At 60.8% G+C, this 55,664-nt stretch carries 59 protein-coding genes and 2 pseudogenes (2 of these 61 running past the window's edge); 31 read left to right on the top strand and 30 right to left on the bottom strand.

Going from position 1 to position 55,664, the window contains the following annotated elements:
- The 5 genes from CLM71_RS19975 to CLM71_RS19995 all read left to right on the top strand — a co-directional run.
- Positions 1-617, top strand: the 3' portion of a protein-coding gene (locus tag CLM71_RS19975; protein ID WP_105232545.1) for an SDR family oxidoreductase. It extends 169 nt beyond the left edge of the window; the window shows 617 of its 786 coding nt (coding positions 170-786); its start codon lies off the left edge, out of view; its stop codon occupies positions 615-617.
- Between the two features lie 271 nt (positions 618-888).
- Entirely contained in the window at positions 889-1,182 is a 294-nt protein-coding gene (locus CLM71_RS19980; RefSeq protein WP_105232546.1) for a DUF2282 domain-containing protein, read from the top strand.
- A 35-nt stretch (positions 1,183-1,217) separates the two neighbouring features.
- The gene (locus CLM71_RS19985; RefSeq protein ID WP_197710670.1) at positions 1,218-2,144 is read left to right on the top strand and encodes a DUF692 domain-containing protein; all 927 of its coding nucleotides are present in this window, start codon (positions 1,218-1,220) and stop codon (positions 2,142-2,144) included.
- Positions 2,113-2,856: a DUF2063 domain-containing protein gene (locus CLM71_RS19990; RefSeq protein WP_105232547.1), complete on the top strand. Its 744-nt coding sequence runs from the start codon at positions 2,113-2,115 to the stop codon at positions 2,854-2,856. Before CLM71_RS19985 ends, CLM71_RS19990 begins: the two co-directional genes overlap by 32 nt.
- 1 nt (position 2,857) lies before the next feature.
- Positions 2,858-3,349 (top strand): DoxX family membrane protein, encoded by a 492-nt coding sequence (locus CLM71_RS19995; protein WP_105232548.1) that lies wholly within the window; start codon positions 2,858-2,860, stop codon positions 3,347-3,349.
- Here CLM71_RS19995 and CLM71_RS20000 read toward each other — a convergent pair.
- Positions 3,339-3,533 (bottom strand): zf-HC2 domain-containing protein, encoded by a 195-nt coding sequence (locus CLM71_RS20000; RefSeq protein WP_105232549.1) that lies wholly within the window; start codon positions 3,531-3,533, stop codon positions 3,339-3,341. The two genes, CLM71_RS19995 and CLM71_RS20000, sit on opposite strands and share 11 nt — an antisense overlap.
- The gene (locus tag CLM71_RS20005) at positions 3,526-4,119 is read right to left on the bottom strand and encodes an RNA polymerase factor sigma-70 (RefSeq protein WP_105232550.1); all 594 of its coding nucleotides are present in this window, start codon (positions 4,117-4,119) and stop codon (positions 3,526-3,528) included. The genes CLM71_RS20000 and CLM71_RS20005 overlap by 8 nt, the downstream gene beginning before the upstream one ends.
- 526 nt (positions 4,120-4,645) lie before the next feature.
- Here CLM71_RS20005 and proP point away from each other — a divergent pair.
- Together proP and CLM71_RS20015 are read left to right on the top strand one after the other, a co-directional pair.
- Positions 4,646-6,124, top strand: coding sequence for a glycine betaine/L-proline transporter ProP (gene proP / locus CLM71_RS20010; protein ID WP_172606250.1), 1,479 nt, complete (start codon positions 4,646-4,648; stop codon positions 6,122-6,124).
- Positions 6,125-6,378: 254 nt separating this feature from the next.
- Positions 6,379-7,017 carry a CatB-related O-acetyltransferase gene (locus CLM71_RS20015; RefSeq protein WP_105232552.1) on the top strand — a complete coding sequence of 213 codons (639 nt, stop codon included), beginning with the start codon at positions 6,379-6,381 and terminating at the stop codon, positions 7,015-7,017.
- 87 nt (positions 7,018-7,104) lie between these two features.
- Here CLM71_RS20015 and CLM71_RS20020 read toward each other — a convergent pair whose 3' ends face one another.
- Positions 7,105-7,701 (bottom strand): LuxR C-terminal-related transcriptional regulator, encoded by a 597-nt coding sequence (locus CLM71_RS20020; protein ID WP_105232553.1) that lies wholly within the window; start codon positions 7,699-7,701, stop codon positions 7,105-7,107.
- A gap of 913 nt (positions 7,702-8,614) precedes the next feature.
- Between CLM71_RS20020 and CLM71_RS20025 the strand changes: the two are divergent.
- Together CLM71_RS20025 and CLM71_RS20030 are read left to right on the top strand one after the other, a co-directional pair.
- Positions 8,615-9,363, top strand: a pseudogene (locus tag CLM71_RS20025) (3-oxoacyl-ACP reductase family protein).
- Positions 9,364-9,562: 199 nt separating this feature from the next.
- On the top strand, positions 9,563-10,729 hold the full coding sequence (locus CLM71_RS20030) for an MFS transporter (protein ID WP_105232554.1): 1,167 nt from the start codon (positions 9,563-9,565) through the stop codon (positions 10,727-10,729).
- A 50-nt stretch (positions 10,730-10,779) separates the two neighbouring features.
- Here the strand turns inward: CLM71_RS20030 and CLM71_RS20035 are convergent, their stop codons facing one another.
- The 10 genes from CLM71_RS20035 to CLM71_RS20080 all read right to left on the bottom strand — a co-directional run bounded on the left by CLM71_RS20035 (position 10,780) and on the right by CLM71_RS20080 (position 21,597).
- Positions 10,780-11,232 (bottom strand): LuxR C-terminal-related transcriptional regulator, encoded by a 453-nt coding sequence (locus CLM71_RS20035; protein WP_158684838.1) that lies wholly within the window; start codon positions 11,230-11,232, stop codon positions 10,780-10,782.
- Positions 11,233-11,496: 264 nt separating this feature from the next.
- Positions 11,497-12,255 (bottom strand): hypothetical protein, encoded by a 759-nt coding sequence (locus CLM71_RS20040; protein ID WP_158684839.1) that lies wholly within the window; start codon positions 12,253-12,255, stop codon positions 11,497-11,499.
- Between the two features lie 14 nt (positions 12,256-12,269).
- Positions 12,270-13,130 carry a hypothetical protein gene (locus tag CLM71_RS20045; RefSeq protein ID WP_158684840.1) on the bottom strand — a complete coding sequence of 287 codons (861 nt, stop codon included), beginning with the start codon at positions 13,128-13,130 and terminating at the stop codon, positions 12,270-12,272.
- A gap of 21 nt (positions 13,131-13,151) precedes the next feature.
- Entirely contained in the window at positions 13,152-13,967 is an 816-nt protein-coding gene (locus CLM71_RS20050) for a hypothetical protein (RefSeq protein ID WP_158684841.1), read from the bottom strand.
- A gap of 62 nt (positions 13,968-14,029) precedes the next feature.
- Positions 14,030-14,866, bottom strand: a complete 837-nt coding sequence (locus tag CLM71_RS20055; protein WP_105232559.1) for a hypothetical protein — start codon at positions 14,864-14,866, stop codon at positions 14,030-14,032.
- Between the two features lie 182 nt (positions 14,867-15,048).
- Positions 15,049-15,966 (bottom strand): hypothetical protein, encoded by a 918-nt coding sequence (locus CLM71_RS20060; protein ID WP_105232560.1) that lies wholly within the window; start codon positions 15,964-15,966, stop codon positions 15,049-15,051.
- Positions 15,967-15,977: 11 nt separating this feature from the next.
- A complete protein-coding gene (locus CLM71_RS20065; protein WP_158684842.1) occupies positions 15,978-17,153 on the bottom strand; it encodes a hypothetical protein in 1,176 nt (391 codons plus the stop codon).
- Positions 17,144-19,597, bottom strand: coding sequence for a fimbria/pilus outer membrane usher protein (locus CLM71_RS20070; RefSeq protein ID WP_158684843.1), 2,454 nt, complete (start codon positions 19,595-19,597; stop codon positions 17,144-17,146). Before CLM71_RS20070 ends, CLM71_RS20065 begins: the two co-directional genes overlap by 10 nt.
- A gap of 185 nt (positions 19,598-19,782) precedes the next feature.
- Positions 19,783-20,493, bottom strand: a complete 711-nt coding sequence (locus tag CLM71_RS20075) for a molecular chaperone (protein WP_105232563.1) — start codon at positions 20,491-20,493, stop codon at positions 19,783-19,785.
- Between the two features lie 639 nt (positions 20,494-21,132).
- Positions 21,133-21,597, bottom strand: a complete 465-nt coding sequence (locus CLM71_RS20080) for a DUF1090 domain-containing protein (protein WP_158684844.1) — start codon at positions 21,595-21,597, stop codon at positions 21,133-21,135.
- A gap of 358 nt (positions 21,598-21,955) precedes the next feature.
- On the opposite strand from CLM71_RS20080, the gene CLM71_RS20085 reads away from it, so the two are divergent.
- Positions 21,956-22,747: an ANT(3'')-I family aminoglycoside adenylyltransferase gene (locus CLM71_RS20085; RefSeq protein ID WP_105232565.1), complete on the top strand. Its 792-nt coding sequence runs from the start codon at positions 21,956-21,958 to the stop codon at positions 22,745-22,747.
- Positions 22,748-22,770: 23 nt separating this feature from the next.
- On the opposite strand, the gene CLM71_RS20090 is transcribed toward CLM71_RS20085, so the two are convergent.
- The gene (locus tag CLM71_RS20090) at positions 22,771-23,007 is read right to left on the bottom strand and encodes a hypothetical protein (RefSeq protein WP_105232566.1); all 237 of its coding nucleotides are present in this window, start codon (positions 23,005-23,007) and stop codon (positions 22,771-22,773) included.
- Here CLM71_RS20090 and CLM71_RS20095 point away from each other — a divergent pair.
- A pseudogene (locus CLM71_RS20095) lies at positions 22,913-23,134 on the top strand (carboxymuconolactone decarboxylase family protein); the annotation flags it as partial. The gene CLM71_RS20090 and the pseudogene CLM71_RS20095 overlap by 95 nt on opposite strands.
- Positions 23,135-23,216: 82 nt before the next feature.
- Positions 23,217-23,843, top strand: coding sequence for an FMN-dependent NADH-azoreductase (locus CLM71_RS20100; RefSeq protein WP_105233521.1), 627 nt, complete (start codon positions 23,217-23,219; stop codon positions 23,841-23,843).
- On the opposite strand, the gene CLM71_RS20105 is transcribed toward CLM71_RS20100, so the two are convergent.
- Positions 23,815-24,762: a zinc-dependent alcohol dehydrogenase family protein gene (locus CLM71_RS20105; protein ID WP_105232567.1), complete on the bottom strand. Its 948-nt coding sequence runs from the start codon at positions 24,760-24,762 to the stop codon at positions 23,815-23,817. The two genes, CLM71_RS20100 and CLM71_RS20105, sit on opposite strands and share 29 nt — an antisense overlap.
- A gap of 266 nt (positions 24,763-25,028) precedes the next feature.
- On the opposite strand from CLM71_RS20105, the gene CLM71_RS20110 reads away from it, so the two are divergent.
- Together CLM71_RS20110 and CLM71_RS20115 are read left to right on the top strand one after the other, a co-directional pair.
- Positions 25,029-25,724 carry a hypothetical protein gene (locus tag CLM71_RS20110; protein ID WP_105232568.1) on the top strand — a complete coding sequence of 232 codons (696 nt, stop codon included), beginning with the start codon at positions 25,029-25,031 and terminating at the stop codon, positions 25,722-25,724.
- Positions 25,721-26,143 (top strand): hypothetical protein, encoded by a 423-nt coding sequence (locus CLM71_RS20115; protein WP_158684845.1) that lies wholly within the window; start codon positions 25,721-25,723, stop codon positions 26,141-26,143. Before CLM71_RS20110 ends, CLM71_RS20115 begins: the two co-directional genes overlap by 4 nt.
- Positions 26,144-26,254: 111 nt before the next feature.
- Here the strand turns inward: CLM71_RS20115 and CLM71_RS20120 are convergent, their stop codons facing one another.
- The gene (locus CLM71_RS20120) at positions 26,255-26,521 is read right to left on the bottom strand and encodes a DUF1883 domain-containing protein (protein WP_105232570.1); all 267 of its coding nucleotides are present in this window, start codon (positions 26,519-26,521) and stop codon (positions 26,255-26,257) included.
- 244 nt (positions 26,522-26,765) lie between these two features.
- Here CLM71_RS20120 and dauA point away from each other — a divergent pair, with 244 nt between their 5' ends.
- Positions 26,766-28,454, top strand: coding sequence for a C4-dicarboxylic acid transporter DauA (gene dauA / locus CLM71_RS20125; RefSeq protein ID WP_105232571.1), 1,689 nt, complete (start codon positions 26,766-26,768; stop codon positions 28,452-28,454).
- 154 nt (positions 28,455-28,608) lie between these two features.
- On the opposite strand, the gene CLM71_RS20130 is transcribed toward dauA, so the two are convergent.
- A complete protein-coding gene (locus CLM71_RS20130; RefSeq protein WP_105232572.1) occupies positions 28,609-28,803 on the bottom strand; it encodes a ribbon-helix-helix domain-containing protein in 195 nt (64 codons plus the stop codon).
- A gap of 65 nt (positions 28,804-28,868) precedes the next feature.
- Positions 28,869-29,654 (bottom strand): spermidine synthase, encoded by a 786-nt coding sequence (locus CLM71_RS20135; RefSeq protein WP_105232573.1) that lies wholly within the window; start codon positions 29,652-29,654, stop codon positions 28,869-28,871.
- A 312-nt stretch (positions 29,655-29,966) separates the two neighbouring features.
- Between CLM71_RS20135 and CLM71_RS20140 the strand changes: the two genes are divergently transcribed.
- Complete coding sequence (locus CLM71_RS20140) at positions 29,967-30,302, top strand: zinc ribbon domain-containing protein YjdM (RefSeq protein WP_105232574.1); 336 nt, start codon at positions 29,967-29,969, stop codon at positions 30,300-30,302.
- Between the two features lie 47 nt (positions 30,303-30,349).
- Here the strand turns inward: CLM71_RS20140 and CLM71_RS20145 are convergent, their stop codons facing one another.
- Both CLM71_RS20145 and CLM71_RS20150 read right to left on the bottom strand, forming a co-directional pair.
- The gene (locus CLM71_RS20145) at positions 30,350-31,507 is read right to left on the bottom strand and encodes a YbfB/YjiJ family MFS transporter (protein WP_105232575.1); all 1,158 of its coding nucleotides are present in this window, start codon (positions 31,505-31,507) and stop codon (positions 30,350-30,352) included.
- On the bottom strand, positions 31,507-32,124 hold the full coding sequence (locus CLM71_RS20150; protein WP_158684846.1) for an NAD(P)H-binding protein: 618 nt from the start codon (positions 32,122-32,124) through the stop codon (positions 31,507-31,509). The genes CLM71_RS20145 and CLM71_RS20150 overlap by 1 nt, the downstream gene beginning before the upstream one ends.
- A gap of 111 nt (positions 32,125-32,235) precedes the next feature.
- Between CLM71_RS20150 and CLM71_RS20155 the strand changes: the two genes are divergently transcribed.
- From CLM71_RS20155 to CLM71_RS20170, 4 genes are all read left to right on the top strand, one after another.
- Positions 32,236-33,024 carry a helix-turn-helix transcriptional regulator gene (locus tag CLM71_RS20155; protein WP_105232577.1) on the top strand — a complete coding sequence of 263 codons (789 nt, stop codon included), beginning with the start codon at positions 32,236-32,238 and terminating at the stop codon, positions 33,022-33,024.
- A gap of 76 nt (positions 33,025-33,100) precedes the next feature.
- Positions 33,101-33,487 (top strand): thioesterase family protein, encoded by a 387-nt coding sequence (locus tag CLM71_RS20160; RefSeq protein ID WP_105232578.1) that lies wholly within the window; start codon positions 33,101-33,103, stop codon positions 33,485-33,487.
- Between the two features lie 161 nt (positions 33,488-33,648).
- A complete protein-coding gene (locus tag CLM71_RS20165; RefSeq protein ID WP_105232579.1) occupies positions 33,649-34,617 on the top strand; it encodes a hypothetical protein in 969 nt (322 codons plus the stop codon).
- A 75-nt stretch (positions 34,618-34,692) separates the two neighbouring features.
- Positions 34,693-35,604: a lytic transglycosylase domain-containing protein gene (locus tag CLM71_RS20170; RefSeq protein WP_105232580.1), complete on the top strand. Its 912-nt coding sequence runs from the start codon at positions 34,693-34,695 to the stop codon at positions 35,602-35,604.
- Between the two features lie 62 nt (positions 35,605-35,666).
- Here CLM71_RS20170 and CLM71_RS20175 read toward each other — a convergent pair whose 3' ends face one another.
- Both CLM71_RS20175 and CLM71_RS20180 read right to left on the bottom strand, forming a co-directional pair.
- Positions 35,667-36,650, bottom strand: coding sequence for a hypothetical protein (locus CLM71_RS20175; RefSeq protein WP_105232581.1), 984 nt, complete (start codon positions 36,648-36,650; stop codon positions 35,667-35,669).
- Positions 36,651-36,654: 4 nt separating this feature from the next.
- A complete protein-coding gene (locus CLM71_RS20180; protein WP_158684847.1) occupies positions 36,655-37,437 on the bottom strand; it encodes a hypothetical protein in 783 nt (260 codons plus the stop codon).
- A 590-nt stretch (positions 37,438-38,027) separates the two neighbouring features.
- Here CLM71_RS20180 and CLM71_RS20185 point away from each other — a divergent pair.
- The 11 genes from CLM71_RS20185 to CLM71_RS20235 all read left to right on the top strand — a co-directional run bounded on the left by CLM71_RS20185 (position 38,028) and on the right by CLM71_RS20235 (position 49,849).
- Positions 38,028-38,987, top strand: coding sequence for a sigma 54-interacting transcriptional regulator (locus CLM71_RS20185; protein WP_232251601.1), 960 nt, complete (start codon positions 38,028-38,030; stop codon positions 38,985-38,987).
- Positions 38,988-39,117: 130 nt separating this feature from the next.
- Positions 39,118-39,375 carry a hypothetical protein gene (locus CLM71_RS20190; protein WP_105232584.1) on the top strand — a complete coding sequence of 86 codons (258 nt, stop codon included), beginning with the start codon at positions 39,118-39,120 and terminating at the stop codon, positions 39,373-39,375.
- Positions 39,376-39,440: 65 nt separating this feature from the next.
- On the top strand, positions 39,441-39,794 hold the full coding sequence (locus tag CLM71_RS20195; RefSeq protein ID WP_105232585.1) for an EscI/YscI/HrpB family type III secretion system inner rod protein: 354 nt from the start codon (positions 39,441-39,443) through the stop codon (positions 39,792-39,794).
- 5 nt (positions 39,795-39,799) lie between these two features.
- Complete coding sequence (gene sctJ, locus CLM71_RS20200) at positions 39,800-40,570, top strand: type III secretion system inner membrane ring lipoprotein SctJ (RefSeq protein ID WP_105232586.1); 771 nt, start codon at positions 39,800-39,802, stop codon at positions 40,568-40,570.
- Positions 40,567-41,148, top strand: coding sequence for a serine kinase (locus CLM71_RS20205; RefSeq protein ID WP_105232587.1), 582 nt, complete (start codon positions 40,567-40,569; stop codon positions 41,146-41,148). The genes sctJ and CLM71_RS20205 overlap by 4 nt, the downstream gene beginning before the upstream one ends.
- Positions 41,135-41,749 carry a type III secretion system stator protein SctL gene (gene sctL / locus CLM71_RS20210; RefSeq protein ID WP_105232588.1) on the top strand — a complete coding sequence of 205 codons (615 nt, stop codon included), beginning with the start codon at positions 41,135-41,137 and terminating at the stop codon, positions 41,747-41,749. Before CLM71_RS20205 ends, sctL begins: the two co-directional genes overlap by 14 nt.
- 76 nt (positions 41,750-41,825) lie before the next feature.
- The gene (locus CLM71_RS20215; protein WP_015673944.1) at positions 41,826-42,053 is read left to right on the top strand and encodes an HrpF protein; all 228 of its coding nucleotides are present in this window, start codon (positions 41,826-41,828) and stop codon (positions 42,051-42,053) included.
- A gap of 76 nt (positions 42,054-42,129) precedes the next feature.
- On the top strand, positions 42,130-44,175 hold the full coding sequence (sctC, locus tag CLM71_RS20220) for a type III secretion system outer membrane ring subunit SctC (RefSeq protein ID WP_105232589.1): 2,046 nt from the start codon (positions 42,130-42,132) through the stop codon (positions 44,173-44,175).
- 10 nt (positions 44,176-44,185) lie between these two features.
- Complete coding sequence (gene hrpT / locus CLM71_RS20225; protein ID WP_015673946.1) at positions 44,186-44,374, top strand: HrpT family type III secretion system protein; 189 nt, start codon at positions 44,186-44,188, stop codon at positions 44,372-44,374.
- Positions 44,375-44,433: 59 nt separating this feature from the next.
- Positions 44,434-49,410 carry an AvrE-family type 3 secretion system effector gene (locus CLM71_RS20230; RefSeq protein WP_105232590.1) on the top strand — a complete coding sequence of 1,659 codons (4,977 nt, stop codon included), beginning with the start codon at positions 44,434-44,436 and terminating at the stop codon, positions 49,408-49,410.
- Between the two features lie 16 nt (positions 49,411-49,426).
- The gene (locus CLM71_RS20235; RefSeq protein ID WP_158684848.1) at positions 49,427-49,849 is read left to right on the top strand and encodes a CesT family type III secretion system chaperone; all 423 of its coding nucleotides are present in this window, start codon (positions 49,427-49,429) and stop codon (positions 49,847-49,849) included.
- 13 nt (positions 49,850-49,862) lie between these two features.
- Here CLM71_RS20235 and sctU read toward each other — a convergent pair whose 3' ends face one another.
- The 8 genes in view from sctU to sctN are tightly spaced (at most 7 nt apart) and all read right to left on the bottom strand, a layout consistent with a single transcriptional unit that may run on beyond the window.
- Positions 49,863-50,957 (bottom strand): type III secretion system export apparatus subunit SctU, encoded by a 1,095-nt coding sequence (sctU, locus tag CLM71_RS20240; protein ID WP_105232592.1) that lies wholly within the window; start codon positions 50,955-50,957, stop codon positions 49,863-49,865.
- Positions 50,950-51,765, bottom strand: a complete 816-nt coding sequence (sctT, locus tag CLM71_RS20245) for a type III secretion system export apparatus subunit SctT (protein ID WP_105232593.1) — start codon at positions 51,763-51,765, stop codon at positions 50,950-50,952. The genes sctU and sctT overlap by 8 nt, the downstream gene beginning before the upstream one ends.
- Entirely contained in the window at positions 51,765-52,025 is a 261-nt protein-coding gene (gene sctS / locus CLM71_RS20250) for a type III secretion system export apparatus subunit SctS (RefSeq protein WP_105232594.1), read from the bottom strand. Before sctS ends, sctT begins: the two co-directional genes overlap by 1 nt.
- A 7-nt stretch (positions 52,026-52,032) precedes the next feature.
- The gene (gene sctR, locus CLM71_RS20255) at positions 52,033-52,686 is read right to left on the bottom strand and encodes a type III secretion system export apparatus subunit SctR (protein WP_105232595.1); all 654 of its coding nucleotides are present in this window, start codon (positions 52,684-52,686) and stop codon (positions 52,033-52,035) included.
- Positions 52,687-52,690: 4 nt separating this feature from the next.
- Positions 52,691-53,743 (bottom strand): FliM/FliN family flagellar motor switch protein, encoded by a 1,053-nt coding sequence (locus tag CLM71_RS20260; protein WP_105232596.1) that lies wholly within the window; start codon positions 53,741-53,743, stop codon positions 52,691-52,693.
- Positions 53,740-54,426, bottom strand: a complete 687-nt coding sequence (locus tag CLM71_RS20265) for a type III secretion system HrpP C-terminal domain-containing protein (protein WP_105232597.1) — start codon at positions 54,424-54,426, stop codon at positions 53,740-53,742. Before CLM71_RS20265 ends, CLM71_RS20260 begins: the two co-directional genes overlap by 4 nt.
- Positions 54,423-54,884, bottom strand: coding sequence for a type III secretion protein (locus tag CLM71_RS20270; RefSeq protein WP_105232598.1), 462 nt, complete (start codon positions 54,882-54,884; stop codon positions 54,423-54,425). Before CLM71_RS20270 ends, CLM71_RS20265 begins: the two co-directional genes overlap by 4 nt.
- Positions 54,862-55,664, bottom strand: the 3' portion of a protein-coding gene (gene sctN / locus CLM71_RS20275; protein ID WP_370446960.1) for a type III secretion system ATPase SctN. Its footprint extends 565 nt past the window's final position; only the last 803 of its 1,368 coding nucleotides appear in the window; its start codon lies beyond the right edge, outside the window — the gene reads right to left on this strand; its stop codon occupies positions 54,862-54,864. The genes CLM71_RS20270 and sctN overlap by 23 nt, the downstream gene beginning before the upstream one ends.

A 55,664-nucleotide genomic window follows, 5' to 3' on the forward strand; every position in this document is an offset into this window, starting at 1 on the left:
TGCGGCATATTCACGCCATCGGCGGTCACGCCGTCGCCTTTACCGGCGACGTACGCGATCCCGATGCGCTGCGCAGCGCCATCGCCGGCGTAAAGTCACAGTATGGCCGCCTTGACGTGGCGGTGAACGCCGCCGGGATCGCCAACGCCAACCCGGCGCTGGAGATGGAAACCGAGCAGTGGCAGCGGGTGATCGATATCAACCTGACCGGCGTCTGGCATGCCTGCAAAGCCGAAGCGGAACTGATGGCCGCCGGCGGCGGCGGTTCCATCATCAATATCGCCTCGATGTCCGGCGTTATCGTCAACCGCGGTCTGGAGCAGGCGCACTACAACTGCGCCAAAGCCGGCGTTATCCACCTCAGCAAAAGCCTGGCCATGGAGTGGACGACGAAAAATATCCGCGTTAACAGCATCAGCCCCGGCTATACCGCCACGCCGATGAACACCCGGCCGGAAATGGTGCATCAGACGCAGGCGTTTGAAAGCCAGACGCCGATGCAGCGTATGGCGCGCGTGGAAGAGATGGCCGGCCCGGCCATTTTCCTGGCCAGCGACGCCGCCTCATTCTGCACCGGTGTCGATCTGCTGGTCGACGGCGGCTTTGTCTGCTGGTAATTCACCGCAGGCAAAGACCGCCCGGTTGTCCCGCTAACCTTAACCGCAGCCTCTGGCTGCGGTTTTTTTATGTCATGGCGCACTTATTCTTCACGCCCCGCATAATTGCCGCGCCCCGCGTCAAACAGAACGCAACCTTCTGTTATTCAATAAATTTAAATAAAAAATAATTTTTCCTGTAAGAAATCCGCGCCCGCTGCGACTAACTCCTCAGAAGCCATCCTGCTTCTGCCAACACAACGATCCGTTTTACAACCATGAGGAAGAAATAATGAAAAAGCCAACTACAACCGCACTGCTGGCGCTGGCGTTAGGCAGCGTGCTGACCACCGCAAGCACCGCAGCCATGGCGGCTGAAGGAAGCAATATGGAGAAATGCTACGGCGTATCACTGAAGGGCAAAAATGACTGTAAAGCGGGCGCCGGCACCACCTGCGCCGGCACGGCCAAAACCGATTACCAGGGTAACGCCTGGAAGCTGGTGCCCACCGGCAGCTGCGTAAAAATGAAATCGCCGACGTCATCGACCGGCTTTGGTCAATTGGACGCGTTTAAAGAGATGTAAGCCGCCCTCACCGCCCATCACCAGGAGCAACAGCGATGACTACGTCAGTTCATACCCCGCCTGCCGTCACCCGTGATGCGCCTGGCTATAACATGATGGGCGGTCTCCCGCCGCGGGCCGGCATCGGTCTCAAGCCAGAGCACTTCGGCCAGATCCTGCAGGAGCGGCCCGACGTCGGTTTTTTTGAAATTCATGCGGAAAATTATCTGGTGGCCGGCGGCCCTTTTCATCAGGCCCTGAGCGCCATCCGTCAAAGCTACCCGCTGTCCATTCACGGCGTGGGGATGTCTATCGGCGCAGAAGCGCCGCTCGACCGCAGCCACCTGCAACGCGTCGCCGCTCTGGTGGAACGCTATCAGCCGCAGATGTTCTCCGAACATCTGGCCTGGTCGACGCATAACGGCTTTTTTCTCAACGATCTGCTGCCGCTGCCTTATACCGAGGCCACGCTGACGCGGGTCTGCGCGCATATCGATCAGGTGCAAAATGCGCTGCGGCGGCCGATCTTGCTGGAGAACCCGGCCACCTATGTCGAGTTCGCCGACTCTACCCTGAGTGAAACCGCCTTTATCAGCGAGATGGTAAAACGCAGCGGCTGCGGCCTGCTGCTGGACGTCAACAACCTCTACGTCAGCGGCGTCAACCACCACCGCGATCCGCTGACCATGCTGTACGAGCTGCCGCTGCACCGGGTGGGGGAAATACACCTGGCGGGCCATGCGGAAAACCAGGACGCCGCCGGCGACCGTTTACTGATTGATTCCCACGACGGCCGCGTCGCCGCACCGGTCTGGCAGCTGTATCGTGCCGCGCTGGCGGCGACCGGCAACGTCGCGACGCTGATCGAATGGGACAGCAACCTGCCGCCGCTGGCGGTGCTGCTGGATGAGGCGCGTCAGGCGGAAGCGTTGATGACGGCGGAGGTGAAAGATGCAACGCGCACTGTATCAGGCGCTGCTTGACGGCAACGGCGCCGTGCCCCAGGGGCTCACCACCTGGAACGGCAGCGATCCGGCCCGGCGCTTTGCCGTTTACCGCAACAACGTGATGGCCTCGCTGATTAGCGCACTGGCGGAAAACTGCCCGGTGCTGGTACAGCAGGTTGGCGACGGCTTCTTCCGCGCCATGGCGGCCGAATTTATCCGCCGGCACCCGCCGACCTCGCCGGTGCTGGTTGACTATGGCACGGCGTTGCCCGCCTGGCTGGCCGGCTTCCCGCCGCTGGCTGACTGGCCGTGGCTGGCGGATCTGGCACAGCTCGAACTGCTGTGTATCGAGTCTCTGCACGCGGCTGATGCGATGCCGGACAACGCCGGGCAGCCCACGCTATCCGCCGACAGCGTCCTGCGTCTGCATCCTTCGCTGCGGCTGTTTGGCTCGCCGTTTGCCGTGTTCAGCCTGTGGGCTGCGCACCAGCAGGATCAGGCGCCGGCGGAGCTGGATCCCTGCCGTGCCGAACAGGTTTTACTGTTTCGCCATCAGGATGACGTGCGTCTGATCGCGATCGGCGCGGCGGAGCTGCGCTTTCTCCACGCGCTGCGGACGCGGAAATCCCTGGCGCAGGCGCTGACGGCAGCGCTCGCGGAGGACACCGCGTTTGCCGTCCAACCGGCCTTACAACGACTACACCATTACGGCCTGATCCTTTGCGTATCCGGCCGGCAGGAGAAATAACATGGCATTACTGCAAACGCTGGCGGCGAAGGGCCAGAAAGTTGTCCGGGAAAGCCTGCTCGGCCTGCTGGCGCGCATCGCGCTGGCCGCCACGTTCTGGCTGTCGGGGCAGAGTAAGGTTGAAGGGCTGACGATCGATATCCTGGGCGGAGAGCCGCTGCGGTTGGGGATACCGCACCTGAGCAGCGGCGCGCTGGCGCTGTTCGCCACCGAATACCAACTGCCGCTGCTGCCGCCGGCCATAGCGGCAACCCTGGCCGCCGTGGCGGAGCATCTCTTTCCGTTACTGCTGCTGCTCGGTCTGGCGACACGCTTTTCCGCGCTGGCACTGTGGGTGATGACGCTGGTGATCCAGATCTTCGTCTATCCGGATGCCTGGCCGGTTCACAGCATGTGGATGAGCGTGCAAATTTATCTGATGAGCTACGGCGGCGGCAAGCTGGCGCTCGACAGCCTGCTGTGCCGGCGCCGGGTACCGCGCTCTAACGTTTAGGCGACCGATCTTTGCCCTGGGCGAAAGCCGAAGTGATGCTACGCAAATCGACCAACTGCGTCTGAAAGTTACGGCAGCCGGAGCAAAACAGCAGATGGAAGCGCAGCGCCGCACGCTGCGCAAACGGCAGCGGCGCATCCTGAGCCTGAGACATCAGGCGGGTCGCACGGTGGCAGTTAAGCATGTTCGCCTCCTTCACGGCTAAACCAACGCTGTGATAAACACTCCCGCAGGCGCATACGCGCCCGCCACAGCACGACGTTAAGATTGGTGACCGACAGCGCCATCTCGCGGCAGATCTCCTGCGTCTCCAGGCCGATAAATTCGCGCATCATAAAAGCCCTAGCATTCTTGGCCGGCACCTGCGTCAGGCAAAGCTCAAAGATTTGCCAAAACTGCGCCTGTTCGCAGGACTCGTCCGGCTGATGCCAGCGCTGAGGCCGTTCACCAGCCGGCCAGTGCCCCTGCGCGTCAAACAGCGCCTCAAAGTTTTGCTGATCTTCCTCACCTGCGGATGTCACCTCCGCCTGGCGGTAACGCATACGCAGCATATCGGCAATTTTATGGCGTAAAATCGCAAACACCCAACTTTTCCACGCCGCCCTGCCGGCAAAAGAACCCGCATTTTTCATGGCCCCTTCAAAGGCTTCCTGCACAACATCCTCCGCCTGATGAAAATCATTCAGCTGCAGTCGGGCAAATTGCAGCATCTGCTGCTGTAATTCAGCAACAAACTGAGGATCGGTTAACGGGCTATGCGAATTCGGCATAAGGCTCTGCAACAGCTGACGGATTGATTGACTATTATAATAAAACTCCCTGCCCAAATCGCTCAATAAAACATAAATATTGTTCCCTTTTTTCTCCAGGCGGACGCTGCCCCTCAGCCGTGCCGAGCGGGACGCACCCTATTATTATAAATAGCCGTGTATGCAGAGAAAAATTAATTAAACCAACAACAATATTAAAAAAGCCATTTTATGCCACATTAAACACGCCAATAAAAAATACAATAAAAAACCTGAAAACAGGCATGGATATTGGCGATGACTAATTTACACATTATCACAACAAATGGTGATAATATGAAACCCCGTGACACATTCTGTAATAACAACGGAAATTATCACCTGGTAAAAATGAATATCCGGCGAAACTTGCAATTATCCGCACGGGTATATTAGAGTAGCGCCCCCGAATAATCCCCAACCTGACGTTGTTACGTTAGTTTTATGTTCTTATTTTACATCAGGACAACAAATACGATAAATATCATGCAACCCTTTTGAGGAAAATATGACCTCCCGAATATCTTCAACCACACCACCGAATGAGCACCTCCCTCTCAACAATAAGTCGCCGGAATTGACCGTTGACGATATTACTATTGTTGATAGTGATATGCTCAAACGAGCCGTCGGCGCAGCCGCGCTGGGCAATGCCATGGAATGGTTTGATTTTGGCGTTTACAGCTACCTGGCGTTAGTCATCGGTAAAGTATTTTTCCCCAACGCCAGTACGGCGGCACAGTTGATCGCCTCCTTCGGCACCTTCGCCGCCGCCTTCCTGATCCGCCCGATCGGCGGCATTGTGTTTGGCAGGATGGGCGACCGGATTGGCCGGCAAAAAGTCCTGGCCATCACCATGATCATGATGGCTATCGGCACCTGCTGCATCGGCCTTATCCCCAGCTACGCCTCCATCGGCATTCTGGCCCCTGTGCTGCTGCTGTTGGCTCGCCTGCTGCAGGGCTTCTCCACCGGCGGTGAATACTCCGGCGCCGCCACCTTTATCGCCGAATACTCGACGGATAAACGCCGCGGCTTTATGGGCAGTTTCCTGGAGTTCGGCACCATCGGCGGCTATCTGCTCGGCGCCAGCCTGGTGACCATCCTTACCTCCACGCTCTCTGAACAGGTGATGCTGGACTGGGGCTGGCGCATACCGTTCTTTATCGCCGCGCCTATGGGGTTAATCGGCTTTTACTTCCGTCTGAAACTGGAAGAGACGCCGGCCTTTCAGCAGCATATGGCGCAGCAGGAGGCGCTGGAGCACAGCAAGCCGCGCCTCAGCCTGCTGCAGATGCTGAAGAAGTACCGTTCTTCGATCCTGAAGTGCGTGGGGCTGGTGCTGCTGTTTAACGTGTCCAACTATATGCTGACCTCCTATATGCCAAGCTACCTCAGCGGCATTCTGGGGCTGGGGCAGCTTAGCAGCCTGCTGCTGGTGATGGTGATCATGTTCGTCATGATGCCGCTGACGCTGTTCTGGGGTTACACCACCGATCGCATCGGCCGTCGTCCGGTTATCGCGCTGGGCGCCGCCGGGCTGATTCTGCTCTCTATCCCGGCCTTTATGCTGCTGGCTTCCGGCAATCTGGTGGCGGTGTTTGGCGGCCTGGTCATCCTGGGCGTGCTGCACTCTTGCTTCAGCGGCACCATGCCGGCCACGCTGCCCGCGCTGTTCGTCACCGACGTACGCTACAGCGCGCTGGCCATCGGCTTTAACCTGTCGGTTTCGCTGTTCGGCGGCACCACGCCGCTCATCACCGCCTGGCTGGTAGATACCACCGGCAACATCATGATGCCGGCCTACTATATGATGGGCGCCGGAGTTATCGGCATTATTACCGTGCTGACGCTGCGCGAAACGGCCAAAAAGCCGCTGCGCGGTTCCCCGCCGACGGTGGCCAGCAGTAAGGAAGCCCATAATCTGGTGAAAAAACTGCGGCTGCGGCGCAAGGCGCAGCGCCAGTCTGAAGCCAGCGCGTCCTGAACGGCGGCTGACCGCTTCCGAGGCTAAAAAAGGCCGCCGATGAACATCGGCGGCCTTTTTATTTCAACCCGGCGGATTATCATGGTAAATCGTGTGGTTACTGCTACAATGCCCGCCGTTTTGGAGGAAGAGATGGTTATTAATCCGCGATTAAAACGAGCGCTTATCGCTTGATCCGGCAGTGTTGGTGAACGGAAACACTGCCACAGACAACACGTTCCGTGGCCTTTTCAATGTATTAATCGAGAAGTCCCATGTTAGAGAAACACTGGTCAAAGACCGAACTTTTACACCAGACGGTGACCAACCCGAATATTATCGTCAAAGGCAGCCACAGTTATTACAGCGACTGCTGGGACAACGGCTTTGAGCGCGATGTGGTGCGCTATCTGCACGGCGACGCCTACAGCCAGCAATGGGAACCGCTGGGCAAGATAGACCGCCTGCTGATTGGCAACTTTGTCTGTATTGCCGCAGAAGCGGTGATTCTGATGGGGGGCAACCACACCCACCGCACCGACTGGCTGAGCCTCTACCCGTTTATGGCGAGCATCCAGGCGTCTTACCAGTCCAGAGGCGATACGCAGCTCGGCGACGGCTGCTGGATTGGCATGCGCGCCATGCTGATGCCCGGCGTCACCATTGGCGAAGGGGCGATCGTCGCCGCCGGCAGCGTGGTAACCGGCGACGTTGCGCCTTACACCGTGGTGGGCGGCAACCCGGCCCGGCCGATCAAGCGGCGTTTTTCTGCCGAGACCATCGCGCGCCTGCTGGCGCTGCGTATTTACGATCTCCCGGAAGAAAAGATCGTCAACATCCAGCCCTGGCTGGCGAGCGATGATATCGCCGCGTTAGAGCTGGCGGTGGCTAACCTCACCGCCGCCGTTGATTAACCCTGCGGGTATCAGCGTCCGATAAAAAAATGCAGGCCTCCGGGCCTGCATTGCTATCATCACGGTAGGTCTTACGCCGCACGCGCTCTACCACTGGAACTCCATCAGCCGGCACTTGATCACCAGTTCCTGGGTATTATTCACATTCAGACGTCGCATTACGTTGCGTTTATACACGCTGACGGCACGGTTCTCAATACAGCACTCCTGCGCTACACGCCATGTCGGCAGCCCTTTCAGCAGCAGTTTAATCGTCTTTCTCGCCCCGGCGGAAAATGCCTGCGTATCATGGTGGCGATATTCGCACCGCATATTTCTGTCCGCCTTGCGGCGGATGACAAACCTGAAGCGCTCTTTGATTTCTTCAACGGGCAGTGAGACATGGATAAAAACCATTTCTCCAATGCTGGGGATACCGGACAGTAGGCGATAATGCCGCTCATCGCCAATCACGATATTCTCTGCATTTTTCTTCATCCGCTTGATATAGGATAAAACATCCTGAAATCCGGTCATCACCCAGATATCAGGCAGCGCCCGCGCCGCGCCGGCCTCTTCCTTCAGTACCCCTTCCAGCAACAGGCCAAGGCTATAAATATAATAGTTATCATTACCGTGGAGAGGAAAAGTTGCATGAGGGGCCTGATAAATTGCGCCCGTTTCTTCCGTTAAACAAATATCCATTGACTATTACCATAACCACTAGCGATATCGGCAAACATCGCTCACCAGTAAAACTGCGCGCTGGCTTTGTTAATTTAATCCTGCCGACTGATGCACTCGCGACTTTATTTTATCACGTAATAACAACCAGGCAACATTATTCCCAGAGGTGATTGGCGTTACCGCAGCAGCGTGAGATTCAGCATAAAAGAAAATAAAAATCAACGTTCGCTGTCATCAGCACCCGGACTGCGGATAGAGAAGAGAGGCTAAAATATAAGTATCATTATTGATTTCCCTTAGCTTAACCACGACACCCTGAAGTTAAACGACTGTGTGGATTTATTCCTTTCAGATCCTTCTGGAAATAATACTGTGCAAAAAAATAACGATCAACTTTAACGATCGATAAATTAAAAACGATTGATAAAACCAATGGAAATACAAATCAATTATTCGCCACACGATCGTTCAAGCCTATCAACAATGAGATAATTCCATAAGACATATCGAAATAATCATATGGAAAAACATATTAATTGATAAAAAATTACTGGTAAATCATATCGTTCACAAAAAACATAACCGTCTCATAAAACAAGAAAACATATAGCACTTTTTGCCAAAGAAATAATTATAAATGGATAATGGCAGCGTGAAAAAAACCTCATTCCCATAGCGTTCCTCCGCTATTAAATAGGATTTATCTAAATAATTACCCGCGAATGATCTTAACAATTACACCGCGCAATATATAAGTGAATCACGCCCCCAAATGATAGTGTGAGGCAGGCGAAAGCGTTCGATCGCATAGCGTTAAGCCACCAGCTCCGCACGACTGCCCGCCGCATAGCTCTTTCTGAACTGTCCCCGCCGGCCTCATCTCCGATACTGGCCCACAGTGTGTACGTTCAACCCTTTAAGGAGAAACAGCATGACGGCAACATTTCCTCTGCAAAACAAGGTCGCCTTTATTCAGGGCGGTTCACGCGGCATCGCGCCGCTATCGCGCTGCGTCTGGCGCGCGACGGTGCGGCAGTAGCGCTGACCTACGTCTCCTCCGCCGATAAGGCCAACGCCGTGGTGGACACCATTACCGCCGCCGGCGGCAAGGCGCTGGCCATCAAGGCCGACAGCGCCGACGCCGAGGCGCTGCGCCAGGCGGTGCAGCAGGCGGTGCAGCACTTTGGCCGGCTGGATATTCTGGTGAACAACGCCGGGGTGTTTGCCATGGGCGGCATCGAAGAGCTGACGCTGGACGATCTGGACCGCACGCTGGCGGTTAACGTGCGCAGCGTCTTCATCGCCAGCCAGGAAGCGGCGCGCCATATGAACGACGGCGGCCGCATTATCCATATCGGCAGCACCAACGCCGAACGTATGCCGTTTGGCGGCGGCGCGGCGTATGCCATGAGTAAATCCGCGCTGGTCGGCCTGACCAAAGGTATGGCGCGCGACCTCGGCCCACGCGGTATTACCGTCAATAACGTGCAGCCCGGCCCGGTGGATACGGATATGAACCCGGACGACGGCGAGTTCGCCGAACAGCTGAAGCAGTTGATGGCCATCAACCGCTACGGCAAGGATGAAGAGATCGCCAGCTTTGTCGCCTACCTGGCCGGCCCGGAAGCCGGCTATATCACCGGCGCCAGCCTGACCATCGACGGCGGCTTCGCGGCGTAACGGTCATACACAGCGGCTCGCCCGGGCCGCTGTGCTCCGCCGGTCCATCTTGCGGAAAATGCCCTTTTCTCCTTCTATTGTGCGCAAATCAGCAAAAATCTTTTCGCCCGCCGCCGGCTTATCTTTTTTGTGACCGATGTCATACTTTCGCCCCTTTCCCCTCTTTCCGCGCTTTGGCAGCGGCTAACGGAGTTGTTACATGAAAATTAATTATCCCCTGCTGGCGCTGGCGGTGGGCGCGTTCGGCATCGGCACCACCGAATTCTCGCCGATGGGGTTGCTGCCGGTGATTGCCGAAGGCGTGGACGTCTCGATTCCCAAAGCGGGGATGCTGATCAGCGCCTACGCCATCGGCGTGATGATCGGCGCGCCGCTGATGACCCTGCTGCTATCTCACCGGGCGCGCAGAAACGCGCTGATGTTCCTGATGGCGATTTTTACCCTGGGTAACGTGCTGTCGAGCATTGCGCCGGATTACACCACGCTGCTGCTGTCGCGCATCATCACCAGCATGAACCACGGCGCGTTCTTCGGCCTCGGCTCGGTGGTCGCCGCCAGCGTGGTTGCCAAAGAAAAACGCGCCAGCGCCGTCGCCACCATGTTTATGGGGCTGACCATCGCCAATATCGGCGGCGTGCCGGCCGCCACCTGGCTCGGCGCCACCATCGGCTGGCGCATGTCGTTTCTTGCCTCCGCGGGGCTGGGGGTGATCGCCATGCTGGGCCTGTGGTTCTCATTACCGAAGGGAGAAGCGGGCGAACGCCCTGACGTGAAGCGTGAACTGTCGGTGCTGATGCGCCCGCAGGTGCTGAGCGCCCTGCTGACCACCGTGCTGGGCGCCGGGGCGATGTTTACCCTCTACACCTACATTGCGCCGGTGCTGCACACGCTGACCGCCGCTACGCCGACGTTCGTCACCCTGATGCTGATGCTGACCGGCGTGGGCTTCTCGATCGGCAACTACCTCGGCGGCAAATTCGCCGACCGTTCGGAAAGTAATACGCTGACAGGTTTTCTGCTGCTGTTGCTGACCGTCATGCTGCTGATGCCGCTGCTGGCGCGCAGCGAGATCGGCGCGGCGCTGGGCATGGTTATCTGGGGCATCGCCACCTTCGGCGTAGTGCCGCCGCTGCAGATGCGCGTGATGCGTGTCGCCAGCGAAGCGCCCGGCCTCTCCTCGTCGGTCAATATCGGCGCATTTAACCTCGGCAACGCCTTGGGCGCGGCCGCCGGCGGCGCCGTCGTCTCCAGCGGGCTGGGCTACGCTTTTGTGCCGGTGACGGGCGCAATCATCGCCGCTCTGGCGCTGTTCGTGGTGCTGCTGAACCGCCGGACGCGGGACGCAGTGGCGTATTCCAACGGCTAAGCGCGTTAAAAAAAGCAGAAGGGGTTGCCCCTTCTGCTTTTTCTTGCCGGTTACCACTGCGCCTTCATCAGGGCGCTTTTTATCGCCAACTCCTGCGTGCTGTGCACGTTAAGTCGCTGCATCACACTTCTTTTATACAGGCTGACCGTCTTTGCCTGAATGCCACACTCGTGGGCGATATCATGCGGGGGACAGCCTTGCAGCAACAGCCCGATGATTTTTCTGGTTCTGGCGGAAAATGCCTCAACGCCGATCTGCCGATATTCGCCGAGTCTCATACAGCAAGGCCGGCGGCGCAGAATAGACTTAAAACAGCGCGCCATTTCAGCTACTGCGAGCGAGGCATCAATAAAACATACCCAACGAATACCGGGAATACCGCACAGCAGGCGATAATAACATTTGTCGCCAATCACCACGCTGCCAGAATTCTCCTGCAACTTTCGGATGCAGCCAAAAAATATCCCTGACCTCGCTGATAGCCCAGATATTCTGGCATCCACGCTTCCAGATCAGGCTCTTTAATAAATAACCCTGTCAGCAGCGCATTAAGGGCATAAATATAATGGCGATCGTTACCGTTCAGGGGAAAATAACGGGATGAGGCTGGTTATTATTCACCTACGAATTTGTTAACAGCGTATCCATCGGCAATTTCCATCAGCATTGGCAGTCTGTGCAATACACCGTGCATCCGTCGGCCCGCATTCTGGTTATTCAGGTTCATGGTTCCCAGTAAACCTGCCGGTTTATCTTGCCGGCAGGGGTTACAGCCAGGTGGCCGTCACGGTCAGGCTGCTCAGGTAGCGGTTATCCTCCATATCGGCCCGCGGAGCGGTCTGCGGATCGGTATAATTGTCCTCCAGCCAGACGTTAAACGGGTAGCGCCCCAGCTTATGGGCGGGAGCCGCGCCGGGGCGGAACATCAGCCGCATCTCACCGGAATCTCCCAGGCCATGCAACGGCATCACCTGCTCATTACGGTACTGCGCGCTGTCCGGCGGCTGCTCCAGCAGCAGATCGCTGCCGGCCGCCGCCTGCATCACCGACGGCACATAGGTGACGTAATACTCAAAGTAACCGCTCGTCTCTCCGGGTGTCGCCGGCGTCGCTGCGGGTATCAGCCCCATCCGGGCGTCTTTGTGCGGCTGGTTCAGCGTTAGCGGCGTATCCCGCGCGGCAAAGCTGATGCCAACGCCATTGCGCGCCGATGAGCAGTCCACCGGCTCCCCCGTCATCGGATCGACCTGATGCCACTCCGGGTTCTGAAACGCCACCACCACCTGACGACGCAGCGCCGACGGCCCGCCCACCACCCGGGTGCTGCCGTCCGGGCGCACCGTCAGGCCGGCGCGCCAGTTCAACGCCTGCTCGCCGCCGTCCACCGACAGCGTCAGCACGCAGGTCAGCGCCTGTATTTTCGCCTTGGCCGCCACACCTCTGGCCTGCTCGGCGCCGGCCGGCGGCAGAAAGCTGCACAGCACCCCGCCCAACAGTGCCCATCGCCATACTCGAATTCCATTCATCAGTCGCTCCGTGGCTATAAATAAGTGGCGGTTAACGTCAGTTGGCCGCTAAAGATGGTGCCCGGCGGCGGCGGGTTAGCGCCCCAAAGGGTGGTGATCTCTATCGGGCCAGCAAAGAACATCATGAGCTGGGTGGTTGCAGATTTATCAGGCGTACCTACCCCCATAACTCCATCTGCTCGTATATAGCTATTTGGCCTGGTTCCGCTCGTTACAAAGACTCTTCCATCAGACTGTGCGTTAGAACTTTTTTTCTGCTCACGCCCCCATCCTGTAGGCTCTGCAGTACAATGTAAATATTTCCCATCATGTGTCAAATAGGCGCCATCATGACTGAACATCTCATACCATGCGATAGTGCAGTCCCCGCTATCCTGTGACATATAAAAGCCAACATCATAAGGAAAATAATAGGGGGTGGCGGCCTCACTGCCATCTGCATTCAGACGAGGCGCAGTCAACACCGCCGAAGGGGCTCCTTCCCGTACTTTCGCCCCCGCAAAACCCGCAGTCCCCGGTGTAACATCAAACCCGCCAACCATGACCACCATTTTTCCCTCTTTCGGGCAGTTCGGGTCCGCCGTCACGCTGACGTTAAATGTGGTATTGGTGGATACCTCCCCATTGCCACGCACCGGCGTCAGCATATATTTAGGCGCCGCCGGCGTGCCGATACTGACGTAGGACCATTCGCCAAAATCCAGCGTGGCGCCGTTGGCGCCGCCAAATGAAAAGGCGCAGGTGGACTCCACGATACGCGCCTTCAGGTTCAGCGTGGTGCCGCCATCACTGCCGCCAGCCGGACTCACCAGCACCGTGCCGCCGGTGGCCATCATCAGTGCGGCCAGCAGGGCGCGGCCCGTCAGTTTGCTCATCGTTTCCCTCTCCATTGCTCACTATCCATAGGTCGCCGTTACCACAAAGTGGCTGCGGTACTGGTTAACCCCGCTGTCATCCCCGCTGGTGCCCGTCAGCCGGTGCACGCTGGGTGCCGTCGGCCCCCGGTAATCCCGCCGCAGGTAGACCTCAAACGGGTACTCCCCCAGCGTAAAGGAGGGGGCGGCGCTCTCCGGCGCCCGGCGGATAATCACCTGGTCACCCACGGTACCGTCTACCCGCAGCACCGTCGCGCCGTTCATCGTCCCCAGATTGCTGCTCGGGAAGTCGACCGTAATCTTCTCCTGACCGCCGGCGGCGGTTTCCGCTACCTGACGAAACTGGGCTTCATTCACCGCCACGCCGTAGCTGAACCAGGTGCGGCCGTCGGTACTGAGTATTTTCCCTGGCCAGACGCCGCCGGCCTCTTCACGCACCGCCGCCCGCAGCGACAACGCCAGGCTCTCTGCCGCCAGCCGGCAACCGTTTTCAATCATGCTGCCGTCGCCGGTGGCCGGATTACGAAACCCGACCCTGAACGTGCGCTTTAACGCCGCCGCCGCACGCGTAATGCTGGCCTGATTGTCCCCGGCTCCGGGGTGGCTTTCCGCCTTTTCACTCAATCCCACCGTCCACACCAGCGCGCTGCCGTCGTTGTCACCATGCGCGCCGTTATTGCCCACCGCAAGCTCACAGGTCACCGGGCGGGGCATCACAATCAACTCCACTTCCCCCTGCACCTGGGTCATCCCCGGCGGCGGCGCGCCGTGAGCGCTGCTGACCAGCCCAGCTGCCAGCAGGCAGCACAGCGGCTTGATTACGGCTCTGTTCATCATTCCTCCACCACCGGCAAAAGGAGAGGGGCTCTCCCCCTCTCCGTTCACTAAGCTGCCAGGGATCAGTTGTAAGATGCGGTCACGGTAAAGTGGCTGCGGTACTGATTCAGGCCGGTATCTTCACCGGTGGTGCCGCTGGAAGCGTGCACGGTCGGCGCACTGATGCCGCTGTAGTCTTTCTGCAGGTAGACTTCAAACGGATACTGGCCCAGACGGAACGAGGCATCGGTGTTGGTGGATGCTTTACGGATAGTCACGGTGGAGTCCGCACCGCCGTCCAGCGTCAGCGCCTTACCGCCGTTCAGCACGGTGGTGCTCGCCGGGAAGTCGATCTCAACTTTGCCGGCGCCGCCCGCAGCGGTTTCCGCCACGTTGGTAAAGGCGTTTTCATTCACGGCGATGCCGTAGTTAAACCACTTCTGGCCATCGCTGCTCTGCACCTTGCCCGGATAGGCGGCGTTAGGTGCCGTAGCGTCCAGCGCGTTGGCGCGCATGGAGATCGTCATGCTGTCTGCTGCCAGGGAACAGTCTTTATCTGCAACGGTGGCAGAGCCATCACCCACGGACGGGTTCTTAAAGCCGATGGAAACCAGACGCTTCAGCTTTGACTGCGCATCGGTGATGCTGGACTGGTTGTCGCCGGCACCGGCCGCCGATTCACCTTTCTCGGTCAGGCCGACGTTCCACACCAGAGCAGTACCGTCGTTATCACCGTGTGCACTGCCGTTGTCGACGCCGATTTCACAGGTAACGGTCGTTGGCACCACCAGCAGATCGATCTGGGATTCAGCAGTAACGCCGGTATTTGGCGTCGAGTCGGCAACCGCCAGGCCAGAGGTGCCCATCAGTGCTGCTACGGCCACGCTCAACGCCAGTTTTTTCATCATGATATTTTCCATTAACTAATTTCCTTTTAGAGTGTGTCAATAAACGGTTTTGCCCGGCTACTTCACTATCATCCCCCGGCCGAACTGCGGGGTAATGTTTTAAAAACATGCGGTTGCCGCTTCCCTACTGCCAATTCAGGCGTAGGCGTCCCCCCTGCGCCAGGCGTCGGCACAGTACGGTTATCTGTTTATGCTCAGTCGAAGCTGAGGGTCAGCGTCAGCGTGGCGGCATACTCCCCGCGCGGCACGTCGGTCTTCGCCTCCGCCCGGGAACCATGGTGCAGGCGGATATGCAGCGGCAGCGTCAGCGAGGTGGCACTCACCAGATTGGAAGGTAAATAGCCTTGCCCCGCCGGCGCCAGGTTCTGAATATCGTTAATCAGCGAGGTGGCATCGCTCCAGGCGCCATCCCACTCGCCGCCGCTCCCGTTCACCTTCTCCTGCCCCCATTCATTGCTGAATAAGTAGGTCGAGTTATCCAGCTTCAGCAGGCAGTATTCCGCAGCGGTGCACTGCATAACGCTGCTCTCTTTTTTCAGCCGCAGCCACCGCGGCGTGCCGGCACCGCCCACCACCGCATCCCCGGCCCCCACGGTGTAATACAGCCAGCGGCTGCTGCTGACGTCCCGCTCATCCCCCCAGCGCGGATCGTCGTTGCCCCAGTCGACCTCCGGCTGGGCGGACGGGATCCCCTGGTAGGTCATCGCCCCGATAAACGCACCGCCGACGCCCGTCTCCGCGCCCGGCGCCGGGTCGCTGTCCGTCTCGCCCGCCTGCAGCTGCAGACGCAGCTGCGACAACGTACAGTTGTTCAGCACCACGTTAATCAGCCCGTCCTGCAGCACCTCACCCGGCGACTTGCGCGCCCAGCGCCCGCCGGACATTTCGGTAAATCGCAGCGTATGGCTTCCCGCCAGAGGGCCGCCGCCGTTCTCCAACAGCCCGCCCTCAATGCGGCTGGTGCTCACCTCACAGGTGGGCACGTACAGGTGGCCGTAAAATGCCATGCCGTTGGCATGCTGTGATACGCCCCCCAGCACTTCCGCCTCCAGCGCCGCCCCCGCCGCCAGCGGCAAAGAACCCATCAGTACCGCCGCTGCTATCCCTTTCATCACATGGCTCCTTACTGGTAACTGAGGGTATACAACCCTCTGGCCGTCACCGGCCCCGCGTCTGCCGCGCTGACGGCCGTATCCGCCGGCCAGGCGTAGCCGGCCCGGAACTTCAGCGCGATATCCGGCGCATCCGCCGGCCGTGGCCTCAGCAATGGCGTACCGCTCAGCAACGATGTCTCGCTGGCGCCATCCCACTGCGCCAGACGCCAGGCGCTGTCGCCGCCGGGCCACTCGCTGGAGCGGTACCACAGCTGAAACCCCATCCGCCCGGGCGTGCCTTGCGCGGACTGCGCCTGCAGGATGCGGTCGCTGTCCAACGTACCGGTCAGCGGCGTGAAACGGATGTCCAGCCGGGTGTTCCCCACGCAGCTGAGGTTCAGGGTTCGTTCCACGCTGTCCGCCGGCGGCGCCGTAGTTATCCGGCTGCTGACGCTGGCCGGCCCGCCGGCAATCAGGCTGCGGGCCGGCAGGTTAAACACCAGCGCGCCAGCGCTGACGTTGCAAGAGGCCATGGTAGTGCTGGCGCTGACGGTAATCGCGTCGCGGTACTCCGCCATCACCCTGTCCCCCTGCCGGAACGTCACCACCCGGGTCAGAAACGGTCGGTTCAGCGTAGCCAACCCGCCCGGCGTTACCGAAGCATTTACCACCATCAGGCCCACCTCGACCGGCACCGCCGGCGTCTCGGAGCCGTTCTTGCCGATGCTGCGGCACTGGTACTCGCCCGGGCCGCCGGTCACCACTTCACAGTCGCGTCCCTGAGTGGGATCCTGCTGACGAATCATCACCGCAATGCCCGAGGACTCCCCTATCGCACGGCTCTGAAACACCCAGGACCGCTGCCTGGCGCCGGCGCCGCTTACCGCCTGCGACAGGCCGGTATCCAACACGCCGCGATCCACCTCCCACACTTCGTCGTAGGTATAGGTTGCAGACGCATCGCTGCAGGAAGGGCAACTTACCGCCGGCAGTGTCACCATCCGCGATACCAGCGGCACGCTGTCGCTCACCCGCAGCGGCGCCGTCAACGCCTGGGTACCAAACGCGACCGTATACAGGCGGGTCGTCGGCGCGGCTGCGCCTTCCGGCACCAGCCCACACAGCAGCAAGGATGTGACCGCCAGCGCCCGCAGGCCCGTCCGAAGCGGATAGCGCTCCGATGTGTAACCCTGATTCATCGACATTGTGCCGTTGCCTCCGCAAAAGTGCCGTTATCCTTCGCCAGACGGAACTCGGCCTGACAGCGTTCATCCTCATAGCGTCCCCAGGTGGCCGTCAGCGTCCCGCTGTCCGGCATCCCCGACAGATAGACCTGCCCGCGATCGGCCACAATGCCCGTTCTGACCGCATCCGGCAGCTGTACCGACACCATGGCGCCAAACGGTACCGGTTTACCGCTGCGCTGCAGCGTAATCAGCACGCGGCGGCCCACTTCGGCATTAAACCGGGCAGAAACCAGCGATCCTTTGGCAGGAATCAGCAGCTTGTTGGTTTCCTTCAGCTCCACGTTATCGTGCAGATCCTGAATATCCGCCGTGATCTCGTTGCGCTCATAAGGGATCAGGTTGGGCACCACCGCGTAGCCAAACCAGTCGGTGCGGATATTGCCGTGGGACACCTTCACCCCGGATGCGCCCGGCATCTCGACCAGCGCGCTGGCCCCTTCCAGCGACAGCGGCTGGGACAGCGTGGCGCCGTGCGGATGCACCACCACGCCGCCGCTCAGGCCATAGTTCCACTGCCGGCTGTTACGCTGCCAGCCATAGCCGCCGTTGATCATGCCGTAAGACGCGGTATACCCCAGGTTGAGGTTGCCGGACGCCCCCTGCCCCTGATTCCCCCAGCCCTGAGCCAGGGAGTAGCTCAGGCTGTCATCCTGTAACAATGACCCGCTGACGCCCATCTGGTGCTGGGTACGGGCGTTCTGCGCCGTGGTGGAGTAGTTCACCGACGACATACCCGAGCCAAACAGCCGGTTCAGCGGCATGGAGAGGCTCAGCGAAAAGCTTTTATCGGCGCGCGACAGATACGGCGAGGTGCTGTATCCGCCGGAAAGCGATACGGAAATGCCTTTCAGGCTGGTGCCGTAGCTCGCCGACCAGTTCTGCCCGTAGCCGGACTTATTCCAGTAATCATCCCGGCTGCCCGACAGGGAGAGCGAGCCGTAGCTTCCCAGGCTGTGAGAAGCCGATATCTGCAGACGTGAACGCTGGTGGCCGCGCCGGTATCCCTCTTCCTGCGACAGCGCCTTTTTCGGCATTTGCTGTATATCGTTAAAGGAGTAATAACCACGGGTGGCATAACGGTACGCCATTAGGTTCAGCGATGTGGCGCCAAACCCTCTGGCCCAGGCGAAACGGTAGGCCTGACCCTGACTGCGTCCCCGCCTCGGCAGGTGCGTACTGGCATGGGTAACGTCCGCCGAAAAAGCCCCGAGCCGCGTCAGATATTGCCCAATCCCCAGCACCATGGACTGATAATCACGGGAAAGCAGTGCGCCGCCATACAAGGTGGTATTGACCCCCATGCCCCAGGCGGACGACGCCAGTGCAAAACGGCGTGACACGCCGTTACTGACGTCATTGCCCTGATGATAATCGCCCAGCGCCAGGCTGTAGCGAACCCGCCCCTTCCGTTGCAGCACCGGCACCGTGGCGGATGCCTGGGTAAAACGCCGTATGCTGCCGTCCGCCTCTTTAATCTCTACATCCACGTCACCCGCATAGGCCTGAGAAAAATCTCGCAGCTCGAACGGCCCCGGCGGCACGTTTTTCTGGTACAGCAGTTGACCATTCTGCCGCACCGACACCAGCGCATTGCCGTTGGCAATACCGCGAATCACCGGCGCAAACGCCCCCATCTCGGCGTTCAGCATGCCGTCATCCGACTGCATCATCACGCCGCGAAAGGGAACGCTGTCCAGAATGCTGCCGTCGGTCGAAGTCTGCCCCAGGGTAAACTGCCCGCCCTGCCAGAACCCATAGTCGTGCTGCAGCCAGCTGTTCAGGCTGTTCCAGCGCCCTTTGGCCCCCGAGCTGCGCGACCAGTTCATATCGTGGCGCAAACGCCAGCCCCACAGGTTCAGCAGCCCGTTAAGACTGACAAAGTCATTCTGGTTGCGGCCGTCTTCGTTGTTCTGCAAGGATCCCGAATAGTCATAATTCAGCAGCAGTGCGGGCATCCCCTGGTCCCACAGCGCCGGCGGCGTGCGCAACCAGCCCGGGGGCGCAACATACGCCTGAGGCACGATAATGCGCAGCTCGCCACTCTGAAAATCAAATGCCTCCTGAGACTGTGGCACCCACTCGCTCAGCGTATAGGCCCTATTTTCTCCGGCCGTTTTCATTTCCGGCGGGCGCACCGCCTGCAGCGCAGAGACAATCTCCGCCTGCGGTTGAATGCCCCAGGCGTTCAAATCCGCAGCGCGGATCGATGCCTGCAGGCGGCCAGCCTCTTGCGTGCGGGAGATAAAATCAACAATCCGGGTATCAACTTTTTTATCGTTAACAAAAACGGTGACTTCATACTGCCCGGGCAACATCCCCCCCGAGCGGGAGAAATAGTCCAGGTTAAATGAAGACGAGGATTCTCCATCAGAGAACTTCAGAAACCCGGTATCAAAATTCAACGGTTCATCCTGCTGTGCGGAAACATTTCCGGCCAGCGCGGCCAATATGGCCCCCAGAAGAATATGCCCCTCAGGCTTTTTACGCAGACGCCAATCCCTTCCGATTTTTCCCGGCAGATTATCCATATCACTTTATCCGTTATCCGATCGTTCGTCCTGAAGCGAGAATTATCGTTTTATTTACGTCAGAAGGTTTTATTAATACGCGGCGTCTGACCGCCGTAGTCATTAATAACCTGATAGCTCAACGTGCCGTTCGACACCGACAAGGGTGACGAGATCTTGCCGAATGGCGGAATCATCGGATCGTTAAAGGCCACGCCTTTTCCATTATCGAGCAACACGTTCGTCACCGTCAGATAATAAGGCGTCGGGTTACTGAGCGTCAGCAACGCACCATTGCTTCGCACGGTTATTTTTTTATAAGCCTGCGCCACGGCGCGCTCTTCATTTAATGCATGCGGGCGATAGAATAATTTTATCTGGGTATTCAGCGCAAATTGCACCATGCTGCCTTTCCCCTCTTTAGGCTTTGGCGGAATGGCCAACGCATTAAAATAAAATACGGATTCCCGGTCTTCCGGCAATACGCCGCCAGTTCGGTTAATTCTCAATTGAACCGACCCCTTAGGATCAAGGCGATATAATGGCGGCGTTACCACAAAATGCCCACTCCCTTCGGAACTATCCGCAGAGGCCTCTTTGTTTTTTGATGTATAAGGCGAAACCCAGGAGCGCAACAGCCAGGTATCTTTCTCAGACGAGTTATTTGCGATCACCGTCGTCGTTTTATTTGCCGAATCAAAAATCACGCGGGTGGTGCCAAGATAAACACCGCCTGCAGCCTGCGCCAGGCCCGCAGTAAGTAGCAGCAATGCGCCAAGTGTAAATTTCATTATTTATTTCCCTTTGAAAACTAGCATCTCCGAGATGCCGTCAGAAAATTCTATTAATTACCACCTTATTTACCGAGATAATACTGTACAAAAGAAAAGCAATCAACATCGACAATCAATAAAACCACACTCAAGAGAATAACCAAACCCAAAGATAAGAATTTTCTTTAGGAATACTCGAAATAAAAAACAACTTTGAAATTGGCGAGTGATAAAAAAACCTGATAAATCAGCTCTTCAATAAAAAACCATAGATGAACCTAGAAAAAACGCGAAAGAGGCAGGCAGTAAAAATAAAAAACAAAATTTTTCCCATGTTAGTTATTTCTCTACAGAAAAATCTCAGAAACGAGATAAAAAATAACCATAATGGCAAGAAGAAGTCTTGCTGTTAATTCAGCCGTAATAAGAATCAGTGTGGAAAAGGCAAAAGCGGGGGCAAGACGATCGTTGGTTGATACGACGAGGGGAGTTATACATGCTTATGGCGGACCTAGCATCAGAACGGGAATACCACGCAGAGGGGGAGAGACGGTAAGTCCGCCCGCACACGGCGGCGAACTTACCGCTTTCATGCTCCAGACGCCAGTCCGGTCGCTTTTAGCCGGCGGCAATATTTATCAGCAAGCGTGGGTGCCGTTACCAGCGCCGCGCTTCCGCCAGTTCCTGCTTGGCTTCATTCAGCTTATGGGCCTTGTTACGAACCTTTTCCATATCGCCGCTGGCAATCGCCCGATCGAGCTCGATTTCGCGCCGTCTGACTTTATCTTCCTTACCCTGAATTTTATCCTGACGATGACTGGCACCGCTGTAGCCATCAAGACGATGACTCGCCCCGCTATAGCCATCAAGACGATGACTCGCCCCGCTATAGCCGTCAAGGCGATAGCTGGCGCCGCTGTAACCATCAGAACACGCCGCCTCAACCCGGGCCAGCGCCCGCTCCAGCCCTGCCAGACGGTTATGGTTGCCGTAGCGCTTGGCATATTCCATCTGCGTTTTGATTTTACTTTTCTTGATTTCACATCCCTGACGTCCCGCCGTTGCATTGGAGGAAAAAACCATCGCAACACAAACTAATAACAAGGAAGAAAGTTTTTTCATTTATCTGTCCTTAAATCCCCATCGGGATATTTATTCCTCGGAATAGTCCTTTTCTAACCTGGTGTTTATTTTTAACGCATAAAACAACGCACCGTAAATTTACTTGCTGATGCATGGATTTATACCCGAAAGTACCGAAAACTGCCAGAGAGCAAACATCACAACCTTCCCCCTGATTCATAAACAGTTATCAGGAACGTATTTATTTTTTATAAATAAACATGTGTTTCATAAAAATAACATATAAACACTCAATTAATATAAGGAGCGACGCCCGCCTGCATATCATCAGCAACCAACGCTACAATATTTGAACCAATAACACGTATTGCTAACCAATCCAGACAGGATGAACAGCATGACACTATCCCTGACAGCTCCCGTGCAACAGCAGCTGACCGCCGCCGTCGACCTTCTCACCCGCCAGCTTGACCGTAACCTGATGGCCGTCCACCTGTACGGCTCTGCCGTTGAGGGCGGGCTACGGCCCTACAGCGATCTCGATCTGCTGGTTACGGTGCGTGCGCCGCTGGACGACGCGCAGCGGGCGGCCCTGATGCAGGCGCTGCTGACGCTGTCTGCGCCGCCCGGCGCATCGGATACCAAGCGGGCGCTGGAGGTCACCGTGCTGGTGTATTCACAGCTGGTGCCGTGGCGCTACCCGCCGGTCAGAGAACTGCAGTTCGGCGAGTGGCTGCGCGAGGCTATTGGTGCGGGAATCTATGAACCGGCGCAGCAGGACGCAGATATTGCCATTCTGCTGACCAAAGCGCGCCACGCCAGCGTGGCGCTGGCCGGCGACGAGGCGGCACGGCTGTTTCCCCCTGTACCGCCGCGCGACCTGCGGCAAACCTTTCAGGATACGCTGACGCTGTGGCAGACAACCGCAGACCTGCAGGGCGACGAGCGTAATATCCTCCTGACGCTGGCGCGCATCTGGTACAGCGTTGTCCACGGCGATATTACCGGCAAAGAAGAGGGGGCGGACTGGCTGTTGCCTCGGTTGCCCGCCGACCATGCCGCCACGCTGCAGGCGGCACGGCAGGAGTATCTGGGGCTGGCGACGCAGGACTGGGCAGCGGTCATGCCGGCGGTAGAACGCTTTGTTCACTATGCCCAAGCGCAGATTGGCGCCCGGCTCGACGGATAACTGACGTTTTCGCCGCCCCAGCGCTACACCATCACCGCCTTAAAACGCCGCACCGCCGTCTCTGCCTCTGCCGCCGTGGCAAAATTGGCAAACCCCATCAGCAACCCGCCCGCTTCGGAAGGCGTGGCCCGCCAGTCACTCAGCGCCTGCAGCCCCAGCCCGGCGGATTCGGTGGCGGGCTGGCGCGTCAGCGAACGCTTCAGCGCCCGCGAACGCGCCGCGCTGGCCTGGACGGAATCGCTGACGCACGTGGATACCACCCATGCCTCCGACGACGACTTCGAACCGCTCCGCGCGCACTTCAGCGAAGTGGAAATCTCCGACCTGACCTTCGCCATCGCCCTGATGAGCGCCTTTAACCGTCTGGCGATCGGTATGCGTCAGTAACGCCGGGCACGGCTCTACGGCAGCGCCGGAGCGAACTATGCTGATTAACGGGCGCTGCTGCTCAGCGATAGGAGAAGATACGATGAATATACTGCACATTGACTGCAGCCCGCGGCACGATTCGCACAGCCGCCGGCTTTCGGCCGCCCTGCTCGCGCGACTGAAAGCCGCCAACCCTGACGCCGGCGTGACGCGCCGCGACTTGGGCCGCGAGCCGATAGCGCATGCCGACGCCGACTACGCCAGCGTATTATCCTCACCCGGTGCGCTGGCGGCCGGCGCGACGGAAAGCGCGCTGCGGCTGTCGGAAGCCTTGATTCAGGAAGTCGAGCGGGCCGACGCGCTGGTGCTGGGCACGCCGATGAACAATTTCACCGTGCCTTCGGTGCTGAAGGCGTGGCTCGATCAGATTCTGCGTATGGGGCGCACTATCACCACAACCCCCGACGGCGAGAAACTCGGCCTGCTGCAGGACAAACCGGTTTATATCGCCATTGCCGCCGGCGGCGTGTTCAGCGGCGAACGTGCCAGACAGCCGGACTTTCTCACCCCTTACCTCACCGCCGCCTTTGGCTGCATCGGCCTGCATTCCCTGCAGTTTTTTCCCCTACAGGCAACGGCGTTTCTCGACCACGAGCAATTGGCGGCCGCGCAGGAGGCGCTGCTCGCCACCCTGGCGCTCAAGGCTGCAGACTCATCACGGGCTTAATCTGTCGGCCCGGCTGGCGGTACAGCGCCAGCGCCTCCCGCCAGTCGGCCTGCGGAAAGATGTGCGCCTCGCCGCAGCGGCTTTCCGCCAGCAGCGGCCATATCCGCCCGAACAGCGCGTGCCACTGCGCCGCAGCGATGTCGGCCAGATAGTTGCGGATATGAAACCAGCGCACCGGCGGGTAGTGGCGTTTCTGCGCGAACGTCTGCCCGGAGAGCAGCCCGTAACAGACAAACAGCCCGTCCGGCCGCATCGCTTCCAGCAACTGCTGCGCCAGCACGCCGCCGGTGGCGTCAAACACGATATCCGCCGTAGCGGCCAGGTGGTCGATGCGCGCCCGCTCGCTCTGCGCCACGGGGGTAATGCCGCAGGCCGCCAGGCTGTCGGCATGCACCGGGGAACGGCAGATGCCCGCCACCGCCGTCGCGCCACGCTGCAGCGCCCACTGGCCGAGCAGCCTGGCGCAGTCGGAACCAGCGGCGGTCAGCAGCACACGACGCCCCGCCGGATTATACAGATCCAACATCAACAGCGCGGCCAGCGGATTGATATAGGCACGGGACGCCAGCGGGTCCGCGATAGCCTCCGGCACCGGCACCGCCAGCGCCGCCGGGCAACTGACATAGCGCTGCCAGGTTCCCTCGCCCCGCAGCGGCAACACCCGTTTGCCCAGCAGATACTCCGCCCTCGGCGTCGCCTCCGTCACCACGCCGACGCCCTCATAGCCCGCAACGGCCGGCGGCGTAATCCGGTGGCGGTAAGCGCCGGTGAGCGGAATCAAATCAGAGGCGTTCACCGGCGCAAGCCGCATTTCCACCCGCACGCTTCCCGCCGTCAACGCGGCCGGCGGCGCGTGTTCCAGCCGGAGCACCTCTTCCGGTACGCCAAACTCCCGGTACCACAGCGCGCTGTTGACCATTGTTCACCTCGGTGATTAATCCTGTCGCCGGCCCTGCCGCACGTTGCGCTGCATCCTTCCACAGATTGAGCGGTCGGGCAATGGCGTTGCGCGTTCACTCTGTCGCAAAATAGGAATACAAGGCTAGTAAGTTCCGGACAAAAAACGGAAAATAAATTCGTCTCCTCCGGGTGCAAGGAATCACACTCAGACAATGTAGAGAGGATGCGTACTGAAACGTCGTAAGGCATAAGGAAGTTCGTGCAACAAGAAAAGGACATTCAAGAATGAGTAAGAGAAGTGAGATTATTGATGGCTATAAAGCCTCCACGGCAAATAGAGGTTTAATTTACACCGAAGTACTCGGTTGGATCGATCTAGGCCATGCTCGAGGTGATGACGTTAAAAAACTAATGGGTAAGTTGAGGGAAGGGGAAGCATCAGGTAAAAAGTATTATGATGTTAAATACATCCAGTCAATGCTGGCGCGCGGCGTTCTTCGTACTGGAAAGTATATTGAATGGCGCATAAAACGGGGAAGAACCTATTATGAGCAACAAAGTATTACGCTCGCAATGATGATGACGTGCGCACGAAAATTCGAAGCATTCCAGTCAGCATTCCCGAACAACCTTGTTACTGATAGTGGGTTCAGCGGTGAGGATTTAGTATCTGACTTATTGGGTTTCTACCGTGTAATGTCTATCCATAACCCATTCCATATTCTCCGCCCACTCAACAAGGATGAAGCCTTAAGACGTTGGGATCACTATGGTCCGATAGGCTCTTTTAAGAATGAGAGTTTTACACCGCTATTGTTTCCTGATCCGGCTAGATTTCCTCACGCCAAGCCATATTGGTCGGAACTCCCACCTTTTATGAAAACCATCATGCCTTACGGTGACTTTTCATCTGGGAATGTCTCTGTGTCTACAAATGACGGTACTTACATAAAAATAGGGAAAGTAGAGTCAAGACTATGAAAATATCAAAAAAAATAATCCTGAGTGTTGCTACCGTTGCTGCCCTATTTGCCTACTATTGGCCCACGATAACCATGAATTTCGCCAGCAGCGCGCAATATACCGAACAGGATGAAAGAGAATATGCGTTTTACACCCCTGAATTGCTCAAGAAAATGCCACGCATATCGGAGCGTTATCAGTTTGATTATACCAACGTCTCCGGGCCGCAGGCCCTGATATATACGGTGACATTTTATGGCGCCGATGACACCCGAAAAATCAGCGACTATCTGACCGCCGCCGGTTATCAACGGCAGCCTGAATGCCTTTTTGCCGGTGAATGCTGGACATCGGCTCACACCCATTATGCGGTAAGCGTAGTAAAGCCCGACGGTGCCAAAGAAGTCACGGTACAGGTCGAAGACAGCTCGCAGTAAACCATCAAGCCGGCCATATACAAGGGGCCGGCCCTCATGCCAAACCTTGCACTACTCCACAGGCCTGCACCACAGGAAAGGGAAGCGCCCTCGCAGTGCGAAGGCGCACGACTAATTAACCGGATAAATATTGATGCTGTGGGTAAGTGCGGAGTTAAACTGGCCGGCATCAATTGCGATGTGCCATACGCCGTCGTCAGGCGCGGTGAAGCGCGCCGGCAGTTCATCGAAATGGCCGCCATGATGACGTCCCGGCTGCCCGTGGGTATAGCGCGCAAACTCCGCATCATCCATCAGCAGGATGATGCACGGCCGGTCGCAGTGCACTTCCACCACGTCGCCCGTTTTCAGGTGTAACTGCGCATGCAAAAAATCCATACGTTCTCCTCATTCAGGGTAACCAGCCTTTTTTGGCTGTTTATTTCCCCCAACAATTAATAAGGATGCCCTTTACTTCCCCACTGCTTAGGTTGATCATAGCAGCGCAATATGCGAATAGCATTATAATAAAATTAACATATTGATTTCATTGCGGAGAACTATACACCCGATCGCCTGCAACCGAGACGGACCCCATCCGGCCCGCCATGTCGCTTTATTTTTGATTTGGCCATTACCTGAGATGAATACACACAAGATCAACCGCGTACGCCCCTTCAGCGCCCTTATTGCCGCCTGCTGGCAGGAACCCTACTCACGCCAGCGTCTGCTAAAAGACGTCATTGCCGGCGTTACCGTCGGCATTATCGCCATCCCGCTGGCCATGGCGCTGGCTATCGCCAGCGGCGTACCGCCGCAGTACGGTCTGTACACCTCAGCGGTTGCCGGCATCGTGATCGCCGTCACCGGCGGGTCGCGCTACAGCGTCTCGGGGCCGACGGCCGCCTTTGTGGTGATCCTGTATCCGGTTGCCCAACAGTTCGGCCTGGCCGGCCTGCTGCTGGCTACTCTGCTCTCCGGCATGTTTTTAGTGGTGATGGGGCTGACCCGCGTCGGCCGGCTGATTGAATATATTCCGCTGCCGGTCACGCTTGGTTTTACCTCGGGGATCGCCATCACCATCGCCACGCTGCAGGTGAAAGATTTTTTCGGCTTGCCGCTCGCGGCGCTGCCGGCCGGCTACGTGGATAAACTGGCCGCCTTGCTGCAGGCGCTGCCCGCCGCGGATATTGGCGATACGCTGATTGGCGGCGTGACGCTGCTGGTGCTGGTTGTCTGGCCACGGCTGGGGCTGCGCGTGCCCGGCCATCTGCCGGCGTTAGCGGCCGGCGCGGCGGTCATGGGGTTGCTTAATCTGGCCGGTCATCAGGTCGCCACCATCGGCTCCAGCTTCAGCTATCAGCTGGCCGATGGCAGCCAGGGCGCCGGCATCCCCGCCATTTTGCCTCAGCTGCAGCTGCCCTGGACACTGCCGGCGGCGGACGGTCAGCCGATGACGCTAAGCTGGCAGACGCTGTCCGCACTGCTCCCCGCAGCCTTCTCCATGGCAATGCTGGGCGCCATTGAATCCTTACTGTGCGCCGTGGTGCTGGACGGCATGACCGGCAAAAAACACAGCGCCAACGGCGAGCTTCTGGGACAAGGGATCGGCAATATTATTGCGCCGTTCTTTGGCGGTATTACCGCCACCGCCGCCATCGCCCGCTCGGCGGCCAACGTGCGCGCCGGCGCCACCTCGCCGCTGGCCGCCGTGATTCACGCGCTGCTGGTGCTGCTGGCCCTGCTGCTGCTGGCGCCCTGGCTCTCCTTCCTGCCGCTGGCCGCTATGGCCGCCCTGCTGCTGCTCGTCGCCTGGAATATGAGCGAGGCCCACAAGGTAGTCGATCTGCTGCGCCGGGCGCCCAAGGATGACATTATCGTCATGCTGCTGTGCATGGCGCTGACGGTGCTGTTCGATATGGTGATCGCCATTACCGTCGGCATCGTACTGGCCTCGCTGCTGTTTATGCGCCGCATCGCGCGGATGACGCGCCTGAGCACGCTCAGCGATGACGCGGATGTATTGGTGCTGCGCGTGAACGGCCCGCTGTTTTTTGCCGCCGCCGAGCGCGTGTTCGATGAGGTGCTGGCACGCAGTACCGCGTATCAGACGGTGATTCTGCAGTGGGATGCGGTGCCGGTGCTGGACGCCGGCGGACTCAGCGCCCTGCAGCGCTTTATTGATGCGTTGCCGCAGGGTAAGCAGCTGATCGTCACCGACATTCCCTTCCAGCCGCTAAAAACGCTGGCGCGGGCACGCATACGGCCGATTGACGGCCGGCTCGCCTTCTACTCAACGCTGCCGGAGGCGCTGGCCGACGGGCAGAAATAATCACGGCGGCGGGGATGATAATACCGGATAAGAGAGGCCGCGGCAGCGCCATGCGGGTGCAACAGGCAATCTGACAGCGCGTAACGGGCTACGGCGCCGACTGCGGCAGGCAGACGGAATCTCCCCTGCCGATCGGCGTAGGTTACCCGGACTATCAGCGCGTCTCGACCTTGGGGTTGGCCTGAGAAGTCTGGGAAGGGTAGTCAACGTGATGCTTGTGCAGGTAATCCCGGATCAATTGCCGCACCACCTGCGAGGGGGTAACATCTTGCTGTTGGCAAAGCGTCTCCAGAGCTTTCTTCTTCTCCGGATCGATCAAAACGGTTAAACGCGCGGTCTTCTTTTCCATGGTGTTATCATCCTGATTATGATAATCCAATTATAATACCATCCCGGCCAAACTTCGCCAGAAAACTACAGCCGCGTCAGATAACGCGCCAGATGGCCCACCTCCGCCACGCCGTCGCATCCCAAACGCGCCGCCTGCGTCCGCAGCGCTTTAAGCCGGTAAGCATTGGTGGCGCAGGTGGCGTAAATCACCACGTTGCCGCTGCCGGTTTCGCAGAAAAAGACGTCGGTAAACACCCGGTACAGGGCATGGTACAGCAGCGTCTGGCCGTGCGGCATTTCCAGGTAGTTGAGCACCAGCCAGCCGCCGTCGCACAGCGCGTCCCGGCAGCGTTCGAGAAACGCTTCGGTGCCCTGCAGCGGCGACATGCTGAATGCCGAATAAAGATCGGAGAAAATGACCCCGTAGCGGCGGCCCTGCGCCTGCTGCAAATAGCGCTCGGCATCGTCAATATGGTAGTTCACACAGCTTGTATCAGGCAGCGTGAAATAACTACGGGCAACCGCCAGCACGCGCGGACGCAGCTCCACCACATCAAGCCGCCTGGCGGGGTTGTAGGCATGCAGCGCCCGCAGCAGGCTGCCGCCGCCCAGCCCCAGCAACAGCACGTCGCCCTCTTCCTGCCAGCTAATCGCCATCAACATCGCTTGAATATAGTGATGTATCGGCACCTCAGGAGAACGCATGTTCACCTTGCTCTGCTCGTACAGATCGTCAAAACGCAGGATGCGATACTGTTTGTGTTCGGCAACGATAATATCGCCGTACTCATCCGCTTCGCGGTGGATTTCCTGCCCTGGCGGATCCCTGTCCAGCAGCGTTTGTAAAATATCGTCGACAATGCGAGTCACGGGGCCCTCTGATACTGCGCGCCCAACCGCCGGCGCAAAATAAACTCAGCCACGCAGAGACGTAAAAGATTCAACCCGACAAAAACCCGGTCAATCGATGCCGAACGGGTAGTCGCCGTCGTTACGCTGCCTGGCTCACGCTTACCTTTAAAGCACGCATGATAATACCAATAACATTATAATGTCATACACATTTAATGTTACCATTGCGCACATTATCTCCTGGTGCTGAAGATAACGATCGCAGCCAGAGAGAGTTACCCATTAACATATTGATTAGACTTATAATTAACGAAAATTGAGGCCATAACTATGCAACTTCCAGCCTGCCCGCAATGCCAGTCTGAATATACCTACGTCGATAACGGCCTGTATGTCTGCCCTGAGTGTGCACACGAATGGAACGACGACGAGCCTGCGGCCGATAACGATGCGCTGGTGGTGAAAGACGCCAACGGCAATCTGCTGGCCGACGGCGATGCGGTGACGGTGATTAAAGACCTGAAGGTGAAAGGCAGCTCATCCACGCTGAAAATCGGCACCCGTGTGAAAAGCATCCGCCTGGTCGAAGGCGACCACAATATCGACTGCAAAATTGACGGGTTCGGCCAGATGAAACTGAAGTCCGAGTTTGTGAAGAAAAGCTGATTACTCTCGGGCGGATAAAGGCGTACGCCGCTATCCGCCCGCGGCCATCAGTTCTGCTCAGCCGGGCGTCGTATCAGGGTCACCACGCCGATCCCACCGAGAACCAGCCCTGCCGCCGCCAGAAGAATCGCCTCATGCAGCGAGCCGAACAGCGCCACGCTGGCGGATGACACCAGCGGGCCAACCAGCTGACCGGTCGCATAGCCGGAGGTCAGAAGCCCCACATTTTTTGCCAGCGAACCGGAGGAGATTTCACGCGCAAACCTCATGGTCAGCTGCATAATCGACAAAAAGCCCAGGCCGGTCAGCACCGTCGAACACAGCAATCCCACGGCCCCCGGTAATACCACCGCCGCAGCCACGCCAAGCCCCTGCAGCACCATCATCGCCGCCAGGCTGATTTGCGTATTGAAGCGCGCCGCAAACAGGATCACCATCACCACGCCGGCCACCGCCGACAGGCCGAACAGCGGCCAGAAAAACGCCGCCAAATCGCCGCCCGGAAAGGCGCTGTGTGCCATCTGCGCCAGAAACGTCGCCGGTAATATGTAGCCGAACCCAGCCAGCGTATAGATAGCCACCAGTTTTTTCAGCTCACTGCCAACCGGCTTCTCGCTTTCGCCCGCTCCCTGAGCCGGGCCGAATGTCGCCGGCAGATAGCGAAACGTCATCAGGCTGATAAGCAGGGCCACCGCGCCGTAGACATACCATGCGCTGGCAGAATCCAGATGCCGCACCCCCATGGCCCATGCCAATATCCCGCTGAGCGTAATGCCAACGCCCGGGCCGGTAAATACTGCGGCGGACAGGCGCGGAGCACGGTTGCCCGCCAGCGTCAGCTGCGTCCAGGAAGTGACGATGATCAGCGCCCAGGCGCCGCCGATGCCGGCGGCCAGACGGAACAGACACTGCAGGACGAACGACGAGGTCGCGCCGGACAGTAAGGTCACCAGCACGGTGGCGCAGATGCCGGCCTTCAGATAGCCCGCATGCCCGCTCTTCATACGGCTGACGTGCAGCGCCCCGGCCAGATAGCCGATATAGTTCATCGCCGCCAGAATCCCGGCGCTTGAAAGCGTCAGGTAACCGTCCCCGATCATCACCGGGATCTGCGGCGTCAGCGAAAAGCGCCCGATGCCCATTACGGTGACCAGCGTCAGCAGGCCGGTGAGCATGATTTTAATATTATGTTGTCTGCTGCTCATTACACCGCACCGGTCACTTCGACAATCGCCTGTGGGTAGGCGCCGCGGCGGATCGCATCCGCCACAAACGCGGCGAAATCCGCGCGCGGAATCTCGCCGTACGGCAGCGCCGGCGCAGCCTGTACGCGTCCGGTCGGCTCGGCTTCCGTCAGTCTGCCCGGGCGGAGAATGGTCCACGCCAGCGTGCTGTTGACCAGCCAGGCGTCGGCTAGTTTTTTATAGTGCATATAGCACTCAAATCCCGGGGTGGTTTCCCGGCGGCGCCCCGCTTCTGGGAAAGCGGAAACCAGCACATAGGCGCCGACGCCGGCATGCATGGCCGCCTGCGCGGAATGAATCACCGCCTGATAGTCGACGGCGCGGATTTTCGCCTCATCGTCCGACTTCGCCCCGGCGGTGAACAGCACCACATCCACCCCCTCAAGCCACGCCTGATGCGTCTGTGCGCTGGCGGACGCCACGTCGCCCAGCACCACGTTAATGCCTTGATCGATTAACGGCCGGGCCTTATCCTCGCTTCTGGCCACGCCCGATACGCGGTGGCCGGCCTCATTGAGCAGGCGTGCCGTACGCTGGCCGATATCGCCGGTAATACCGTATATAAAGATAGATTTCATAAGGCTCCTGAGATTGCTGACGGTCTGTCTTACAGTAAGCATAAAAGCGCCGCCGGCCATGAAAAAGAGGGCCAGTTATCCTATGATAATTGGTCATACCCAGGAGTCAGCATGTCCAGAAACACCGCCGTCAAAGATTTTCTTGTTAAACACCGCGCCAAACTGAATCCGAGCGATTACGGCTTCAGTCCGCTTAACCGGCGCGTCAGCGGATTGCGCCGGGAAGAAGTGGCGCAGCTGGCGGCGGTCAGCGTCAGTTGGTACACCTGGCTGGAGCAGGGTCGGGAGATCAGCATCTCGCCGGCGGCGCTTCAGCGTATCGGCAGAGTGCTGAAACTGTCGCCGGTAGAGCAGCAGTACCTGAATACCATGGTATTTGGCAACGATGCCCCCCATCAGGCGCCGATGCAGCTCCCCGCCGAGGTGATGGCGATGGTCGATGCGCTCAATCCCCATCCGGCCTTTGTCCGCCGCGATAATATGGACATTCTGTACTGGAATCAGGCCGCGCAAACGCAGATTTTTGACTGGTCCGCCATTGCCGAGGCGGATCGCAACTCGTTGAAGCTGATGTTCGTCTGCCCGGAGTACAAACAAAAGATTTATCAATGGGAGCAGGCCGCCAGACATACGATCGCTGCGTTCCGCGCCTATCAGGCCGCCGGCAATAACCGTGATGATTTCAGCGCGGTGATCGACGATCTGACGGCGAGAAGCAGCGAATTTCGCACCATGTGGGATTATCATGACGTCCGGAAAATCGGCACCGGCAACAAAGCCATTATCAATGACGATGGCCGCATCAGTCATTACACCTACACCTCCCTGGAGATCGAACACTCGCCGGGGCTCTACCTGATTTTCTATCTGGCAGCCGGCCCCACCGCTGATGCGGGTTAACGCCGCCGCTAAATCGTGATTTAATCCGGTAAAATCGCTTATATCCATTCCACATCAGGCACTAAGGGACTATTCAATGTATGTAAAACACTACGAAGTTGACGCAGCACACATCGATTTTCAGGGCGTGGTTGACGGCCTTTACTACCCCTTCTATATGGAGTGGACCCGCCACGCCTTTATGAAAGAGGCGCTGGGCATCGATATCGAAGAGGAGTTTAAGCAGGGACGGCTGTATATGGTGCTGGAGTACAACCTGCGTTTTCGCAAAAGCCTCACCAAGGGCGACAAGATGGAAGTCACCTGTGAGCTGGCGAAAAACGACAAGCGCAACCGGGTGAATTTCGTGCAGCAAATCCGCGTTGACGGCCAGGTCTACGCCGACGCCACCTTCGTCGCCACCTGCCTGGAGAACGGCCGCCCCAGCGTACCTGCGGTCATCGCCGAGTTTATCAACGCCTGATCCTCTGAAACCACGTAGCCGCAGACACGCCCTGCGGCCTCACGCTTCCCCGCCAACCCGGCTTCGCCCTGAATCATACCCGCAATTTCAGCCCGCCTCGGGAACCCGCCCCCGGTTTGCCGCCACTCACTATGGCCATTTACCAACCCGAGGATCTCACCATGTCTGTCGATATCTCTTCCTTCTACCGCCCGGCAGCCGGATGGCAGAGCGGCCCGGCAATGGACGATGCCTGGACATCCGCCGAGCTTCCCCGGCAGTCCGCCGGCGGCGATGCGGTGCAGTTCGCCACGCCGGGCGCCGGGAGCAGCGTCAATTTCGGTACGCCGCTGACTGATGCCCTACCGACGTCAACGGACGGGCAGCCCAACCCCGGCGACCCGCTCAGCCAGTTGATCGGCGCGCTGCTCAGTCAGGTGATGGCGGAGCTGGCGCGGAGGATGCAGGGCCAGAACGGCAGCGGGCAGGAAACAGCGCAGCAGAATACCGATACTGCCGCCCCGTCCGGCGGTGCGATGCCGCTGAATGAAACCAACGCCGCCAAACCGACGGCCCATGCTGCAAGCGCCGCCGACGGTCCGTCGGCCGGCAGCGGGCCGCGCACCTTCAATATCACCAATACGCAGGATCACGACATCAATATCGGCCAGTTTGATCAGCACAATCAGTTGGTCGGCGAGGTCACCCTGAAGCCCGGGGAAAGCGGCCAGATGCGTTATCAGAATGACTTTACCGGCCTGCTGAAGCAGGCCGACGCCGACGGCAACTATCGGGACGACGCCAGCCGCCTGGAGTTCTATAACGGCTTCGTCAATACCAGCGATATCGATGGCCGCAACGCCGCCATTCACGCCACCGATCATCAGGGATTTGAAATCGGCGATCGGCAGAGCATTGCCGACCGCGCGCCGGCAGATATTGTCAGCACCGATTCTGCCGGGAATAAAACCATTGCCGGCTACTACGACGGCTCCAGCGAGACCATGCGCAAGGGCGGCCAGTTTATGACCGACATGCTCGGCACCGGCATGACCTATATGCACCCGGACGACGACCGGCTGCCGGAGGGCCAGAACCCGATGCGCCATACCGACGCCATGACGCTGGACGTCACCTTCGGCAAGGCCTGACGCACCGCCGGGCGGGACCCCGCGTCCCACGGCGGCCACTCAACCACGATACCCACCCGCACCAAGGAGACACCGATGCTCTCTGTATCATCCAACCCCGTCCCGCAGCCCTTCGGGCAGAGCGGAGACTTCAGCAACCTGAGCGATAATCTGTCGCAGAAACCCGTGCTTAACGCCTCAGACAGCGGCGCGCCATTGCCGATCAGCTACGGCGGCGCCCAAGGCACCAACATGGACAGCCTGCTCGGCGGCGGCGATATCCAACAGCAGCTGCAAAGCGCCATTTCCGGCACCCTGATGCAAATGCTGTTCAGTCAGCTCATGCCGCAGTTTATGCAGCTGGCGCAGCAACTGCTGTCCAACGGCCAGAACGGCGGGTCGCAGACGCCGCAGCAGCAGGGCAGCGCGTCAACGCCGGGCGTTACCCCGCAAAGCACGCCGGAGACAGCCAGCGGCCAGCCGACAACCGGCGCAACGGAGAACAGCACGCCGGCTGCCGGCAGCGGCAGTCTGCACCTGCCCGACGCGCTGAAGCCGTATGAAGCGGATATCCAGAACGCCGCCGATAAGACCGGCGTGCCGGCGGAAGTGTTAGCGGCGCAAATCTGGCAGGAGTCGCGCGGCAACCTGGGCGCCAGCACGGTGAACGGCGGCAACGGCCTGCAGGACAGCGGGCTGATGCAGGTCAACAGCAATACCTTTGCCGATCTGCAAAGCAAAAACCCCGGGCTGCTGGGGCCGGACGCCGATCCGAACAGTACCCAGGACAACATTATGGCCGGCGCGCTGTATATGAAAGAGCAGTTGAACGCCTTTGACGGCAACATGGGTGCGGCGCTGCGCGCCTACAATTCCGGCCCGAACAACGTCAACCTCAACGACCTGAGCGATATCTCCAAAACCGGCACCGGCGACGCCACCTACGTCGATAAGGTGCTGAACTTCGCCAATATCATCAAAACCGGCCAGGGCGAACTGCCGGCCTGATGCACGCAAAAAAAGCCCCTGCACGTTGCCGTACAGGGGCGCTTTCCCCGGTGCCTTAACGGCTATTTCTTATTTTTCACGTTATCTATCACAATCTGCGCGGTGTCCGTCGCCGCCGTCATCGCCCAGCCGACCGGGCCACGAGCGGCGCTCATCGCCCCCTCGCCAATCCCCTTCAGCGCACCGGTAAACACATCACCCAGGCCACGGGCCTCGCCCATATTGTTGAACATCGGCGCCAGCACGGACTTCAGGATCGGGATATTGGACAGCGCCTTGCCGATCTCGCCCATCGCCCACTGGAAGTTATCCTTGTTGGTGCCGTCCAGCCGCACGTGGCTGTCATTGGTCTGCGGCAGGTTGCCGTTGCTCGGCAAAGCCTTCAGCCCCTGTTCGGCGATATCTTTCAACACGCCGGCTTCGGTGCCGTGGCGGGCGTCGCCGTCCTTGGTGATACCGTCAATCTTGCCGTTGTCCGCCAAGTCGCCGCGGGAGCCGCCCTCGCGGTTATTCAGCCCTTTGATGCTGTTCAGCACCCGCGCCATATTGTAAGCGGCGTCGGCGCGGCTGGCCGGATCCGGGTTATCCTCGGTCCAGTCGCCAAAACGCTGCTTCAGCTCATCGCGCTTGATATCCTTCTGGTCACCGAGGTTCTTCAGCACCGGGTTGGCGTCGATAATCTCCTGCGCGCTGCGGGTATCGTTATCCGGCCGTCCCTTCAGGTTGTCATCGGTCGGCGGCACGCTGGTGTCCTTTTCCGTCTCGCTGACGCCTTCCTGGCCGCCAAACATCGCCGACATATCCGCCTGCGGGCTTTGCAACAGCGACTGCAGCCCGATCAGCATCAGCAACTGCTGGAACAGGCCGCCGCTCTGCGGCATCGCTTCCGGCTGCTCCGCCTGCTGCGCCGGCGCATTGCCGAAATTCACCGTCCCGATGCGCAGCTGCGGCGTCTGCAGCGTTTCACTCAGGCCCTCTGCCGGGTTCTCCAGCGATTGGCCGGCCTGACGGGGAAACACCCCCTGGCCGGAGATATTGCTCACCATAACGTTAGCCTCCGTTGTTCTGCGTGCCGCCCAGTTTCGACATCAGCGCGTCCAGCCCGACCATCTGCAGCACCGAACCCAGCAGTTTGCTCAGCATATTGCCGCCGCCCTGCTGCTGTGCCGGCTGAGCGGCTCCGCCAGACTCTGCGTTGCCGTTCTCACCTGACGGCGCGGTCTTCTGCCCGCCGCCCGCCAGCTGCTGCATAATCTGCATCAGTTGCTGCATCATCTGCATCAGCTGCTGAACCAGACCGCTCACGCCGCCCTGAGACTGCTCACCGGAGGCCGGCGTCTCCGGCTGGCTGCGGGCCGACTGCGTTTGTCCACCGTTCTGACCGTTCTGCACGCCGTCAGCGCTCTGCGCGCCTTTGCCGCCCGTCAGTTGCTGGATCATCTGCATCAGTTGCTGCATCATTTGCATCACCTGCTGGATCACCCCGCCCACGCCGCCTGACGCTGACGACTGCCCGGCAGGCGCGCTGTTTTCCGACTGGCGCGGCGACTGCTCGGCCGGCTGCGTCCCATTGCCGCCCAACAGCTGCTGCAGCCCGATCAGCATCAGCAGTTTCTGCATCAGCCCGCCCTGCTGCGCGGGCTGCGCTGCCCCCTCGTGCGCCGTCATCTGCTGCATAAACTCCGCACCGTTGGCATTACTGAATTTCACCGCACTGTTTTGCTGCGGCAGCGAGATGGCCTGTTCAATTTTTTCTACGTTTTCGTTGGCTCGTTCGATCAGATTCCCCACCAGCGGCATGCCAACGCCTGAACCGGATATATTGAGTGTCATCAGGTTACCCTCCTCTGTTTTGCATCAAACCGGCACCGCCCGTTGCGGGCGCGCGGACGTTCCGTTCTCCAGCCATACTGCCTGTCAACCTCGCGTTCATAAGACCTCCGGTTAATCATTAAAACTGCAAAAGTATCGAGCTTTCCCCGCCAGAACATACTTACAATATCCTGACATTTTTGGCGATTGATGGGCTGAGGCTCGCTAGCTGAGTGTCACGACGCCGGCTTGGGTTCCCTATTTGCCGAATTTCGGCGTGACGCAGGACGCAGACATAAAAAATTCATCTGACAGCTCAGTGATGGCGGGGCATACGCTCAAGCAGCGTACTCACGGGCGTTTCTGCGCCTCTGTAGGGAAATGACTACAAAAAGCAGGAAAAGGACTACCGAACAATCATCCTGGACTGATAGCTGTAGGGGAAGGCAATAGAGGAAAGTAGCCAAACGCTAATACTTTGTAATGTTTTGTCAGTCTTGCGTCGTCAAAAAAAGATTCAGGAAGTTCAACAATTAAACCAGCGTAAACCTGCGGGATCGCGCTGGTTTAGAATAATCGGAGAAGTTATGGTTAAGCCTGTTGATTCCAGAATGCCCGCTCGGGCACCGGCCGATTGCGCCAGGGAAAATCACGCCTCACACGCGTCCGCCTCCGGCGCGACGCCGCACGCGGCCGACGATATTCACAGTTACCTGCATAAGTTAACCAAAATCGTCGCCCCGCTGCACGTGGATATCCTGCTCGAAGGGGAAACCGGCACCGGCAAAGACACGCTGGCCCGGCGTATTTATGAACTCTCAGGCTGCAACGGGCCGCTGGTTCCCGTCAACTGCGGCGCCATTCCGGAAAATCTGGCCGAAAGCGAGCTGTTCGGCGTCGAACCCGGCGCCTACACCGGCGCCAGCCACGCCCGCGCCGGCTATATCGAAACGGCGAACAACGGCATTTTATTCCTCGATGAAATCGACAGCATGCCGCCGACGGTACAGGCCAAACTGCTGCGCGTGCTGGAAACCCGCACCATTACGCGCCTCGGCAGCACCAAACAAATCAGCCTCAATCTGCGCGTAATCGCCGCCTCACAGACGCCGCTGGAGCAGCTGGTGGAGAGCGGCCGTTTCCGCCGCGATCTCTGCTTCCGCCTGAACACCATCAAGCTGGAGACCCCCACGCTGCGCTCGCGTCCCGAACTGATTATTCCGCTGTTCCGCCGCTTCGCCCTCGAGTCGGCGCTGCGGCTCGGCATGCCGCACCCGCCGCGCAGCACCGCGCTGGACGAAGCGCTGCTGCTGCACTGCTGGCCCGGCAACCTGCGCGAGCTGAAGGCGGCGGCCGAACGCTTTATCCTCGGCCTGCCGCCGCTCAATCAGGCGCTGCCGCAGGAGAGCGGCACGGTATTGCTGAAAGAGCGCCTCAAGCGCATCGAACGCAGCCTGATCCACGACTGTCTGAACCGCCACGACCACCGCATCGACGATGTGGTGCACGAGCTGGGCATCCCGCGCCGCACGCTCTACCACCGCCTGAAGCAGCTCAATATTCACGCCTGACGAACCACGCCGCCGTCGCGCGGCGGGTCGCCGGAAAAAAAATCGCTCGCCGCCGGAACCGCCTCCTCTCTTCCGCCACTCAATCCGTGAAGTACCCGTATTATCATCCAATGATATGAGAGGAAACGTTATGAAATTGATGTCATTACCATCGCTCGGCACCACTCTGGCCAACGGCATTACCGGCGGCGCCGGCTTCGCCACCAAACTCGCCGGCGCCAGCAGCGGCAGCAGCTTTATGAGCCAGATGCAGGGCGTGCAGGCGGAAATGCAGCAAAACCAGGTCGACAAGGCCAAACTGGATGCGGAAAACCAGCGCATCAACGGCATCGCCGACAGTGCGGCCCAGGCTGGCTCCGCCGCCGCGCAGGTCAAAATTCAGTACTGATGCCGCGCCGGGAGGGCGCAGCCGCGTCCTCCTGCTTTTCCCCTCTTGCTACAGGCGAATCTGCGATGAAAATATCCCATAACGGCCCGTCACTGACCGGCGCCCCGCTCACCTCTCCGGCCGCCGACACCGCCGACGCCAATCAGGACGATATGCACGCCTTCAGCGCCGCGCTCAACGCGCCGGCCGGCGACGGCCAGGAGAGCCTGCTCAGCGGCCTCGGCGGCGCTATCAGCGATAACCAGCGCGCGCAGCAGCAGGCGTTCCGCAACCTGGAAGTCGCTTCCCGCTCCAGCAACCCGACGGACTTCAGCCAGGCCAACGCCGCCCTGTCCGATTACTACATTCAGAGCCTGATGAACGCCAAGATCATCGCCAAGGGCACGCAAACCCTGGATAAACTCACTAACCTACAGTAACGGCTATGGGACAATCACTGGTGAAATACCTGCTGGCAGCCGCGCTCGCCCTGCTGCTTAGCGGCTGCGGCGATGAAACCGTGCTCAACAGCAACCTGTCCGAGAGCGATGCCAACGACATTGTCGCCGCGCTGAATCACTACCATATCGCCGCCGACAAACGCGTAGAAAAAAGCGGCGTGTCCGTACTGGTCGCGGCGGCGGATATCGAACGCTCGGTGAACATCCTTGATGCCGCCGGCCTGCCGCGCAAGGCGCGCACCAACCTGGGCGAGGTATTTCAGAAAAGCGGCGTGATCTCCAGCCCGATGGAGGAGCGCGCCCGCTATATTTACGCCCTGTCGCAGGAAGTGGAGTCGACGCTGGCGCAGATTGACGGCGTGGTGGTCGCCCGGGTGCACGTGGTGCTGCCGGAGCGCATCGCGCCGGGAGAGCCGGTGCAGCCGGCCTCGGCGTCGGTGTTTATCAAATACGCCGATTCGCTGGATCCCGACAGCATCGAACCGCGTATCCGCCGTCTGGTGGCCACCAGCATTCCCGGCCTGGTGGGGCGGGACGATAAAGACCTGGCGATCGTCTTCGTGCCCGCCAGGGCCTGGCGTGACCAGACGCCGGTGATCAACCTCGGCCCCTTCGCCCTGACGCCCGGCCAGTATTCACTGGTGAAAACGCTGTTCAGCGTGCTGAGCCTGCTGCTGCTGATCGGCCTCGGCATCGTCGCGCTGCGGCGCTCGGCGAAGAAAGGCGCGACGCCGAACGCGGGCAAAGCCTCATGAGCGACATCGATGCCACGCTGCGCTGGCTCGACTGGTGGCACAGCGGCTTCTGGCGCGACGCACACCCCAGCTGGCGTCAGGCGCTGCCGTTCCCCGCACCGGCCGCCGCTCTGGCGCGGGTGCGCGGCGCGGCGCTGCGTCGGCAGCTCGGGGTGGCGGACGTAGCGCTGCCCCGGCCGCAGCCGCAGTTGCTGACGCTGCTCGCCCTTGACGACGACGCCCGCTCGCTGCTGCTGGCGCTGGTCGCCGAAATCTGCACCGGCGGGACGGCGCTGCCCGGCGAACTGAAAATCTGGTGTCGCCGGCTGGCCAAAGGGCTGCGGCCGGAAAGCTGGCTGCCGACGCCGCCCGTCGGCCAGACGCCGGCGGTCACCAGCCTGACGCTGCTGCAGGCGCGCTACCCCGACTGCTGGCCACGCCTGCGCATGGCGTTTGACCATCACGACGTCTGCCGCTGCCCGCCGTCGCCGCCGGCGCTGGAACCCCGGCGGCTACAGCCGCTGTGGGAGGCGGCGCTGTGGCAGTGTCAGCGCGCGCTGACGGAAGACGGCGAGGAGCATCCGCATGTGGCAACTTAGAAAAATCTCTCTGCGCCAGCCGCCTGAGCCGCAGGCCGCCCTGCTCAGCCGCGACGCGCTGGCCATTAACCATCAGGCCGAAACGCTGATCGCCGACGCCGAACGCCAGGCGCAGGCCCTGCTCGATGCGGCGCAGACGCAGGCCGAAGCGCTGTTGCAACAGGCAGCGGCAGAGCGCGACGCATTACTGGCGGGCGCACAGGAGACCTTCTGGCAGCAGGCCCGGACGCTGTTCGCCGACTGGCAGCAGCAGCGCCGCACCGAGCAGCAGCAGTTGCTCGACGCCGCCGACGCGCTGCTGGCGCAGGCGCTCGGCCGCCTGCTGGACCAGGTGCCGCCGGCCGGGCAGCTGGATATCCTGCTGACGCAGCTGCGCGCCAAACAGCCGTCCGCCGTCGCCGCCACGCTGTACTGCCATAGCGAACGGCACGCCGCGGCGGCGCACTGGCTGACGCAGCGGCCGGAACTGCGCTGGCAGCCGGCGATCGACGACGCGCTGCCGCCGGACACCCTGCTGCTGACCACCGAACAGGGCGAACTGCATATCAGCTGGCAGGCGCTGCGTCAGGCGCTGGGTGCGGCGGAGAGCGTGGCCGGCTGAAGAATTTTTTGAAGGATGGAACCGCCGCGCGGCGTGCGCCACTCAACGAGGAACCTTACATCCAGAGGAGCCCGTTATGTATTCCGACGATTTACTGCAGCGCCGCCTGGCCAGCACCGCCAACCGTAGCCACAACGAGACCTATCAGTTCGCCAAAGAGATGTCGGGCGAGCCTTACAGCCTCAGCGATATGTACGCCTTCCAGAACCAACTGCAGGACATGTCCAATACCAGTTGGGCCAGCTCGCAGTACACGCAGTTCAAGTTCGGTATGCGTAAAGCCATTATCGACGCCATTAACTAACGGCCCCACGGCAGCGCCAGGCTGCCGTTTTTTATCGTCTGAACCCATCTCAACCATGGACAGCAAGGAGTAAGGAGTGGTGCTAACCCTGCCCGCGATACCCCATCTGCGACGTCTGGCGCTGGCGGCGCTGCTGCTGTGCGCCGGCATCGGCGCCGTACAGGCCGCTACGCCCGGCGAGTGGAAGAACGGCGCTTACGCCTATTCCGCCGACAACACGCCGCTGAGCATCATCCTGGAAGATTTTGCCGACAGCTTCGGCGTCACGCTGTACGACAGCTCGCTGCCCGAAGCCAACATCACCGGCAAACTGCGCTCCGGCAGCCCGGAGGCATTTCTGAACCGGCTGGCGCTGGAATACCGTTTTCAATGGTTTGTCTATAACGACACGCTCTACGTCAGCGCGCAGTCGGCGCAGGTATCGCGGCGGCTGGAAATCTCGCCCGACGCGGCGCCGGATATCAAACAGGCGCTGAAGGGCGTCGGCCTGCTCGACCCGCGCTTCGGCTGGGGCGAACTGCCGGACGAAGGCGTGGTGCTGGTTACCGGGCCGCCGGAATATGTCGCCATGATCGCCGACTTCACCAAAAAATCGGAAAAGCCCAAAGACGATAACAAAGAGATGATGTCGTTCCCGCTGAAGTACGCCTCGGTGGCCGACCGCACCATCAAATACCGCGATCAGACCCTGCTGGTGCCGGGGGTGGCCACCATCCTCAATGAACTGCTGGGACAAAGCAGCAGCCCGAGCGCCAGCGGCATGAACAGCAGCCAGGGCGGCGAAAGCGAGATGGATCAGATGCGCGCCCAGTCGCAGGGCATCCTCAGCCAACTGGTGGGGCGCGGCACCGGCCACGGCCGCGCCGGCGATAAAAATCCGCTCGGCGGCCTGGCCGGCAAGGTCTCGGCGGACGTGCGCAACAACGCCCTGCTGGTGCGCGACAAGCCGGAGTACCGCAGCGCCTATCAGTCGCTGGTCAGCATGATCGACGTGCCGCAGAAACTGATCGAGATCGACGCGCTGATCGTCGATATCGACCGCAGCGAGATGGCGCGCCTGTCGAGCAGCTGGGCCGGCCAGTTCGGCAACGTTACCGGCGGTTCGACGCTGCTCTCCGGCCCCAGCACGCTGTTCGTCACCGATTTTCGCCGCTTCTTCGCCGATATTCAGGCGCTGGAGGGCGAAGGCACCGCGTCGATTATCGCCAACCCGTCCATTATGACGCTGGAGAACCAGCCGGCGGTGATCGACTTCAGCGACACCGCCTTTGTGCGCGCCATCGGCGAGCGGGTGGCGGATATCCAAGCGGTCACCGCCGGCACCAGCCTGCGCGTGACGCCGCGCGCCATCGGCGGGAAAAGCAGCGCCACCTCGTCGGTGCAGCTGATCGTCGACGTTGAGGACGGCAAACTGAATAAAAACGACGACGGCGACGCCGAAGGCACCCGCAACGGCGCCATCAGCACCCAGGCGCTGGTGCAGGCAAAACGCTCGCTGGTGATGGGCGGCTTCCACACCAAAGAGAGCGGCGATCATGAGCGGCGCATCCCGATCCTCGGCAGCATTCCGCTGATCGGCAAACTGTTCACCACCTCGCAGCATGAAACCTCGCAGCGCGAGCGGCTGTTTATCATCACGCCGCACCTGGTGGGCGATCAGGTGGATCCTTCCCGCTATATCGCCAGCGAAAACCGCGACCAGCTCAACAGCGCCATGGGAGAGATCAACCGCCGCCACAAGTACACCGACATGAAGGGCATGCTGGAGTCCGCAATGCGCGATCTGGCGGAAAACCGCCAGCCCAGCGGCATGACGGCCGGCGGCAGCGGCCAGACCCTGAGCACGCTGTGCCGCATTCCGTCCGGCTTCAGCAACGATGCGCAGCGCCACCAGTGGTACGGCAACCGTTCGGTGCAAATCGCCGTCGGGGTGATCACCAATACCAGCAACGTCACCCGGCGCTTTGATGAAGCCGCCTGCCGCAGCGACCGCACCCTCGCCGTCGCCGCCTGGCCGCATTCGCAGCTGCGCCCCGGCGAATCGGTAGAGGTGTACGTCGCGTTTGAAAAAAATGCCGTGGTCAGGCCGGGGCGCGCCTCCCTGATCGCCAGCGCCCGCTAAGGAGAAGACTATGGTTATCCGCTATATCGCCGCCCTGCTGGCGGCCATGCTGCTCGCCGCCTGCGCGCCGAAAGCGCCGCCTGGCTGCGCCAGCGTCGAGTGCCGGCCGCAGTCCGGCGACAACAGCCTGACCATCTGGTGGCAGCCGGACCTGCGCAACGGTCCGACGGACTACACCCGGGTACAGGTTAACCCCTGACGGCGGCGGCGGAGGCCCTTCCTCCGCACGCGGCTACTATCTGCGATAAAGGAGAGGCTATGACAACCTCAATCAGCGGCAGCATCGGCGCGTTACTCAATCGGGTGCGGCGGACGGGCGACGAGAACGCCGCCCGCAGCGGCAACCACACCGTCCGCGGCAGCACCGCGCCGTCAACGCAGCGCGCGCCCCTGTCTTCACCATCCCGCCCTCCGGCCGGCCTGCGCCAGCGCCAGAACGCCGCGCCGCAGCTCCCTCAACTCTCCCGTGAGTCCGGCAACTGGGCGGTGCAGCTCAACGGTCGGCTCGGCGGCATCGACGGCGCCAGTGAAGAACCGCCGGCCGTCACGCCGGAGGAGCAGACGACGCTGGCGCAAAAGCAGGCGCAGCGCCGGCGGCTGGAGCGCAGCACTCAGCACCAGTGGCAGTCTCAGGCGCCCACCGCCCAGCTGACGGGGTTAAGCCGCCGGGACAACGGCACGCTGGATATCGACGCCGGCGAAGCATTAGGCCCGCTGCTGGAAAACACCCTCAACGCCAATAACCAGCGCTACCGCTGGCATGGCAACGGTAATGAGCACGGCCATACGCTGCTCGACCAGCAAAACCGGCTGATTCATCTGCACGAAGATCCGCTGGCGTTTACCGCCTTCACCCACCGGCTATCGGTACCGCCGCAGCAGACGCCCGTCGCCGGCAATAACGGCAGCGTCAGCTGGGGCGGCGACGAGCCGAAGACGGTCGCCAAGCCAGCGCAGGCGCTGCGGGAAAAACTCACCGGTATCTACCACACCGGCCAGGACGAGCAAGCGCTGCGCCTGTACGGCGATCGTTTATACCAATACACGTCGGATCTCCCTGCCGAATGGCAGCCGATGCATGATATCGACGCCAAACCTTTCAGCCAGCTCAGCCGCCAGGGCAACGGCCAGCTGTTTGCGCTGCAGGACGATAAACAGCTGCTGAACCTCAGCACCGGCCGCACCGAACATACATTCAGTCAGACAGTTTCCGCCTATGCGCTCAACCGCCACGGTGCGCTGCTGGCGCTGACGGCGGACAAAGCCGCCGGCAAACAACAGCTGCTGTTTCGCCCGGCGGGCGCGGACGGCGCGCCGCAGCCGCTGCAGTTGCAGCTGGCTCGCGAAGGCAGCGGCGAACCGCAGCCGTTTTATCCCGCCGCCATCGCCCTGCGCGGCAATGAACTGCTGGCGTTCGACGACGGCGGCCGCCTGCACCGCGCCGCGCTGCCGGACGGCGACATGCCGCCGACCCTGGACCTGGAGCAGGACGGCCGCGATACCCAGATTCGCCATCTGTTCTCCGACCCTGACGCACAGCTGACCGCGCTGCTGAACGACGGCGACGATCGCATCCACGCGCTGGTGAAGAACCGCCACAATCACGAATTCAGCTGCCAGTTGGGCGACACCGGCGTCACCCCCGGCTGGAACCTGACCGACAGCATGGTGATGGATTATCAGAAGGGGCTGCGCCTCAGCGCGCCGCGGCCGCACAACGTCGTCGATCTGGGCCGGCTGGGCAAACTGGCGCTGATTGAAGGCAAGGTGCACTTTCGCGATGAAGTCACCGGCCACTGGGAGGCCAGCGAAGAAAAGGCCGACCGCCTGATCCGCGGCCAGGACGGCCAGGCGTATAAAGTGGAGGACGGCGAAGTCAAACCGCTGAAGATCAATCAGGCCGGCAACAAAGCCTCCCTCCAGGGCAACCTGTTTCATCTGACGCGGGTGCGCAACAGCGTGGAGGCCGACCTCGCCCTGACCGGGCTGGACAAGAATAGCCGGACCCAGACCGTCACCGCGCTGGGCAACGGGCGTCTGGCCTCGCTGCGGCAAGACGGCAGCGTGCAGCTGCATCAAATCATCCCCGGCGCGCGGCGCGAACGCATGCCGCCGCTGCCCATCAAACGTGAAGGCCTGCCCGACGCCCAAACGCCGGCCGGCAGGCTGAAAGATCTGGCCGGCAACGCCAGCCACCAGCTGTTCGGCCTGACCGGCAACGGGCAGCTGTTCTGCCTGGAGCCGGCCGGCTGGCTGCCGCCGGCGCTGCGTTCGGGCAACCGGCAGCAGGACCAGGCGGCCGCCTGGCTGCCGGTCGTGCCGCCTCCGCATCTCGGCCGGCTCACCAGTCTGCACAACGATGCGCAGGGGCGCCTGGTGGCGGCGGACGACGCCGGCCGCTCCGCCACCTGGCACAACGGCAGCTGGCAAGACACCGATGAGGCGGCGCCCGTTTCCTACCACAACGACACCTCGCAGCAGACCTTCGACCGGCTGGGCGCCAGCGGCAAGAGCGGCCGCATCCCCGGCACCGGCATCACCTATAAACGCGAGTTCGAGGTGTTCGGCGCCGGCGGCAATAACACCCGCCAGGTGAACAACCCGTTTAAAAAACGCATGCAGGCCTTTTTGTTTAAGCCTCAGGGCAAAATGCCGCGTCCGCTGAAAAACCTCGGTAATGAAATTATCCACCGCGCCAGCGGCCGCGAGGGGCTGAAACCCTGCTATCAGGCCCAGCAGCAGCTCTCCGCCGAGATCGCCGCCAAACCGGCGCCGCCCGCAGACAGCGGCACCGAGCTCAACAGCCTGTCAACGCTGGAAACCCGCCTCAGCGCGCTGGGGCTGGCGCAAAGCGACGACGCCCGCCACCAGCAGCTGCATAAAGAGATCGCCGGCTTCAGCGAGATGCTGGGGCGCAGCCTGAACCTGCACAGCGCCGCGGTGGGCAAACATTACGGCGTGGTGGATGAGCACAACCGTGTGATCGATAACCCGAGCAAGCTGCTGCACACCCGCAGCGGCCAGTTTAACCGCCACAGCCGGCGCGATCCGCAGCTGGCCGGCGTCCTGCGGCACCTGCTGGGCAACCACGGTTCGCAGTCGGCGCAGGACGCGCTGCACACCCTGAGCGCCATGGAGAAGCACCGCGTGGTGATCAACCACCTGAAGGACGAACGCGACTATCACGACGATATCGGCCTGCTGAAATCGCGCCTGTTTCTCGATCTGCTGACGCAGGAAAAGCTGCATCAGGCGCTGAGCGACTGTCAATCCGCTCCGGCGTCCGACCCGCAGCGCCTGAACACCCTGCGCGACACCGTGCGCAGCCTGCGTGACGAACAGTGGGATCAGCACCCGGTGAAGAAACTGTCCGATCAGGGCTTCCAGAACACCCGCCAGCTTGAGGCCTATTACGACGGCATGAAAAGAACGGTCAAGGCCTTCTCCAAGCAGCACCACGGCACCTACGTCACCGCCAGCACGCTGTTCCAGACCGGCAGCCGCGAGGAACTGACCCAGCGGCTCGGCGAGGAGCTGCTGGCGCTGAAAAACGGCGAGGCGTTGACCTTCGGCAACGGCCACAGCGGCTTTGTCTCCAGCGTCACCCTGCCCGGCGACCAGATTATCGGTTCGGTCGGCGCGCGGGTGAATCTGGATCGTGACTACAGCCTGGCCTTCACCCGCGAGGAGAGCGGGCTGACGGTAACCGTCGCCCGCAACGGCGGCGGCAGCCTGAACGTGTTCGGCGCCGCCGGGGTCAACGTGCTGACCGGCCACCTGAATGAAGACAGCCTGAATTTCGGCCCGGACGGCAACCACAAACTGTCGCCGGTGGTGCGCTTCGGCGCATCGCTGCCGCTGAACCTGCAGCGCCAGTCGCAAAACAGCATGACCTTCAGCCTGAGCGATAACGAGCTGCCGCAGTTTCTGGAGCAGCTGACCACCAACCAGCTCAGGCCGATGGATATGCTGGACAAGGCCATCGATCACAAGGTGAAAAACGGCAACGTCTGGAACCTGAGTCTGGATATCAACGCCTCGGCGCAGGCCAGTCTCGGCCTGCCGATGACCAACAAAAACGAGACCGCCAACGTCGCCAGCGCGCGCCTCGGCGGCGGTCTGGCGGCGGGCGCCAATCTGCTGCACGGCCAGCGCGAACGCAGCGATGCGCACAATGCGGAAGGCAGCAAAGTCAGCCACAGCGACAACCGGGTACGCTATCTGAATCAGGGCAATCTGGACGCCCGCATTATGGTGCCCGTCGGCGTCAGCAGCAAAACCGAACATGCGCGCGAGCCGATTATGGCAACCAGCGCGCTGGCGGCGCGCTACACCTTTGACGGCCGCACCAAAAAGAAAATCAATATGGAACTGGCGGAACCGCACACGTTAGATCACACCCATATCGACAAGATTGCGGAAACCCTCGGCAAGGCCTTTACCAGCCCGGCCGACGCCCGGGTACTGGCCACGGTGCAGGACAGCGCCGGTGACACCTCGCCAAGGGCCAGGCTGACGGCGCTGAATGACCACTTCCGTCATCATCTGCTTGGCGCCAAAACGCTGAACAACAGCCAGCATGCGGCGATCCGCGACCTGCAAAAACTGATCCACCAGCGCGAAGCGATGGATAAGAAAGTGCCGCTGCCCGGTGCGCTGGAGTATCAGTCCACCTACAACAACCTGGCCAAGCTGGACAGCAACAGCCTGCCGCACTGGATCCATGATGCTTTCCGCTTTGAGATGCAGGACGACAATCATGCCAACAGCAACGCCAACCGCATTAGCGCCATGATGGCGCAGGATCCACGCCTCGCCGGGTTGATCGGCCAGATGCAGCTCAGCACTGACACCAAGGCGGAGGTGACGCTGGAGCTGAAGGATGAAGACCGCAGGCAACTGGTGGAAAACTGGTTGCACGGGACTGTCCAACGCCAGGATCTCGAACGGCAGCTGCAGGATCGCAGCAAGATGCGCATCAAATCCATCGCCTTTGTCGAAAGTAAATCCAAGGGCGACGGCATCATGTCCCCGCGCTTTCTGATCGGCGGCGGCAGCAATGTCAGCATCGAGAAAGAGCGTAAGCTGGGCAAGATCAGCTTCAGCTACGGCGTCGATCAAAGCGCGCCGCTGAGCTACAGCCTTGAAGGCGAACTCGCCGACCGTCAGAACGCTGCGTTAAGCGAACCGCTCAACCGGGCGTGGGCGCAGGGGCGACTGTTGAAAGATGCATAAACCCGAGGAGAGATCTGTGGAAACGCACTACATACAAAAACTGCTGGCCCGCTACGGCGCGAGCCTTCACACCGAACTGCACATGGAAAACGGCGTCTGCGCCCTGCAGGATGAGCGCGGCCGGGAGCTGGCGGTATTGGAACTGCCGCCGCCGGGCGAGATGCTGATGCTGCACTGCCTGATTCTGCCCGCCGATCCGGCCTGGCAAACGCCGGCCATGCTGCAGACGCTGCTGACGATGAACTTTGAGATCGGCGCGATGGACGGCTGCTGGCTGGCGCTGGATCAAGAGCGTAACCTGCGCCTGTGCGGCCGCAGCGCGCTGAGCCAGCTGGATCACGCCGGTTTTGCCCTGCTGCTCAACGGTTTTATCGAACGCGGCCACCAGGTGCGCGACTTTATGCCGGATCTGCTGGAACGCCTGCGCCCCGTCGCCTGACCCCAGGGAGCCGTTACGGAAACGGCTCCTCTTCCAGTTCGATCACCTCGTTCAGATAACCGTCCTCCAGTTCACGCAGCAGGCGGTAGACCTGCGCCACCGCCTTCAGCGTCTCACGCGGGATCCAGCTGCCTTCCGGCGTGGTGCGATACAGCGTGCGCGTCAGCCAGATATAGCGCACCACCGGAATATGCGCACGTTGCGCCTGATCCACCAGATAGTGCGCATCGTCACCGTGTGCTTTGAACACCAGACGCGGCAACGGCGTTTCGCCGGGACGGTAATAGAGCCCGACCGCATAGTGGGTCGGATTGACCAACAACACGTCGGCCTCTTCCACCGCCACGCTGCGCGCCGCGCTCGGCTCTTCATTCAGGATATCCTGCGCCACCTGACGCCGGTGCCCTTTCATATGCGGGTCACCTTCGTTCTGCTTATATTCGTTGCGGATATCTTCGTGGCTCATCCGCTGCTGCTTGAGAAAGAAGAAGCGCTGCACGCCGAAATCCATCAGGCTGAGCGCCAGCAGCACCAGCAGCACCCGGCGCGCGCAGCGGATAAACAGCTGCAGCACGCCATGCCAGAAACCGTCCAGCGTACTCTGGGCCAAACGTGCCAGATTGCCCATTTCCGGCGCCAGCGACAGCCACAGCACCAGGCCGATGGCGGCCGCCTTGATAATGCTGGTCAGCAACTGCGCCATCTGCCGGCCGGAAAACATATTCTTGAATTGGTTCACCGGGTTGAGCGATTCGGGCTTCGGCAGCAGCGCCTCCACCGAGAACAGCGGGCCGAACTGGATCCAGCCCCCCAGCACCCGCAGCAGCAGCGCGATACTGCAGACGATGGCGGAAAACAGCGCCAGCACCAGCAGCGAGTCGGCGATCACCTCCTCCATCGCATGGCCGAACGGGTCACGCAGACGCAACAGCGGCAGCAGCATCATCGACTCCATGCGCTGCATGCCGCTCTCCACCAGCGCAAAGATCGTCTCTAGAATGCCGATCGAAATCAGCAGCTTCGGGATATCCTGACTCTGGCCGACCTGCCCCTTTTTCCGCGACTCCTGCAGCTTCTGCGGCGTAGCCTGTTCGGTTTTTTCAGCCATCGGCTCCTCCCACCGGTTGCAGCAACGTGCCAAGAATGGCGCTCAGATCGCGCAGCTCAAACAGCCGCTCGCCCGCCAGGTGGTTGAGCACCGGCAGATACAAGACGAAAAACAGCAGCCCCAGCAGGCACTTTACCGGAATGGTCAGCACCGTGGCCTGAATCTGCGGGCTGTAGATGCTGATGATGCCGACGGCGAAATCCATCAGCAGCAGCAGCGCCACCAGCGGGCCGGCGTACAGCACCATATCGGCAAAGGTGGTTTTCAGCAGGCCGAGCCAGACGCCCCAACCCTGTTCGCCCGGCAGCGGCATCCACGCCAGCGCCGGCCACAGGCGGTAGCTGTCCCACAGCACCTGGGTGATGGTGCCCAGCCCCGGCCCCACCATCAGCAGCAGGATCATCGACTGCTGCATCAGGTGGCCCAGCGGCGTCACGTCCGGCCCCAGCAGCGGGTTGAGCTGGCCGCCCATCAGCGCGCCGCGCTGGTTGTCAAACAGCGCGCCGACCGACTCCATCATCCAAAACGGCAGTCCGAACACCAGACCAAGCAGCGCGCCGAGGATCAGCTCTTTCAGCCCCAGCGCCGTCAGCGTCAGCAGCGGCGGCGGGTCGGCGGCGATCTCGGCCTGCAGCGCCGGCGCGATAAACAGCGCCAGCGCCGCGACGATCGCCGCGCGCGGTACGCCTTTGATCACGTTAAAGGAGAAGATCGGCGTCAGCAGCACGCAGGGAAAGATGCGCGCCATGCCCAGCAGCAGCGCCAGCAGAGACTGGAACAGTTGATCCAGCAGATCGCCCCACAGCATCAGCCGCCAACCCGCGACATCATGACGAAGGCGTTCTGCGTCAGCTGCAGCAGCTCCACCCCAAGCCAGCGCCCGGTCAGCGCCAGCGTCACCCCCACCGCCACCAGCTTCAGACAGAACGGCAGCGTCTGATCCTGCAGCTGCATCGCCGCCTGCAGCAGCGAAGTGATCACCCCCACCAGCACCGCGACGATCAGCGGCGGCGCGGAAAGCAGCACCACCAGCAGCATCGCCTGACGAAAAAAGCTCAGTATATCCATCGCCGCCTCACAGATAGCTATAAAACAGGCCGTCCAGCAGCCGGGTCCAGCCGCTGACCAGCACAAACAGCAGGATCTTCAACGGCAACGAGACCGTCATCGGCGACACCATCTGCATCCCCAGCGCCAGCAGCACGTTGGAGACGATCAGATCCAGCACCAGGAAGGGAATAAAGATCAGAAAGCCGATCTTGAAGCCGTTCTGCAGTTCGGACAGCACGAACGCCGGGATTACCAGCAGCGGGCTTTGCGGCGTCAGCGACTGCGCCATCTCTTTCGGCCACATGCGTGCGCCGTTCTCCTGCAGGTGCGTCAGAATATCCGGGTCGGTATTGCGCGTCATAAACGCCTTCAGCGGCTCGGCGCCGTTGCCGAAGGTGTACTCCAGCCGCTCCATATTGCTGAAGTCGAGCGGCATCGCTTTAAGCCGCTGGCTCATATCGTTAAACACCGGCGCCATCACAAACAGCGTCGCGGCGAGGGCGATGCCGTACAGCGCCATATTCGGCGGCACCTGCTGCACGCCCATCGCGTTGCGCGTCAGCAGCAGCACCATGGAAATCTTGAGAAAACAGGTACAGACGATCATCAGCATCGGCACCAGCGACAGCGCGCCGAGAAACAGCGCCAGCATCATCGGATTGAGCGACTGCGCTTCCATCGCCTTAGCGCCCCTGCCCCAGCGGATTGACGCTGCCCGGCAGCATATGGGTAATCTGCAGCCCCAGCCGCCCCTCCACATCCACCAGTTCGCCTTTCGCCAGCGGGTAGTCGCCGTGACACAGCAGCGCTTCGCCGGGCTGGACGTGATCCACCATAATGGTGGCGCCGGGCGCCAGACGCTGCAGGTCACCCACGGTCAGATGCAGATGCCCACAGCGCACGGTCAGCGCCAGCGGCAGGGGGTCGAGCGTCACGCCGGCCGGCTCCGCATCAATACGCCGTTCCATGCCGCTCTCGTCCTGTACGTCGCTTTCTGTCTCGTTGTCGTTGTAGGGAAATGTCACGGATGTTGTCTCCAGATCGGTAAGATAAAAACCAGTGCTTCGCCCTTCCTCGCCAACCAGTTCGCCCTGGGCCCGGAAGTGCGCAAAGCGCAGCGTCCCCGCACCGTGCGGGGTAAATGTGTCCTCGCGCGGCAGCAGCACATCGTCCGGCTGCAGGCGCGTCAGTTCCGCGAGGGAAAGCGTCAGCGCACCGACGCAAAACGGTAAGGTCAGCGGCAGCGCCGTCAGGGTGTCGTTGACGATACCCTGCCAGCCCGGCGCCGCCAGCAGGGCGCACAACACCTCGGGCGCCGCCGTCAGCGCGCTCTGCGCCCGCAGGTCGCCCAGCGTCACCGTCAGCCGTACGCCAAACGCACCGGCGGGCGGTGCGCCGTCGGCGGCGTTCAGTTCGCCGAACAGCGCGCGGATTTGCGCGCTCAGCGCGTGATTGAACAGCGGCCAGTACCAGAGGTCGTCCTCGTCGCCGGCGGTTGGTAGTGCCGGGCAGTCGGACAGCAGCGCGCAGACGCCTTCCGCGTCGCTCAGCCACAGCGGGCCGGCCATACAGCGCAGCGCCGTTTCCGCCGCCTGCCGTTCGCCGGCGGCCGGCTCAATACGCAGTTCGCCGGCGCGCTCGCCCAGTTGAAAAGCCAGGCGCAGCCCGTGGCCGAGAAGGCCGCGGAGTCGGGCCTCGGCGGCGCTCTGGCGCCGCAGCTTCAGCGGCGTGCTCATGGCTGATCCCCCCGCTGCTCAAAGCGCAGGCGCACCCGGCACGCCAGACGGCGGCGCAGCGAGTGGCGGCAGCGCTCCTCATGGGCCGCCAGCGCCGCCAGCGCCGCCGGCGCAAAGCGCAGCGCGATATCCCAGCCGCCTGCCGGCAGCGCCTGCAAACGGGCGTCCACATCCCCCAAGCGCGGCAATAGCAGCGTGACGGAGACCGGGCCGGCCGGCGGATTGACCAACGCCCGGTCCAGCTCATTCTCCAGCGGCTGCCACAGCGCCATCGGCGCGCCAGAGGCGGCGCTTTCCGGCGTCGCCGCAGCATGCGGGGTGGCGGCGGCGTGCGGCGCAACGTGCAGCGCGCCGGGAAATGCCGGCGTATCGCTCGCCATCAGCATGCTGAACAGGTTGCCGTCCGGCGTCGGCGCGGAATTCTCTTCATCGCGCCTGGCCGCCGGCAGCCCGCCACTCACCGGCCGTTCCGCCGTGGCGCGGCCGCGCTCGGCTACGTTCTTTGCCCCCGGGCGCGCCTTGCGCAGCGGATGATGCACATCATGGGCCGGCCCGTGTTCGTCGCGCGGCTGGCGCGCAACCGCATCCTGACGCCGCTGCGCCGCCGGGCGCTGCGGTTCGCGCTCCCGCTCTTTGGCGCGCTCACGGGCAACGCGGTGTTCCTGCCGCGTCGGAGAGATCATCGCGCGCCTCCCGTTTCCCGCAACAGATACGCCAGTTTCTCCAGCTCGCGCTGGCGACGGCGCGTCTCGGCCTGCGCCGCCTGCAGTTTCTGCTGCTGCTCGTCACTGCGCCGCTGGTCTGCCAACAGCTGCTGCCGGCCGGCGTCCACCGACGCCGCCGCGCTGCGCTCGTCCTCAAGGCCGTGTTGCAGACGCTCCAGCGGTTGCCTGCCTAAATAACGCTGATCGAACTGTTGCCGCCGCTGCTGATAATCCTGCTGTGTGGCTGCCAGTTGGTGCTGCGTCTGCTGCAGCTGCCGCCGGCAGGCGCTGAGCTGTTGTTCTTCCCGTCGCTGCCGGCGTTCGCTGCGTTGCAAACGCTGGCGGCGAATCGGCAGCATCAGTTCCAGCGCCTGGCCAAGCGCCCGGTCACCGTCGTCCGGCGGCGGCGAGTGATCACTGTTCCTGTTCCGGCGCATAGCCGCTTACCTCCGTCAGTTGCTGCAAAGTCTCTTCCCAGGCGCAGGGATCGCGCGTCTCCTGGCGTAAAAAACCGTTGATGGCGCCCTGCGCCTCCACCGCGGCGTCGGTCATCGCGTCATGCCCCGGCTCGTATTCCCCCAGCCGAATCAGCATCTCCACCTGCTGCCAGGCGGACATCAGGCGGCGCAGCCGGGTGGCGTCGACGATCTGCGCCCGTTCAGCCACGTTGCTCATGGTGCGACTGAGACTGGCCAGCACGTCGATGGCCGGATAGTGGCCGCGCTCCGCCAGCCGGCGGGTCAGCACGATATGACCGTCGATCAGCGAACGCACTTCGTCCGCCACCGGGTCGTTCATCGAATCCGCTTCAATCAGCACCGAATACAGGGCGGTAATGCTGCCCGTCATGGTCTGCCCCGCCCGCTCCAGCAGTCCGGGCAGCAGGGTATACACCGACGGCGGCAGCCCGCCGCGCCCCGGCGGTTCGCCCAGCGCCAGACCAATTTCGCGCTGGGCGCGGGCGAAGCGGGTCAGCGAGTCCAGGATCAGCAGCACGCTTTTCCCCTGCGCGCGGAACGCTTCGGCAATCGCCGTGGCGGTAAAGGCCGCGCGGGCGCGCTCCATGCTGCTGCGATCCGAGGTGGCACACACCAGCACCGTGCGGCTGCGCAGCGCCTCATCCAGCTCATGGTCGAGAAACTCGCGCAGCTCGCGGCCGCGCTCGCCGATCAGACCGAACACAATGGCGTCGCAGGGCGTGTTGCGCGCCAACTCCG

The sequence above is a fragment of the Serratia sp. MYb239 genome (assembly GCF_002966855.1).
Taxonomy (GTDB): domain Bacteria; phylum Pseudomonadota; class Gammaproteobacteria; order Enterobacterales; family Enterobacteriaceae; genus Serratia_B; species Serratia_B rhizosphaerae.

Coding starts and splice junctions, on each gene's coding strand:
- CLM71_RS20120 (WP_105232570.1), bottom strand. CDS start 26,521: ATGGATTTTTTGCATGCGCAGTTACACCTGAAAACGGGCGACGTGGTG.
- CLM71_RS20140 (WP_105232574.1), top strand. CDS start 29,967: ATGCAACTTCCAGCCTGCCCGCAATGCCAGTCTGAATATACCTACGTC.
- CLM71_RS20030 (WP_105232554.1), top strand. CDS start 9,563: ATGAAAATTAATTATCCCCTGCTGGCGCTGGCGGTGGGCGCGTTCGGC.
- CLM71_RS20110 (WP_105232568.1), top strand. CDS start 25,029: ATGAGTAAGAGAAGTGAGATTATTGATGGCTATAAAGCCTCCACGGCA.
- CLM71_RS20190 (WP_105232584.1), top strand. CDS start 39,118: ATGAAATTGATGTCATTACCATCGCTCGGCACCACTCTGGCCAACGGC.
- sctT (WP_105232593.1), bottom strand. CDS start 51,765: ATGCTGTGGGGCGATCTGCTGGATCAACTGTTCCAGTCTCTGCTGGCG.
- CLM71_RS20065 (WP_158684842.1), bottom strand. CDS start 17,153: ATGTCGATGAATCAGGGTTACACATCGGAGCGCTATCCGCTTCGGACG.
- CLM71_RS20080 (WP_158684844.1), bottom strand. CDS start 21,597: ATGAAAAAACTTTCTTCCTTGTTATTAGTTTGTGTTGCGATGGTTTTT.
- CLM71_RS19990 (WP_105232547.1), top strand. CDS start 2,113: ATGCAACGCGCACTGTATCAGGCGCTGCTTGACGGCAACGGCGCCGTG.
- CLM71_RS20060 (WP_105232560.1), bottom strand. CDS start 15,966: ATGAAAGGGATAGCAGCGGCGGTACTGATGGGTTCTTTGCCGCTGGCG.
- dauA (WP_105232571.1), top strand. CDS start 26,766: ATGAATACACACAAGATCAACCGCGTACGCCCCTTCAGCGCCCTTATT.
- CLM71_RS20170 (WP_105232580.1), top strand. CDS start 34,693: ATGCTCTCTGTATCATCCAACCCCGTCCCGCAGCCCTTCGGGCAGAGC.
- CLM71_RS20075 (WP_105232563.1), bottom strand. CDS start 20,493: ATGAAATTTACACTTGGCGCATTGCTGCTACTTACTGCGGGCCTGGCG.
- CLM71_RS20265 (WP_105232597.1), bottom strand. CDS start 54,426: ATGATCTCTCCGACGCGGCAGGAACACCGCGTTGCCCGTGAGCGCGCC.
- CLM71_RS20055 (WP_105232559.1), bottom strand. CDS start 14,866: ATGGAAAATATCATGATGAAAAAACTGGCGTTGAGCGTGGCCGTAGCA.
- sctU (WP_105232592.1), bottom strand. CDS start 50,957: ATGGCTGAAAAAACCGAACAGGCTACGCCGCAGAAGCTGCAGGAGTCG.
- CLM71_RS20155 (WP_105232577.1), top strand. CDS start 32,236: ATGTCCAGAAACACCGCCGTCAAAGATTTTCTTGTTAAACACCGCGCC.
- CLM71_RS20050 (WP_158684841.1), bottom strand. CDS start 13,967: ATGATGAACAGAGCCGTAATCAAGCCGCTGTGCTGCCTGCTGGCAGCT.
- CLM71_RS19980 (WP_105232546.1), top strand. CDS start 889: ATGAAAAAGCCAACTACAACCGCACTGCTGGCGCTGGCGTTAGGCAGC.
- CLM71_RS20180 (WP_158684847.1), bottom strand. CDS start 37,437: ATGACACTCAATATATCCGGTTCAGGCGTTGGCATGCCGCTGGTGGGG.
- CLM71_RS20000 (WP_105232549.1), bottom strand. CDS start 3,533: ATGCTTAACTGCCACCGTGCGACCCGCCTGATGTCTCAGGCTCAGGAT.
- CLM71_RS20005 (WP_105232550.1), bottom strand. CDS start 4,119: ATGCCGAATTCGCATAGCCCGTTAACCGATCCTCAGTTTGTTGCTGAA.
- CLM71_RS20130 (WP_105232572.1), bottom strand. CDS start 28,803: ATGGAAAAGAAGACCGCGCGTTTAACCGTTTTGATCGATCCGGAGAAG.
- CLM71_RS20045 (WP_158684840.1), bottom strand. CDS start 13,130: ATGAGCAAACTGACGGGCCGCGCCCTGCTGGCCGCACTGATGATGGCC.
- hrpT (WP_015673946.1), top strand. CDS start 44,186: ATGGTTATCCGCTATATCGCCGCCCTGCTGGCGGCCATGCTGCTCGCC.
- CLM71_RS20160 (WP_105232578.1), top strand. CDS start 33,101: ATGTATGTAAAACACTACGAAGTTGACGCAGCACACATCGATTTTCAG.
- CLM71_RS20115 (WP_158684845.1), top strand. CDS start 25,721: ATGAAAATATCAAAAAAAATAATCCTGAGTGTTGCTACCGTTGCTGCC.
- CLM71_RS20215 (WP_015673944.1), top strand. CDS start 41,826: ATGTATTCCGACGATTTACTGCAGCGCCGCCTGGCCAGCACCGCCAAC.
- CLM71_RS20020 (WP_105232553.1), bottom strand. CDS start 7,701: ATGGATATTTGTTTAACGGAAGAAACGGGCGCAATTTATCAGGCCCCT.
- CLM71_RS20175 (WP_105232581.1), bottom strand. CDS start 36,650: ATGGTGAGCAATATCTCCGGCCAGGGGGTGTTTCCCCGTCAGGCCGGC.
- CLM71_RS20150 (WP_158684846.1), bottom strand. CDS start 32,124: ATGAAATCTATCTTTATATACGGTATTACCGGCGATATCGGCCAGCGT.
- CLM71_RS20270 (WP_105232598.1), bottom strand. CDS start 54,884: ATGCGCCGGAACAGGAACAGTGATCACTCGCCGCCGCCGGACGACGGT.
- CLM71_RS20085 (WP_105232565.1), top strand. CDS start 21,956: ATGACACTATCCCTGACAGCTCCCGTGCAACAGCAGCTGACCGCCGCC.
- CLM71_RS20260 (WP_105232596.1), bottom strand. CDS start 53,743: ATGAGCACGCCGCTGAAGCTGCGGCGCCAGAGCGCCGCCGAGGCCCGA.
- CLM71_RS20230 (WP_105232590.1), top strand. CDS start 44,434: ATGACAACCTCAATCAGCGGCAGCATCGGCGCGTTACTCAATCGGGTG.
- CLM71_RS19995 (WP_105232548.1), top strand. CDS start 2,858: ATGGCATTACTGCAAACGCTGGCGGCGAAGGGCCAGAAAGTTGTCCGG.
- sctR (WP_105232595.1), bottom strand. CDS start 52,686: ATGGAAGCGCAGTCGCTCAATCCGATGATGCTGGCGCTGTTTCTCGGC.
- CLM71_RS20145 (WP_105232575.1), bottom strand. CDS start 31,507: ATGAGCAGCAGACAACATAATATTAAAATCATGCTCACCGGCCTGCTG.
- CLM71_RS20040 (WP_158684839.1), bottom strand. CDS start 12,255: ATGAATGGAATTCGAGTATGGCGATGGGCACTGTTGGGCGGGGTGCTG.
- CLM71_RS20185 (WP_232251601.1), top strand. CDS start 38,028: ATGCCCGCTCGGGCACCGGCCGATTGCGCCAGGGAAAATCACGCCTCA.
- CLM71_RS20105 (WP_105232567.1), bottom strand. CDS start 24,762: ATGGTCAACAGCGCGCTGTGGTACCGGGAGTTTGGCGTACCGGAAGAG.
- CLM71_RS20195 (WP_105232585.1), top strand. CDS start 39,441: ATGAAAATATCCCATAACGGCCCGTCACTGACCGGCGCCCCGCTCACC.
- CLM71_RS20100 (WP_105233521.1), top strand. CDS start 23,217: ATGAATATACTGCACATTGACTGCAGCCCGCGGCACGATTCGCACAGC.
- CLM71_RS20015 (WP_105232552.1), top strand. CDS start 6,379: ATGTTAGAGAAACACTGGTCAAAGACCGAACTTTTACACCAGACGGTG.
- sctS (WP_105232594.1), bottom strand. CDS start 52,025: ATGGATATACTGAGCTTTTTTCGTCAGGCGATGCTGCTGGTGGTGCTG.
- sctL (WP_105232588.1), top strand. CDS start 41,135: ATGTGGCAACTTAGAAAAATCTCTCTGCGCCAGCCGCCTGAGCCGCAG.
- sctJ (WP_105232586.1), top strand. CDS start 39,800: ATGGGACAATCACTGGTGAAATACCTGCTGGCAGCCGCGCTCGCCCTG.
- proP (WP_172606250.1), top strand. CDS start 4,646: ATGACCTCCCGAATATCTTCAACCACACCACCGAATGAGCACCTCCCT.
- CLM71_RS19985 (WP_197710670.1), top strand. CDS start 1,218: ATGACTACGTCAGTTCATACCCCGCCTGCCGTCACCCGTGATGCGCCT.
- CLM71_RS20165 (WP_105232579.1), top strand. CDS start 33,649: ATGTCTGTCGATATCTCTTCCTTCTACCGCCCGGCAGCCGGATGGCAG.
- CLM71_RS20205 (WP_105232587.1), top strand. CDS start 40,567: ATGAGCGACATCGATGCCACGCTGCGCTGGCTCGACTGGTGGCACAGC.